We start from the raw sequence: 56,685 nt of genomic DNA, 5'->3' as shown, positions 1-56,685 counted from the left end.
CGGCACCCCAGCCGCCGGGGCCGGGGTTGGTCCAGCAGGCGCCGTCGGTGTAGATGTCCACGATCTGGTCCACGGCCGCAATCTACCGCCGCTTCCGGTAATCTCGGTCACGGGTCGAGAGGCGCTGCAACGGACCACGTGTCCGCCACGCTCGACCCGCACTCCGGTCGAGCAAGGGCGCCTCCACTCGTGGAGGCTGCCCGTGAGCGACCTGCGTGACCTGCTGGAACGTCGGATCGCGGTGCTCGACGGCGCGTGGGGCACGATGCTCCAGGGCGCCGGGCTGACGGAGGCCGACTACAAGGGCGACCGGTTCCTCGACCACACGCACGACGTGACCGGCGACCCCGACCTGCTGAACCTCACCCGGCCGGACGTCATCCTCGACGTGCACCGGCAGTACCTCGCCGCGGGCGCCGACATCACGACGACGAACACGTTCACGGCCACGAGCATCGGGCAGGCCGACTACGGGTTGCAGCACCTGGTGCGCGACATGAACGTGCGCGGCGCGGAGCTGGCCCGCCAGGCCGCCGACGAGTTCGGCGGGCGGTTCGTGGCGGGGTCGATCGGGCCGCTGAACGTGACGCTGTCGCTGTCGCCGCGGGTCGAGGACCCGGCCTACCGGGCGGTGTCGTTCGACCAGGTCCGCGACGCCTACGCGGAGCAGATCAGCGCGCTCGCCGAGGGCGGGGTCGACCTGCTGCTGATCGAGACGATCTTCGACACGCTCAACGCGAAGGCGGCCATCGCCGCGGCCCGCGAGGTCGCGCCGGACCTGCCGCTGTGGATCTCGGTGACGATCGTCGACCTGTCCGGCCGGACGCTGTCCGGGCAGACGGTCGAGGCGTTCTGGAGCGCGGTCGAGCACGCGGAACCCCTGGTGGTCGGGGTGAACTGCTCGCTGGGCGCCGAGGAGATGCGGCCGCACGTCGCCGAGCTGGCGCGGTTCGCGGACACGTTCACCGCGTGCCACCCGAACGCGGGGCTGCCCAACGCCTTCGGCGGCTACGACGAGACCCCCGAGCAGACCGCCGCGCTGCTCAAGGACTTCGCCGAGCAGGGCATGGTCAACATCGCGGGCGGCTGCTGCGGCACCTCGCCCGCGCACATCGGGAAGATCGCCGAAGCCGTGTCCGGGCTGGCCCCGCGGGTCGTGCCCGCGTCACCGGAGCGCACCAGGTTCAGCGGGCTGGAGCCGTTCGCGATCGGGCCGGACACCGGGTTCGTCATGATCGGCGAGCGCACCAACGTGACGGGGTCGGCGAAGTTCCGCCGCCTGGTCGAGGGCGACAACCACCAGGCGGCCGTGGACGTGGCGCTGGAGCAGGTGCGCGGCGGGGCGAACCTGCTGGACGTCAACATGGACGCCGACCTGCTCGACAGCGAGCGGGCGATGACCACGTTCCTCAACCTGATCGCGACCGAGCCCGAGGTCGCGCGCATCCCCGTGATGATCGACAGCTCGCGGTGGTCCGTGCTCGAGGCGGGCCTGAAGTGCGTGCAGGGCAAGGGCGTCGTCAACTCGATCAGCCTCAAGGAGGGCGAGGGCCCGTTCCTGGAGCAGGCCCGGCGGATCCGCGACTACGGCGCGGGCGTGGTCGTGATGGCGTTCGACGAGCAGGGCCAGGCCGACACGACCGAGCGCAAGGTCGCGATCTGCGGCCGCGCCTACGACCTGCTCACCCAGCAGGCCGGGTTCCCGGCCGAGGACATCGTGTTCGACCCGAACGTGCTCGCGGTCGCGACCGGCATCGCCGAGCACAACGGGTACGCCAAGGCGTTCATCGACGCGCTGCCGCTGATCAAGCGGCGCTGTCCCGGCGTGCACATCAGCGGTGGCATCTCGAACCTGTCGTTCTCCTTCCGCGGCAACGACGTCGTGCGCGAGGCCATGCACTCGGCGTTCCTGTTCCACGCCGTGCAGGTGGGCCTGGACATGGGCATCGTCAACGCGGGCCAGCTCGCGGTCTACCAGGACATCCCGGCCGACCTGCTGGAGCTGGTCGAGGACGTGCTGTTCGACCGGCGCGAGGACGCCACCGACCGGCTGGTGTCGTTCGCCGAGAACGTCAAGGGCTCGGGCACCAAGCGCGTCGTCGACCTGGCGTGGCGCGAGGCCCCGGTGAAGGAGCGGCTGGCGCACGCGCTGGTGCACGGCATCGTCGACTTCATCGAGGCCGACACCGAGGAGGCCAGGCTGGAGGCCGACCGGCCGCTCCAGGTGATCGAGGGCCCGCTGATGGACGGCATGAAGATCGTCGGCGACCTGTTCGGCGCCGGGAAGATGTTCCTGCCGCAGGTGGTGAAGAGCGCGCGGGTGATGAAGCGCTCGGTGGCCTACCTGGAGCCGTTCATGGAGGCCGAGAAGGAGCTGGCCCGGCAGGAGGGCCGGGTCGAGGTCAGCCGCGGCCAGGGCAAGGTCGTGCTCGCCACGGTCAAGGGCGACGTGCACGACATCGGCAAGAACATCGTGGGCGTCGTGCTGGGGTGCAACAACTACGAGGTGATCGACCTCGGCGTGATGGTGCCCGCCTCCGTCATCCTGGACACCGCCGTCGCCGAGAACGCCGACGCCGTGGGCCTTTCCGGGCTGATCACGCCGTCGCTGGACGAGATGGTCGCGGTGGCGAAGGAGATGGAGCGGCGCGGGCTGAAGCTGCCGCTGCTGATCGGCGGCGCGACGACGTCCCGCCAGCACACCGCGGTCCGCATCGCGCCCGCCTACGAGCAGACCACCGTGCACGTCCTGGACGCCTCGCGCGTCGTCGGCGTCGTGTCCGACCTGCTCGACGAGGACCGCGCCGAGGCGCTGGCCGTGAGCAACCGCGAGGAGCAGCAGCTGCTGCGGGAGCAGCACGAGAACAAGCAGCGCAAGCCGATGCTGACGCTGGCGGAGGCGCGCGCGAACCGCGAGGTCGTCGAGTTCGGCGAGCTCCCGACGCCCGCGTTCACCGGGGTCCGGGTCGTCGAGCCGGACCTGGAGTCGTTGCGCGCCATGGTCGACTGGCAGTTCCTGTTCCTGGCGTGGGAGCTGAAGGGCAAGTACCCGGCCATCCTCGACCAGCCGGTGGCGCGCGAGCTGTTCGACGACGCGAACGCCCTGCTCGACCGGATCGTCGCGGACGGCTCGTTCCAGGCCAAGGGCGCCTACGGCTACTGGCCCGCGCACTCCGAGGGCGACGACATCCTGCTGGACGGCGGTCCGAGCTTCCCCATGCTGCGCCAGCAGACCCAGAAGCCGCTGAGCCGCCCGAACCGCTGCCTGGCCGACTACATCGCGCCCTCCGGCGACCACATCGGCGGCTTCGCCGTCGCCATCCACGGCGCCGAGGCCCTGGCCGCGCACTACGAGGCCCAGCAGGACGACTACCGCGCCATCATGGTCAAGGCGCTGGCCGACCGGCTGGCCGAGGCGTTCGCCGAGCACATCCACCTCCAGGCGCGCCGCGACTGGTTCGAGCCGGACGCCCAGCCGCTCCTGGAGGACCTGCACGCTGAGCGCTTCCGCGGGATCCGGCCCGCGCTCGGGTACCCGGCCTCGCCCGACCACAGCGAGAAGGTGGCGCTGTTCGAGCTGCTGGACGCGGAGTCGTTGGGGATGGGGCTGACCACGTCCTACGCCATGACGCCCGCCGCCAGCGTGAGCGGGCTGATCTTCGCGCACGAGGCGTCGCGGTACTTCACCGTCGGCAGGCTCGGCCGCGACCAGATCGAGGACTACGCGGTGCGTCGGGGAATGTCCGTCGACGAGGTCGAGCGCTGGCTGCGCCCCAACCTGGCCTACGAGCCGCGATGAGGCGCTGACCACTCCGGACGGTGGGACGCCGGTCGTGCGGGCATGCTGGCCCGCATGACCGGTACTCCCGACGGCCCGGTGACGGTGGCGATCACCCGGCGAGCCGATCCCGCGCACGGCACCGAGATGCACGCGTGGGTGCAGGCGGGCATGACGATGGCGCAGCAGTTCGACGGGTACCTCGGCGGCGGCTGGGTGCGGTCCGGGGTCGGCTCCGGGGAGTGGCACATGCTCTACCGGTTCGCCGACGCGTCGTCGTTGGCGGCCTGGGAGGGTTCGCCGCAACGGCAGTGGTGGCTGCACACGGCGCAGGGGCTGGTGGAGCACACCCGGACCGAGCGGCGGACGGGGATCGAGGGCTGGTTCGACCCGCCGGAGGAGCGGTCGCTGGTCGAGCACACGGCGTCGGCGCCGCCGCGGTGGAAGCAGGCCACGACGATCTGGGTGGTGTTCTTCCCGCTGAACCTGCTGGCGACGGTGACGCTGGGACGGCTGCTGGCGGACGTGCACGTGGTGCCGCGGGTGATGGTCACGACGCTGGTGCTGACGCCGGTGATGACGTACCTCCTGCTGCCCTGGGTCACCCGGCGGTTGGACTGGTGGCTGCACGGCCGGCCGCGGCGCCGGCACGGGTGACGCCGGGGCCTGCCGGGGTGGTCCGGCAGGCCCCGGCGCTCACGGGGCGATGCCCTTGACGCCCTGCCACTCCCAGATCTTCGACTGGAGCGGGGTGAGGGCGGGCCAGTGCGTGCCGCCGGGGCGGGGGTTCACGCGGGAGGCGTAGGGCGCGGGGGTGTACCGCGGGTCGAAGTAGCAGCCGGTGCCGTACCTGCCGTCGTTGGCGGGGCAGGCGGCGGCGACGGAGGCCGGGGTGGGTTTGCGGCCGGTGCGCTCCCAGCCCGCGAGTGCCTGGAGCGCGCTGGCGTACTCGGAGTCGCTGAGGGCGCTGTGCTCGGCCTCGGTGGTGAAGGTCTGCACGAGGTTCCGCCGCGGACCGAGCGAGGCCCGGTAGGCGGACTCGTGCTCGACGAACGCGGTGGGGTCGTCGATGGCGTGCATGGTGAGCACGGGAACCGAGACCGCGCCGGTGATGTCGCTGTCGTAGGACAGGTCGCGGCGGGCGGTGGGGTCGGCGTCGAAGCGCTCCACGCCGGCGTTGAGCGCGGCGTCGTCGTGGGAGCCGGAGTAGTGGACGCCCTTGTTGCCGAACGGGTTCCGGTCGCCGAGTCCGTTGTGGACGATGTCGCGGAAGGTGAACGTGGCGAAGTTCAGGTGGGACGCGAGAGCGCTTTCCCGGATCTTCGTGACGGCGAGGATGTCGTCGAGGTTGCGCTGCTGCACCGGGGTCCGGGTGGCCGACTGGTAGCCGGTGCACTCCTCCAGCCTGGCGCGCAGGCCCGCGCTGGTCATGGTGGAGTCGGCGCGCAGGCCCATCCACAGCGGGTACTGGGGCTCGGTGGGCCTGGGGTGGTTGCCGCAGTAGTACTGGTAGACGACGCGGAGGTCGACGCGGTAGTCGTAGCCGCGCGAGCCGCCCGCCAGGACGCCGCTGGTGAGGAGGACGGCGTCGTAGGACCGGGGGTGGAGCTCGGCGGTCTTCGCCGCGACGTCGCCGCCCCACGACTGGCCGTGCAGGAAGGTCTTGCGGGGTTGGCCGAAGCGGGCGACGACGAGCTTGCGCAGGTTCTCGGTGTCGGCGGCGGCCATGCGGGTGCCGTAGCCGCCGCGGCGGTAGGACGAACCGGCCCAGGCGTAGCCCTCGCGGACCATGACGGACCAGCGGGTGAGGTCGTCGGTGGTGCGGGCCGGTGTCGGCGGGCCGAGGTCGGGGCCGCCGTGGGAGTGGACGACCAACGACCTGTTCCACGCCTTGGGGATGGCGATCGCGTAGAACGCGCCGTTCGCGTCCTGGCCGCCGTAGCAGGTGGTGTCGGCGGGCAGCGCCGCCGGGCACGCGGTGACCTCGGGGCCGGTGGCCGCGGCGGCGGGGGAGGTGAGGCCGAGGGCGAGCACGACGCTCAGCGATCCGGCCAGTACGGCTCTCACGGGAGGACCTCCTGATGGCACTGGGCGCCTCGTCGCGCCGCCGCGCCATAGTCGGCTCCGGCGGCCGGTGAGTTCTACGGTCCGGGGTGAAACTTGGGCTCCACCTGACGTCTACTCGTCGGCACCACCGGGGTCGGCCGCGCCGTCGCGCTCGTCCCGCTCGGCCCACTCCAGCAGCGGGGCCAGCGAGAACGCGGTGTCGTCGATGCCCGCGTGCAGGTCGCCGAGCTCGGCGAATCGGGCGGGCACGGTGGCGATGGTGAACTCGCGCGGGTCGACGTCGTCGACCTCGGCCCACGTGATCGGGGTCGACACGGTGCCCTCGGGGACACCGCGCACCGAGTAGGCGGCGGCGATGGTGTGGTCGCGCGCGTTCTGGTTGTAGTCGACGAACAGCTTCGCCGGGTCGCGGTCCTTGCGCCACCACGTGGTCGTCACGTCGTCGGGCGCCCGCCGCTCGACCTCGCGGGCGAACGCCAGCGCCGCCCGCCGCACGTCGGCGAACCCCCACTCGGGCTCGATCCGCACGTACACGTGCAGCCCGTTTCCGCCGGACGTCTTCGGCCAGCCGACCGCGCCCAGGTCGTCGAGCACCTCGTGCGCCACGTGCGCGACCCGGCGCACCGTGGCGAAGTCGCAGTCCGGCATCGGGTCCAGGTCGATCCGCCACTCGTCCGGCTTCTCGGTGTCCGCCCGGCGCGAGTTCCACGGGTGGAACTCCACGGCCGACATCTGCACCGACCACACCACGTCCGCGACCTCGGTGACGCACAGCTCGTCGGCGTGCCGGTTGTACCGGGGGAACGTCACCCGCACCGTCTGCACCCACGGCGGCGCCCCGTTCGGCAACCGCTTCTGGTGCACCTTCTCCCCGCCCACGCCCTCCGGGTACCGGTGCGTCATGCACGGCCGCTCCCGCAGGGCCCGCACGATCCCGTCCCCCACGCCCAGGTAGTAGCGGGCCAGGTCGAGCTTGGTCTCACCGCGCGCGGGGAAGTACACGCGGTCCGGGTTGGAGATCCGCACGGTCCGGTCGCCGACTTCCAGTTCCACCGCCGGAGACCCGCTCTTACCAGCCATGCGGGCCAACCTAACCCGGAATCAGCTGGTCAGCTCGTGGAACATCGCCAGCAGGGCGGCCAGGGCGCCGCCGAACGCGTGCTTCGTGGACGCGCCGTACCCGACGACCACGCCGCCCTCGCGGTGGGCGGGGTCGACCCAGAACCGGCTCAGGGGCTGGATGGCGAGGGAGTGGCGGGCGGCCGCGGCGGGGACGTGGGTCTCGGCGTCGAGCGGTAGCGGCAGGACGAGGTGCAGGCCCGCGGAGATGCCGCGGATGGGCAGGTCGCGGGGGAGGGCGGCGACGAGGCGGTCGCGGCGGGAGCGGTACTCGAGGCGGCAGCGGCGGACGTGGCGGTCGTAGGCGCCGGAGGAGATGAGGTCGGCGAGCACCAGCTGGTCGAGGGCCGACGGGCGGGCGCCGCTGGAGGTCAGGGCCTCGGTCACCGGGTCGACCAGCGAGCGGGGCAGGACCATCCAGGCCAGGCGCAGTGACGGGGCGAGCGTCTTGCTGGCGGTGCCCGTGTACACGACCTGCTCGGGCGCAAGCGCTTGCAATGCGCCGACCTGCTGGCGGTCGAACCGGAACTCGCCGTCGTAGTCGTCCTCGACGACGACCGCGCCCGAGCGCACCAGCGCGGTGCGCCGGGCCGGTGCCATCGTGACGCCGAGCGGGGACTGGTGGGCGGGCGTGACGACGACCGCCGGACTGTCCAGTTCGGACACCCGCAGGCCGTCGTCGTCGACCGGGACGACGACCACCTGCTGGCCGGACGCCGCGGCGATGTCGCGGAACAGGTGGAACGACGGGTCCTCGAACGCCATCCGGGTGCTGCCGAGGTCGCGCAGCGCCCGGCCGAGCACGGCGACGGCCTGGGTGAAGCCCGCGCACACCACGATCCGCGCCGGGTCCGCGCGCACGCCGCGGCTGCGCCCCAGGTACGCGGCGAGGGCCTCGCGCAGCGCGGGTGCGCCCGCCGGGTCGTGGTAGCCGAACACCTCGTTGGGCGAGCGCTGCACGACCCGCTTGGTCGCGGCCAGCCACGCCTCGCGCGGGAACAGCGACGGGTCGGGGCGGCCGGGCATCAGGTTCCACCGGGGCGCCCGGTCGGTGCTCACGACCGGTGGCCCGGAGCGGGGTTCGGTGCCCGCGGTGGCCACGCGGGTCGGCGCGCCCTGGCTGGTCGACAGGTAGCCCTCGGCGCTCAGGTCGGCGTACACCCTGGTCACGGTGCCGCGCGCGACGCCGAGGTCGTGCGCGAGGGCGCGGGTCGACGGCACGACGGCGCCGGGCCGCCACCGCCCGTCGCGGATGGCCGCGCGCACCGCGCTGGCCAGTGCGGCCCGCCCGCCGCCGGGTGTCCAGTCGAGGTGCGCGTCGACCGAACTGGTCCATGAATCCGCCATGGAACTGGACCATACCCGTGAACCAGTTCCGGGTAGCGTCGGTGCCGTGACCAAGCGAATCCAGATGAGCTCCGGCCTGACCGGACCCCGCAAAGCCATGCTCGCCCTTTCCGCGGAGGCCGCCCGCGCGGCGGAGGACAACGGGCTCGACCACCTCCTCCTCGAACTGGTCAAGATCAGGGCGTCCCAGCTCAACGGGTGCGCGTTCTGCCTCGACATGCACACCGCCGACGCCGTCAAGGCGGGCGAGAGCCCGCGCCGGATCTTCGTGCTCGACGCCTGGCGCGAGGTCGACCTGTTCACCGACGAGGAACGCGCCGCGCTGGAGCTGACCGAGGCCGTCACCCGGCTCTCGGAGACGCAGGACGTGCCCGACGACGTGTACGACCGCGCGACCTCGACGTTCACCGAGCCCCAGTACCAGGCGCTGCTGTGGTCGATCGTCGTCATCAACGCGTGGAACCGGCTGTCCGTCACGAGCCGCGCCCCGCTGCCCGTGTGAGACGACCGTCCTTTGTGGATCGGACGGCGGCGTGGCCACGAGGGCGGGCCCGGTAGGCGCGTCCGGCTGACGCCGGTCCCGGAGCACCCGGTCTTCGGACCCCCGATCCGGGTCCGCCCAAACCGCTGACGCCCGGTCCGCGGGTGCGGCACACTCCTGCCCTCGTCGCGCTTCCGCGGCACCGGGGAGGGGTCGCTCGTCCGTGTCCACAACCGTGCGCGCCGCCTTGGCGGTCGCGGTGCTCCGCGCGTACTCCGTCCTGCTGCCGGTGGTCGCGACCGCGCTCGTGGTGCTGGTCGTGCTCGCGTTCGGATCGTCGCCGTGGGCCGGGATCGGCGTGTGCGTCCCGGTCCTGCCGCTGCTCGTGCTGCTGGCCCGCCGCCCCCGCCTGCTCGACCGGCTCGCCTTCGAGGAGGTGCCGGGCGTCCCGGTCGCGCCGCGGGAGCAGCCGGGGCTGTGGGGACTGGTGCACCAGGTGTGCGAACGGGTCGGGGCCGCGCCGCCGGACGGCATCCGCGTCCTGGCCTCCGCCTCCGCCGGTGTCTCCCACCGCGCCGGGCTGCCCGGTCTGCGGGTGACCCGCCGCGAGCTGCACGTCGGCGCCCCGCTGTTCCTGTGCCTGGGCGAGGAACGCCTCGCCCGTGTGCTGGCGCGCGTGCTCGCCCCGCGCGACACCGCCCTGGTCGGCCGCGACCTGCTGGTGCGCGTGCTGGCGCACCCGCGCACCCGCCGGTGGTACGTGTTCCGGCTCTGCGCCGCGGCCTACCTCGCGCTGGTCCGGCCGCTGTGCCTGCGCCACGACCGGCCCTCCGGCGGGGCGGACCTGGCGTGGGTCGAGCGGGCCTGGCGGGAGTTCGTCGACGACCACCTGACCCCCGGCTGGGCCGCGGGCTACCTGCCGACCTCCTGCGTCGAGGGGTTCGCGCTGTTCTGGGCGGAGCACTCGGAGTCCGCCGACTCGTGCACGGACCTGCTGGTCGACCCGCGGACCCTGCTAGACGAGGCGGTGCGGCTCACCATGGTCGACGAGGCGGACACCAAGACGCGGGTCGACTGGCTGACCCTCGGCCACGTCGCCGGGCGCCACGCCGCGGTCCTGGCCACCGCGCGGCTGCTCGACGCCGCGGGCGCCGTGATGGCACGCGAGGGCACGCTCGGCGCGGTGCTCGACGCGCTCGACGCGGGCCGGATCGCCGAGCTCGGCCCACCCGACGCCCGGCCCGGTGACCGGCACGCGGGTCCCCGCGCCCTCCGCGAGTGCGTCCGCGGACCCGTGCGGGCGGACCTGGCGGCGCTGGTGGGGCTGGCGCTGGCCGACCACGGGCTGGCCAGGTGGCAGCTGTCCTGGTCCGGGCTGCGGAGCCTGGTCGTCCGCCCTCCGCACGGCGACGGGCTGGACGACCTGCTCGCCGCCGCCACCGCCGACCGGGGCGACACCGGCGCGTTGCGCGCCGCGCTGGCCGACGCGGGGGTCGCGCCCGACTACCGACCCGAAGTCCACTGAGGAGCGAACGCGACGATGTCCATCCTCGGCACGTCGAGGACCCTCATCCGGACAGCGGCGTTGCGGCGGGCGGCGGACCGCCTCGGCGTCGGCGTCGACGACCTGCCGGACGAGGTCGTGATGGCCAAGCTCGCGCCGGGGTTCGACGCCACCCGCTGGGGCCTGCCGCCGGACGCCGGGATCACGGCGGACCGGGTGGTCGCCCCGGAGGTCGCCGACGCGGTGCGGGCCGCGCAGGAGGGGCGCTGGTCACCGGCGGCCGGGCTGGTCGGTGCCGCGCGGGGGGAGTGGGGGCGCCGCGCCGCCGTCGTGGACGAGCTGGCGCGGCTCGCCGCGGACGACGACGGGTGGCTCACGGCGTGGCGCGAGGCCAGGCCCGATGACGGTGACGCCGCGGTCGTGCACGCCGAGTCGTTGGCGCGACTGGCCTGGCAGATCAGGGGACCCGCCCGCGCGGCCGCCACGACGCGGGGGCAGTTCGACGGCTTCCACCGGGTGATCGCGCTGGCCGAGACCGCGGCCAAGGAGGCGGCGCGGCTGCTGCCCGCCGACCCGACGCCGTGGGCCACCCGGATCACCGCGGCCACGGCCCTGGGGTACGACCACGGGCGGTTCGGGGCGCTGTGGGACGAGCTGGTGGCCCGCGACCCGCACCACGTCACGGGGCACGAGCGGGCGTTGCAGTACTGGTGCGCCAAGTGGCGGGGATCGGACGAGCTGGTGCTCCTGTTCGCGTCGGCGGCCGCGGGGTCCGCGCCGTCGTTGGCGCACCTGCCGCTGCTGGCGGCGCTGGAGGTGGCCCACGACGATCCGGCGGTGTGGCGGTCCGACCCCGTGCGCCGAGCGCTGGACCGGGTGCTGGCGACCGGGGCCGCCCCCGGTCCCGCCGCGGTCGCGCTGGCCGCCACCGGGCGCCACGCCGAGGCGGTCGAGCAGCTGCGGCGACTCGGGCCGAACGTGCTGTGCCCGCCGTGGGACGCCCACGAGTCGCCCAGGCTGGCCCACCTCCGGTTCCGCGCGGAGGTCTGCCGGAAGGCCCGCCGGGCCAGGGGCGGCTGACTACTCGCCGCGCTTGGCGCGAGCCCGCCGCTTGCCCTCGTGCATCGCCTGCACGCGGGCGACCGGGATCGTGTGGCCCTCGGCGATCAGGTCCGCGCCCAGCTTCTGCGGCGCGGGCATCGACTCGGCCCACGGGTCGCGGTCGCCGAGCAGTTCCGCGGCCGTGCGCAGGGTGAAGTCGGCGGGCGACACCCGGTCGAGCTCGTCCCACGTCACCGGGAACGACACCGGCGTCCCCGGCCGCAGCCGCGGGCTGTACGCGGCGGCCACGGTGGCGCCGCCCGCGCGGGTGGAGTCCAGGTACACCTTGCCGCCGCGGTCCTCCACGATGAACGCCGACGTCGCCACCTCCGGACCGAGGCGTTCGGCGCGGGCCGCGATCGCACGGGTCGCGGCGGCGACGTCGTCCGCCGGGGTGTCCTCGATCGGCACGAACACGTGCACACCCTTGGCGCCGCTGGTCTTCACCGCACCCGCGAGACCCTCGTCGGCGAGCGCGCGGCGGACCAGGTGGGCGGCCTCGACGGCCAGCGGGAAGGCGTTGTCCTCCGGCGGGTCGAGGTCGAGCACGAGGTGGGTCGGGTGGTCCCACCGGTCGCGCGGGTAGAGCGTCGGGTGGTACTCGACCGCGCGCTGGTTCGCGAACCACAGCAGCGTCCGGCGGTCGTCGCACAGCCCGTAGGAGATCTCCCGCTTCGAGGCCTCGGCCCAGATCGGCAGCCTCGGCACCCACTCCGGCGTGTACTTCGGCAGGTTCTTCTGCATGAACGGCGCCTGTCCGGGCCGCACCCGCATCACCGACAGCGGCCGGTCGCGCAGCACGGGGACGATCTTGTCCCGCACCGCGTCCAGGTAGTCGACGAGGTCGCGCTTCGTCGCCCCGGACCCGTCGAACAGCGGCTGGTCGAGGTTCGTCAGCGACACCCCGTCCCGCTCCTCCGCAGCGCTCATCGGCCCACCTTCCCCGCACCGCGCCACGGGGGCAACCCGGCCAGCACCCGGTCCAGCTCGGCGGTCGGGTACGGGGTGGTCCGGTCGTGCCGGTGCAGCTCGCGGAAGAACGGGTCCAGCACCTCGGCGATCGGCGCGTAGTGCTCGACCAGCGACGCGGCCGAGTCCGGCAGGTCGGTGAAGTTCCGGCCGAACCAGCCGTGGAAGTGGGCGGCGGTGTAGCAGCGGTCGTAGTCGCGGTGCGCCGCGAAGAACTCCTCCTCCGCGGGCGACAGCGCGAAGCCCGAGCTCGTGGTGAGGCCGAAGTCGGCGAAGTACAGCCGTTCGCCGTCGGTCATGACGTTGTCGAAGTGCGCGTCGAAGTGCAGCAGGCCGCGCGAGGCCATGAACCGCGTGCCCGCCAGCAGCTCGCGGTGCACCATCCCCAGCGCCGCGTCCAGCACCTCGCCGCCGTCGGCGATCCGGTCGAGCAGCCACTGGTGCACGGTCCGGGGCAGGAACTCCAGGAACAGCACGAGCTGCGCGGGCGACCGGCGCAGCGCCTCGAACCGGTCCCGCACGCCCGCCGAACCGCCCCAGTACCCGACCACGCGCTCCAGGTCGTCGTGCTCGTCGGGGGTCGGCGACGCCCCCGGCAGCACCCGCCAGTGGTGCATCAGCGGGAACCCGTGGTAGTCGCCCGCCAGCACCCACCCGGTGGTCGTGGTGTGCGCGGCCAGCTCCCGCCAGGCGCCGAACCCGGCCGACCCGATGCCGTACTGGAAGAACGCGGGCAGCCCGAACAGGTCCGCGGTGGACCGGACGTTCTCCGGCCGCAGCTCCCGCTCGGTCAGCGGCACCTTCTTCACGAACACCCGCGCGCCCGCCACGTCCAGCGCCAGCGCCGTGCCACCGATGCCGGTCCCCAGCGGTGTCGCGCCCACCAGCAGGTCGGTGAGCCCGTCGTCGTTGAGGGCCGACAACGCGGCCGAGACCGCCGCGTGGCGTCGCGACCGGGTCAGCACAGGCCCTTGGAACGCAGCACGCGGTGCAGCGCCTCCGCCACCCGGTCCTTGGGCAGCCCGCCGTCGGCCACGGCCTTCTCCAGCCCGTCGAGCACCTCGCCGACCCGGCCGCCGGTCGACCACAGCGCCACGTCGGCGCCCGCGGCCAGCGCGGTCCGCACGGCCTCGGGCAGGTCGACCAGGTTCGTCACGGCCTTCATCGCGCCCAGGTCGTCGGTCATCACCAGGCCGTCGAACGCGTAGTCCTTGCGCAGCAGCTGGTAGGCGGCCGGGCTCAGGGTGGCGGGCTGGCCGGCGGTGAGGTCGGGCACGTCGAGGTGGCCGACCATCACGGCGACCTTGCCGTAGGTCTTGATGTCCTGGTAGGGGATCAGGTCCTTGGCCTTGAGGGCGGCCAGCGGGGCGGTGGTGACGAGCCCCTGGTGGGAGTCGCCGCTGGCACCGCCGTGACCGGGGAAGTGCTTGAGCACGGCCTGGACGCCCGAGTCGCGCAGCCCGGCGGCGAACGCCTCGGCGTACTTGCGGGCCACGACCGGGTCGTCGCTCCACGAGCGGTCGCCGATGACCGTGTCGTCGGGCTGCGAGCTGGTGTCCACGACCGGCGCGAGGTCCATCGTCACGCCCCTGGCGCGCAGCTGGGCGCCGCGCGTCTTGGCCAGCTCGCGCACCTGCTCGGGGGTGTTCGCGGCGACCAGCGCGCGGGCGCTGGGCAGGTTGCCCTCCAGCTCGTCGATCCGCTGCACCCGGCCGCCCTCGTCGTCGACCGAGACCGTGATGGGGAGCTTGGACGCGGCCCTGACCAGCGCGAGCGCGCCACCGGTCAGCAGACCGGGCGCGTCACCGCCGATGAAGATGCCGCCGACCTGCTCGGCGTTCACCACCGCCAGCGCGTCGTCGGCGTTCTCCGGCTTCACCCCGACCTGGATGAGCTGGGCGAGCTGCTGCCGGGGCGTGAGTCCCGCGATGGCGGGCGAGCACGGGTCCGTGGGCACGGCGGCCTGCGGCGTGCCACCCGGTCCGGCCGCGGGGGGTGCGGCGATGTCCGGTATGCCGAGCTTCGGCGCCACCTCCTGGTGGAACGTGGCGGCGAGCATCGCGCCCAGGGCCAGTGCGGCCAGCGTCGTCGCAATGCTCCGGCGTCGCACGAGTGGTGGCCTCCTGGGGTTGTCTGCCGGTCGGGGTGACCCCACCAGTGTTCCCCAGGAGGCCGCCCAGCACTAAACCGAGGTGTCCTCACGTGTGCGTCGCCACGCGACCACGACGAGCGCCACCAGCCCGAACAGCGGCAGCGAGCTGATCGCCCAGCTCAACCCCATCGGGGGACCGGGCTGCTCGTGGACCGGCAGCACCAGCACACCCGAGCCCGGCCCGTCGGCCCCGTCGATCGTGAACTCGAACCTCCAGTCGCCCGGCACGGACAGCGACTTGACGTCGAGGCCCCACACCTCCAGCTTGCGCGGGTGCCGGACGAGCGGGTTGATCTTCCGGACCTGCGATCCGGGCTTGCCCTGCGCGAGCGTGCCGGTCCTGCCCTCGATCCCGCCCTCGGGGACGAAGGTGAAGTCCAGCGACTGCAGCGCCTTCACCGGCCACGTGCTGAACCCGACGGTCAGCGCGTACGGGCCGACCTGCACCTGCTCGGTGTGCACGACGTTCACCGGCTCGTAGGCCAGCGCGGTCCCGGACGTGCCGAGCAGCAGCCCGACCACCCCCAGCAACGCCACCACGGTCTTCCTCATGCCGCCACCGCCCTGTCCTGAACCGGGGCGAGGTGCCGCAGCATCCCGCCGAACCGCATGCCGAGGAAGCCCGCCACCGCGCCGAAGACCGCGCCCGCGACCGCCGTGGCGACCACACCGGACACCGGGGGGAGGCCGATCGAGTAGAGCCACCCGCGTTGGACGGGTGCCAGCGCGGCCACCAGCAGGCCGCCGGCACCACCGGCGAGGAGGCCGAACAGCTTCGGCGACCGGCCGCCGCGCCGGGCGACGAGGAACACCACCTCGACCAGCACGCCCACCGCGAGCAGGCACATCGGGATCAGCGAGGGCAACGAGGGCGCGAGCGAGACCTTGTCGCGCATCGGCAGTCCGATGGCCTCCGCGTAGACCCGCGAGGCCCACGGCGAGAACCACCAGAACACGGCCTGGACCAGCGCCACCACGACGGTGACGCCCAGGGCGCCGCCCGGTCGGTCGAGCACGCGGGCGCCCATGACCACGAACAGCACGCCCACGAACGCCCCGCCGACCGTGACCGCGTCGACGGCGCCGCCGTTCACCTGCTGCAGGCCGAGCGTGGTGACCATGCTGAACACGAGCAGGACCGCCAAGGCGACCAGCGTCCAGCCCGCGCCCCAGCGCCGCGCGCGGACCGTGGCGAACACCATGACGGTGCCGACCATCGTGATCGTGATCGACAGCAGCAGCCCGATGTGCGGCGGCGACGAGATGACCGCGTCGAACCCGTACAGGCTGTGCCACCACTGGTCCCACAGGCCGTAGAGCAGGAACGACGCCGCGCCGATGCCGGAGACCAGGTAGCCGACCGGTGCCGCGAACGTGCGGCCGAACACGCCGACCGCCCGACCGCCGACGAGCGGGTCCACCGGGCGTCCCGCGCGTTCGGCGGCGGTCGTCGCGAGCACGACGAACAGGCTCGCCAGGCCGGAGAACGCGCTGCCGGAGTACAGCAGCAGGTGCGGCAGCGTGAAGAACGTGTCCGGGCCGACGTCGTTGTGCCACTGGACGTCCCAGGTCAGCCCGACCAGCGAGAGCACCGTGCCGCCGAGCACGAAGGCCGCCGCGGGCACGCCGCGGCGCGCGGTCCTGGTCTTGGCGGGTTCCACTCGGGTGGCCGCGGTGGCCCCCGGAGCTGTCAGATCCATCTCTCTCCCCATTGTCACTTCACCAGCAGCGGTAGGACGACTTGGTCGACACCGCCCGCGTCGCGCAGCGAGACGGTGATCTGCCACGCCCCGGCCATCGGCAGGTCGGTGGCGGCGGCGCGGAACCGGCCCGGCCCCTCGGCCGTGGCCGTGACGGGCGGGTAGGCGTGGCCCATCTGCGGCATCACCGGTTCGACGGTGACCTCCTGCGGGGCCGCGGGTCCGCCGTCCGGGTCGGTGACCTCCAGCCCGATGGAGTTCGGGCCGCTGCGCGGGTCGTCCACCGAGAGCCGGACGGTGTACCGCGCGGTGGAGGCCTTGGCGGTGGCCGGGACGTCGGCGGCGGGCCAGAAGGCCACCGCCAGCACGGCGGCCAGCGCCACCAGCGCGGCCGCCCCGAAGATCGCGTTCCGGTTCACCTGGTCGCCCCCTCGGCCGCGGGCACGTCGACCACGGCGGGCACGGTGCGCACCGAGTAGCCGCGTTCGGCCTGCACCCACACGAGGTACCGGCCGGGCAGCGGGAACGTGTAGGTGAACGGCACGTCCGGCCCGAACGCCGCGACGCTCTCGTCCGGCCGGTCCGGGCGCCCCGGCGTCGGCGGTGCCATCGAGTGCACGTGCCCCCACACCGGCGCGTCCGCGACCTCGCCGGTGACCGGACCGGTGACGATCATGTGGCCGACCATCCCCAGCCACGGCTGGAGGTCCGGTGTGCCGAACCTGGCGGTGATGGTGCTCGGCGACCCCGCCTCGGCGATCTTCCTGACCAGCTCGACGGACTCGGTGGCGGGCGCGGACGTGCCGGTGGCGTCGAGGGCGATCGTGGTCCGCAGCAGCTGCCTGCCGCCGCCGCGCCGGGCGATCTCGGCGGCCACCGCGTACCGGCCGGTCTCCGGGGTGTCCAGGGCGACCCGGTAGTCGCCCGGCCCGACCCGGACCGGGTGCAGGTGCCACAGCCTGCCCGACGGCGACACGACCCCGAGGTGCACCAGCGCGTTGTCGTGCACCAGCAGGTCGTCGACCGGACGGCCGGTCGACCCGTCGGTCATGGTCAGCCGGAGGTCCCCGTCCCTGGTGGCCACCAGGTTCACCGGCGGTCGGGAGTAGTCCGTTGTGGACGGTGGCGTCGCCGCGTAGGGGTCGGTGACGTTGTCCACGGTCGGGTCCAGGTCGCGGCCCGGCGGGGCGGGCGGCGGGATGCTCGCGGACAGCAGCGCGGCGGTGACCGCCACGGCCAGCGCCGCGACCACCCCGCCCGCGGGCACGAGCGCCGCGCGGCCGTGACCGCGCACCGCGACCAGCAGCGACACCAGCAGGAGCACACCCGCGGCCACGAACCCGCCGTACGCGGCGTTCTGCCACGGCGACATCACCCGCGCGGGCACCACGAACGGGATCGTCGCGACCCGCACGCCGTCGTCGACCGCCAGCTCCCACGGACCGGGGCCGCTGACCCGCAGCGTCGCGCCGTGGAAACCGGGGGTCGCGCCGAGCACGACCTTCGCTTCGCTGACCACCGCGCCGTCCTGGCTCAGCCGCAGCGCCAGCTCACCCGCCGGCGTGCCCGCGTGCGTGACCACCTCGACGTGCACCGGACCCGGCACGGGCTCGACCCGCCGGATGACCACGGTCAGCTCCCGCGCGCCGAGCGTCTGCGCCACCTGCACGTCGGCGCCGTCCTGCGCGCCGTCGGCCGAGGCGGGAAGTGTTGTGCCCCAAGCGAGACCGATCGCGCAGAGGACCACCAGGAGTGTTCTCATCGCGGATGAACCTAGGGCCGGGAGCACCGGGGAGGCGTCACGGTGCCGGGTGAACGGGCCTCCCCCGTGAGAGGGACCCCCGACCCTGGGGGGTGGTGGATCCCCCTGGCGGGGGACTCGTGCGCGGCGGGTGGTGGCGCAGAATCGCCGCTGTGATGGGGGGACTGATGCGCTCGGACGACCCGATGCTGTCGCTGACCCGGCAGACGCTGCTGGTCGCGCTGGTGTGCGTGGTCGCGGACGTGTCCCACTTCCTGCTCAGGGCGACGGGTCCGCTCACCGCCCTGCAGTGGGCGTGCGTCGGCGCGATCGCGGTCGTCGACCTCGCGCTGGCCGGTCCGGCGCGGCTGTCGGGAGTGGTGGCCGTCGCGCACGCCGTCGTCCAGGCGGGGATCCCGGTGCTGCTGGACCGGCCGCTGAAGTGCTGCTCGAACGAGGCGGGCATGATGATCGCCGGCTACCGGGCAGGCGCCTGGCTGCTGGGACCGCCCGCGTTCGCCGCGCTGGGCGCGCTGCTGGCGGGCGTGGTCGGCGCGTACCTGGCGGTCAACCACGGTCTGGCCAACCCCAGGGTCCTGCTGGTCGGCGGCCTCACCACCGCCCTGCTGCCGTGGATGGTCGGCCGCTACACCTCCGCCCACCGCAACTACCTCGCCGAGCTGGACCAGCGGTCCGAACGCGAGCGCCGGGACGCCCAGGAGGCGCTGGCCAACGCGCTCGCCGCCGAGCGCAGCTCGATCGCCCGCGACCTGCACGACGTGATCGCGCACCACGTGAGCGCGATCAACCTGCACGCGGGCGCGGCCAGACTCGGGCTGGAGCCCGGCAACGACCGGCTGGCCACGTCGCTGAGCGCGGTGGAGACCGCGAGCCGGGCGGCGATGGTGGACCTGAGGCACCTGCTGGACCTGCTGCACGGCGACGACACCGACGGCACCCGGCAACCGGGGCTGGACAACCTCGACGAGCTGTTCGACGGGGTGCGGGCGGCGGGGATACCGGCCAGGTTCACCACGTCCGGGGTGCCGTGCGAACTGCCGGAGTCGTTGGGGGTGACGGTGTACCGGATCGTGCAGGAGATGCTGACCAACGCCCTGCGGCACGGCGACCCGTCCGGGGTCGACGTGGAACTGGCCTACCGGACGACCTCGCTGGCACTGACGACGACGAACCGGATGCCCGACGCGGTGGTACCGCGCCCCGGAGGTGGGCACCCCGACGGCGGGCACCGCAGGGGCCTGGAGGGGATCCGGAACCGGGCCCGGCTGTTCGCCGGGGTGACCACCTGCGGACTCGAAGCGGACGGCCGGACGTGGCGGACCGCCGTGGCGTTCCCCCTGGAGGCAGGAGCTTGATGTTGCGCGTGCTGCTCGCCGACGACCACGCGATGCTGCGCTCCGGGATGCGGGCGATCCTGGACACCCAGCCGGACCTGGACTGCGTGGGCGAGGTGGCGGACGGGCGGGCGGCGGTCGCCGAAGTGGCGCGGCTGCGACCGGACGTGGCCGTGCTGGACATCCGGATGCCGAAACTGGACGGGCTCAGCGCCACCGAGGCGATCCTGGCGGCACCGGACAACCGGACGAAGGTCGTGGTGCTGACGACCTACGACAGCGACGAGTACGTGTACCGGGCGCTCAACGCCGGGGCCAGCGGGTTCCTGCTCAAGAGCCTGCCGCCGGAAGAGCTGATCGGGGCGATCCGGGTGGCCGCGCGGGGGGACGCGTTGATCGATCCTTCGGTGACGCAGAGGTTGGTGGCAAGGTTCGCGAGCAGCATCGCGCCTGCGACGAGTGCGCCGGGGTTGGAGCAGTTGACGGTGCGGGAGAGGGAAGTGCTGCTGCTGGTGGCGGCGGCTTATACGAATGCGGAGATCGCGGCGGAGCTGCACGTGGGGGATGAGACGGTGAAGACGCATGTGTCGCGGATCTTGGCGAAGTTGGGGTTGAGGGATCGGGTGCATGCGGTGGTTTACGCGCATTTGAATGGGTTGGTGGCGCGGTAGGGGGTTCCCTGTGGTGGGGCGCGGTTTCCGGCCCTCTCACCGTGCGAAGCGCGGCTATCAGCCGTCCCACCAACTGGTGAAGCCCGGCCCCCGGCGCGCGATTGTCTCAATGCCCGATCTTCGTTGTCAAGACGATAAAGCTGTCTTGACAACGAAGATCGGGCAGGAGGGCGCTGTGGATCGGGGGCAGAGGGGAAGTCTGGCTTCGCCAGCATCGAGCTGCGCTCGACTCAGGCATCAGGCTTCGCCTGACCAAGCATCCTCGGCTTCGCCGTTGGGCGGGGCATCCGCGCTTCGCGTCGGACAGGGCATCCTTGCTGCGCGGCGGACAAGGCCCCAGGCGCTTCGCGCCGGATGCGCGCTGGCGGGCTTCGCCCAACGGGGTGGGCTTGGTGGGGTTGGTGGGTTTGCTGGTGCTGTGGCTTGGGTTTTGTTCTTGTTCTTCAGGTTGTGAGGTCGCCGGTGAAGCGGTCTTCGTAGTGGCGTTCGAGGAATGCGATGAAGCGTTCTACGTCGCGGATTGCTGAAGGGGCGCCGAAGGAGACGCGGATTGTGCCGTCGGTGGGGAGGCCGGCTGTGTCGATGGGTTCGCCGACGTGTTTGGTGCCGTGCTTGAGGAGGGCGCGGAGGGAGCGGGGGCAGAGTTCGGAGGCGTTGGTGCCGGCGTTGGGGGTGCCGGAAGGGCCGGTGTGGAGGGAGATGCCCGCGGAGGCGGCTTCGTCGGCGACGATCTTGAGGTCGATGACGTGGCCTGCGGGGTCGAGGAGGTTGAAGCTGACGGTGGCGCCCCTGGCGAGGGTGGTGGTGGGGCCGTAGACGCGGGTCATGGGGGTGCCGTTGCCGTGGCGGAGGGTGGTGAGGCGGTCGAGGAACCAGCCGGTGAGGTAGCGGACGCGGCGGGAGATGAGCTCGACGCCGTTGTCGGCCAGCAAGGACAGGCCGACTTCGACGTCGGGGACGGAGTGGAGGTCGACGCCTTCCTCGAGCGGGGCCTTGGTGAGGCGGGAGAGGGCGTCGTTGCGGATGACGAGGCAGCCGACGCCGGTGGGGTAGCCGAAGACCTTGTACCAGCTGACGGTGACGAAGTCGGGGCGCACGAGGCTGAGGTCGAGGGTGTTGGTGGGGAGGTAGGCGGCCGCGTCGAGCAGGACGTCGTAGCCGCGGTCGCGGGCGATGTCGATCCAGCCCAGCGCGTGCTGGACACCGGAGAACCCGCTCTGGGCCGGGAAGGCGAAGAGGCCGCGTTTGCGCTCGGGGCGCTTGCGGCCGAGGGCGGCGATGACGGTGCTGGTCGAGATGCGCAGATCCGGGCGCTGGGTGGAGATCACGGTGGTCTCGGCGTGCGCCGCCTTGGCGAAACCGCGCAGGGCGGTGACCGACTGGTGGTTGTCGGAGGTGAGCACGAGCCTGCCGTGGCGCGAGAACGGGTACCGCTCGCCGACCAGCCTGGCGGCGGCGGTCGCGTTGGCGGTGAAGACGACGGAGTACTCCTGCGGGGAGGCGTTCAGGTGCCGCAGCACGGCGCGGCGCGCGTGGTCGACGGCGGCGGCGGTCGTGCTCGGACCACCGGGGACCACACCGGACACGCGGTGCTGGTGCGCGCGGTGCTGCGCCGTGGCGGCGAGACCCGACCCGGCGAAGTCCAGGTACAGGTGGTTCTGCTCGTCGAGGTAGGCGAACTCCGTGCGGCGCAACCGGTCCAGCCCGCGGGTCAGCTCGTAGCCGGGGTAGGCGGCCAGGAACGCGGACGGTTCACCGGCGGGTCGTATCGCCGGACGGATGTCGGTGTGGCGTGAGGTCATCTTTGCTCCCCGCGGTCGAGATGACGTTGGCATCAATTCGCCGAATGGGAATACGGGCCTGCTGACCTCGTGCGACGGCGTGTTCGAAACATACACGCAGAATAAGTTCGATCATGACGACTCGCGGGCGTTGTAATCAGGCCCACAGTTCGTATCCGGCGTTCCCGAACGGGAATATCCCAATCCGCAAGAATGTGGAACGGACGTCCGGTCACACCGCGTTGTGCGGACGTTGTCGTGAGGCGTCGGGAGAACGCGGTGGACAACGCCGCCGACTGGTACGAACACGGCATGGGGGACCGGGTGAAGGTGTGGGCGTCCGCGGGGATCGTGCTGTTCGCGCTGGTGGCGAGCACGTGGGCGCCGGATCGTCCAGAGGTGTCCGGTGGTCTGCCCGAACGGGTGGCCGAGGTGCCGCGGTGAGTGCGACCGGCGGTGCGCGTTCGAACAGGAAATGCCTCCCGAACGTCCACACCCGCGTCGTCGCGCTTCTCGACCGACGCGGGTTCGCCTACGGTCGAACCACATCACCGAACGGGACCAGGGGAGCTCGGGCGTGTCTGGCGAATCGCGCGACAACGGCCTTTCGCCGGACGACGACTGCCCGGTTTCCGCTATCCCGGACGCGTGGATCGACGAGGGTCTCGGCATGGAGGGCGTCTACTGCGTGACGCTGATCAAGGACGTCACGCCGGACGAGGCGCTGCGCCGGTTCGGCGCGCGGGACATCACCACGGCGACCTGGCCGGAGCTGCTGGAGCGGGCCAACGTCGAGGAGGCCGACCTCGACGACCACGTCGTCGCCGCGTTCGCGCTCGGCCCGCACGTCCTGCTGGTCGAGGACAACGGCCGCGAAGGCGTGCGGCGGCCCGACCTGTCCGCGGGCACGTTCGCCGTGTCCTCCTACCGCAGCGTCAACGCCCAGGCGGACTTCGTCGTCAGCCGGGACGGCGTGGTGCTGGCCCGGCTCGACGGCACGGCCACGGGGGCCGACCTCGGCGTGCTGAAGACCGCGCTGGCCGAGATGGGCGTCCACGACCCCGGTGCGTTCGAGGCGGACGGCGACCTGGAACTGCTGTGCAGGCTGACCGGCGTCCGCCCCACCGTGGCCGACATGACGGGGTCCGCGCGGGTCGCGATCGTCCGCGGCTAGCCGTTCGCCCCTTGTCGCTCAGTCCTTGTCGCGCAGTCGTCTGCGGATCGCGTCGAGACCTTCGGCGAACGCGGTGAACTGCTTGCCGGTCAGGCCGTCGAGGAACAGCTCCCGCACCAGCCCCACGTGGCCGGGGGCGGACTCGCGCAGCTTCCGCCAGCCCGCCTCGGTGAGCGTGGCGATGACCCCGCGCTCGTCGGACTCGCAGGTGCGGCGCTTCACCAGGCCGCTCTTCTCCAGCTGCGCCACCTGGTAGGTGAGGCCGCTCTTCGACGTCAGCGCGGCACCCGCCAGCTCGGTCATCCGCAGCTCCCCGCCGGGCGCGCCCGACAGCCGGGCGAGCACCTCGTACTGCGGGTGGGACAGTCCGGCGTCGTCCTTGAGCTGCTGCTCGACGCGGCGGTTGAGCATGGTGCTCACCTCCAGGTAGCCCTCCCAGGCCGCCAGTTCCCGCGCGTCGAGCCACTTCGGTTCCGCCATGGTCGGGACTCTACCTTATTGTTCAAATTCGAAACAGCACGTGTGGGTGCCCGTCCGGCCGAGTGGTTACGCTGCCCCGGTCCCCTCGGAGATCCAGGAGCTGCCTTGTCCCGCCGTGCCACGCCGTCGACCCGCACGTTCACCGACTACCTGGGCGAGGCGACCGATCGCAGGGGCATGTACTCCGCCGTCGCTGCCCACACGGGTGCCCGGCGCGTGGTCTACGCGGTGTCGTCGCTGGACGTCACGCCGTCCTACGTGTGGCCGGACGTCACCTACGTCGACACCGACCAGCGGGCGCGGGTCGCGTTCGCGGACACGGCGTCGGCCGTCCGGTTGGCCGACCAGCACAAGACCTACGAGGGCGAGCCGCGGATCCGGTTCCTGGGCGGGGAGTACGACCGGGTGCTGGGCGCGCTGCCGGTGGCGAGCTGGGACCTGGTGATCTCGCTGCACGCGGGCCCGGTGGGGGCGAACGCCGCGCGCTGCCTGAAGCCGGGCGGCTGGCTGCTGGCGGCCGGGCGCGAGCCGGGGGAGGGGTACCGGCTGGACGCCGCGGTCCTGCTGTCGAAGGGGAAGTACCGGCTGGTGACCGACGGGCTGGACCGGGCGGCGGCGGGGTACGTGTTCCGGCGCGAGGCCTGACTACTTCCGCAGGCGCCGGGCCAGAAGTCGGCAGAGCAGGACGCCGAGCATCGCCACCGCCACCAGCGCCCCGTTCGCGCCCGCGGCCTTCGGGTCGCCCGGCGCGCGGGCCAGCTCGCGGCCCAGTCCGGTGCCGAACAGCGCGGCGGTGAAACCGAGCCAGCACCACAGCGCGGTGGTGGACAGGGCGGCCAGCGCCTTCGAGGTGCACCGCCCGAGGACGCCGTCGAGTGTGATGCCCGGCGACGTCCTGCCCACCGCCGACACCACGAGCGCCGCGGCCGCGAGGACCGCCAGGTCGACCAGGAGCCGCACGCCCAGCGGCGTACCGCCCAGCACTGTGTCGACCGCCCCGCCGACGACCACGCCGACCAGCAGCGGCGGGAGCAGGGCCACGCCCCACCTCCGCAGGAACGGCCCGGTGCCGGAGATCCGGACGGGGTGGGTCGGCGTGTAGAGCGGCCGGGGAGGCGGGGGCGTGGTGTGGAAGTGCACGCCGCCGTGGATGGTGCCCGCCTGCACCGAGGGACCGTTCACCACGCCGTCCACGCGGTTGGTGGTGCCGGGCGACGGACCCGCCGGGTCCGAGGAGCTGGTCACGCTGGGTCTCCCTGATGCGGTCGCGCACTGGTCGTAGGGGTTGTCGGCGCGACGGGTCGGCGGGTTACGGCGCGCTCCGGACCAGGACCGCGACCGGCTCGTTCGTCCTGGTGGGAATGGTGGTGAGGACGATCGCCCCGCAGACCAGACCGATGCCCACCCACTGGCTCGCGGTCATGTGCTCGCCCAGCAGCAGTGCGGCGATCGCGGTCGCGCAGGCGGGTTCCAGCAGGCTGATCGTGACCGCCGCCGGTGCGCCGAGGTGCCGGATGCCGTAGGCGAACAGCCAGTACGAGACGCCCGCCGTGACGGTGCCCAGGTACAGCAGGCTGAGGACGGCCTTGCCGGTGAGCAGGCTGGGGGTGGCGTGGGCGATGGTCATCGGGGTGAGCAGCAGGGCCGCGATGGCGAACATGGCGGTGAGCACGACGGTGTCGGCGTGCCGGTCGGTGAGGTGCTTGATCGACAGCGCCTGGAGGCTGAAGCAGGCGGCGGCCACTGTGGACAGCGCGAGACCCTTGGGGGACAGGCTGACGTCCGCGCTGCCGCTGAGCATCAGCAGCGCGAGGCCGAACGCGGCCAGCGCCGTCCCCGCGAGCCACCAGCCGGTGGGGCGCTGCCTGCCCGCGGTCGCCGTCCACCCTCCGGTGAGGACCGGCGCCAGTCCGATGGCGACGGCGGTGCTGATGGCGACGCCGCTGGTGCCCACCGCGGCGAAGTAGGAGAGCTGGAACCCGGCCAGGCCGAGGGCGGCGGCGAGCAGCGGCAGGACGTCGTGCCGCCGCCAGGCGCGGGTGAAGGGGCGGCCGCCGAGGGCGAAGAGGGCGCAGGCGCCGATCGCCAGCCGGATCCCGCCGTAGGCGAGGCGTTCCCGGTCGGTGAACAGGCTGGCCACCGGGCCGATCGTGCCCCAGAGCGCGGCTCCCGCCATCGCGCTGAGCACGGCGAGACGGGGCATGGAGGTGAAGGTAGACGGTATGACCGTATAACTCAATCGAGTACGCTGGGGTGGTGAGTCCGGTGCTGCAGACGACCACCACGAGGGACGCCCTGGTGGCCGAGGTGCGCAGGCGGATCCTGAGCGGCGAGCTGGCTCCCGGTGAGGTGCTCACCGAGAACGGCCTGGCCACGACGTTCGGGGTCGCCCGGCCGACCGTGCGGTCGGCGTTGCAGGTCCTCGTGGCCCGCCACCTGGTGCACGCGGGCGGCGGTCGTTCGCTGACCGTTCCGGTGCTGACCGAGGACGACGTGCGCGACCTCTTCTTCGTCCGCACTCCGCTGGAGGTGCGGGCGGTGCGCGAGATCGTGGAGAAGGGGCTGCCGCTCGACCGGGCCGAGGAGTTCCTGGTGGCGATGGAGGCGTTGCCCGCGACCGCGGGCTGGGCGGCACGGGTGGAGGCGCACACCGCGTTCCACGTCGCCCTGGTCGACTGCGCGGGCAGCGCGCGCCTGAGCCGGATCTACCCCGCCGTGCAGGAGGAGATGCAGCTCTGCCTGGCCCAGCTGCACTCCGCGTACCCCGGCCCCCACGACCTCGCCGTGGAGCACCGCGCACTGCTGGCCGTCATCGCCGCGGGCGACGCGGACCGCGCCTGCCGCGCGATGTCCGACCACCTCTCCCGTGCCGAGGCCCGGCTCACGTCGTCGCCATCTCCACACCCGTGATCTCCCGGCACACCGCCAGCAGCCCTTCCTGGACCTCGATGTCGGACACCGCGGGGTGCGTGTCGCTCATCCGCTGGTGGTAGTAGTAGCCACCGCTGCCCAGGTCGTCCACGGCCAACCGCACCTGCGTCACCGGCCCCTGCGCCAGGTCGTCCGGCGCACCGGGCCCACCCATCCTCGTCGCGACCCAACCGGGGTCCACCGCGTTGGACCGCACGTCCGCCCACCGCCGCGCCACCGCGAACGCCAACGCCACGTCGAACAGCTTCGAGTCCGAGTACGCCTGCGACGCCCGCCACGGCCTGCGCTTCCACTGCGGGTCACCCAGGTCCGGACTACCACCCAGGTGCATCCCCGAGCTCAGGTACACCAGACTTGCCGGCCGCCGCACCAACGCCGTCAACAGGTACGGCGCCACCACGTTCACCGCGAACACCACCGACAGCCCGTCCACCGTCTCCACCCGCTCCGGCACCAGGTACACCCCGGCGTTGTGGATCACCGCGTCGAACCGCCCGATCGCGTTCGCCTGCTCCGCCACCCCCACGACCTCGGCCACACTCGCCAAATCCCCGACCACCACCCCGGCCGCCCCCGGCACCGCCGCCAACGCCTGCTCCGCCCGCCCCTCGCTCCGCGCATGCAACACCACCTCATGCCCTTCGCCGAGCAACAGCTCCGCCGCCATCAACCCAAGACCATCAGCCGAACCAGTGATCAGGACGGTGCTCATGGCCACCGATCTTCGACCACACCCCCACCCCACGCACACAGACTCGCCGAACCAACAGACAAGCCAGCCCACAACGCTGAAAGCAAAGCCAACGTCTCAACCCAGCTGGAACCGAAACACAAGCCACCCAACCCAGCTGGAACGAAACACAAGTCACCCAACCCAGCTGGAAGCAACCAGCAAGCGCCCAACGAAGCTGGAAGCGAGCGGTGCTCGTCCGCTAGTGCGGTCGGCTTGACTTGGGGTTTTTGGGCTTAGACTTGCGGCGGCGGGCAGGCTCTACCACCTGCCCTTTTTCGCCCGACGAAGCCCAAAAAAGGGGCCCCAAGTCAAGCCGACCGCACCTGGGTCCGCTGTAGCGACACCCCCGGAGACAGCTGTACCGACACTGGGCGACCCCCACGACGCCTCCCACACCGAGCAAGCCCCACAAAACCCCCAAACACCCCCCTCAAGCCACCGGCTCCAAACTCCCATCCCTCCGAACCAACGCCGCGTACTCCCCGTTCAAAGCCACCAGCTCCCCGTGGTTCCCCCTCTCCACGACCTCCCCCCGGTCCAGCACCACGATCTGGTCCGCGTCCCGGATCGTCGACAGCCGGTGCGCGATCGTGATCGTCGTCCGCCCTTCCGACAGCGCGTCGATCGCTTCCTGCACCGCCAGTTCCGTCTGGTTGTCCAGTGCGCTGGTCGCTTCGTCCAGCACCAGGATCGGCGGGTTGCGCAGGATCGTCCTGGCGATCGCCAGCCGCTGCTTCTCCCCGCCAGAGAACCGGTAGCCGCGTTCGCCGACCAGCGTGTCGTACCCCTCGGGCAGTTCGCTGATGTGCTGGTGGATCTGCGCCGCTTCCGCTGCCGCCACCAGTTCCTCGTCAGTCGCGTCGGGTTTGGCGAACCGCAGGTTGTCGGCGATGGAGGCGTGGAACAGGTAGGTCTCCTGGGACACGACGCCCACGGCTTCGGCCAGCGTGGCGAAGTCCAGGTCGCGCACGTCGACGCCGTCGATCGTGACCCGGCCCGCTGTCACGTCGTAGAGCCGCGGGACCAGGTAGCTCAGGGTCGTCTTGCCCGAGCCGGTCTCGCCGACCACGGCGAGGCTGGTGCCCGGTGGGACGATGATGTCGACGCCGGTCAGCGTCCGGTGCTCGGGGGAGTAGGCGAAGGACACGTCCTCGAACCGCACCTCGCCCCGGATGTCCTTGAGCGGCAACGGTGTCGCGGGCGGTTCGACGTCCACCGGCAGGTCGAGGTACTCGAAGATCCGCTGGAACAGCGCCAGCGAGCTCTGCAGCTCCACTCCGGTCTGGATCAGCGACACGGCCGGGCGGAACAGGGTCTGCTGCAACGACACGAACGCGACCAGCGTGCCCAGCGAGGCGATCGGCACGCCCAGCGCGCCGCTCGCGCCCGCGGCCCAGTAGATCAGGGCGGGCATGGCGGCCATGACGATGCCCACGGTGGACATCCGCCAGCGGCCCGCCATGCTCGCGCGCACCTCCAGCTTGGTCAGCTTCGCCGACTCCTGCGCGAACGACGTGGTCAGCGAGTCCGTGCGGCCCATCGTGTGGCCGAGCAGGATCCCGCTGACCGACAGGGACTCCTGCACGTTCGTGGACATGGTGGCGAGCTGCCGCTGGCGCTCACCGGTGATCTTCTTGCGCTCGGTGCCCACCCGGCGGCTGATCCACACGAACAGCGGGAGCAGCGCGAGCGACACGATGGTCAGGCGCCAGTCGAGCGCGGTCATGGCGACGACGGTCGCCACCACCGTGGTCACGTTCGACACCAGCGAGGTCGCGGTGGAGGTGACGGTGGACTGCATGCCGCCGATGTCGTTGGCGATGCGCGACTGCACCTCGCCGGTGCGGGTCTTGGTGAAGAACGCCAGCGACATGCGCTGCAGGTGGTCGTAGACGCCGGTGCGCAGGTCGTGCATGACGTCCTGGCCCACGGCCGTCGACACGTAGGTCTGGATCACGTTGAAGACGCTGGTCGCCACGGCGACCGCGATGAGGCCCGCGGCGAGCGCGGTCAGCAGACCGACCCGACCCTGCGGGATGGCCACGTCGAGGATCTCGCGCAGCAGGAAGGGCGACGCCACCGACACCAGTGACGACAGCAGGACGAACAGGGCGACCGCGGACAGCCGCAGCCGGTAGGGCCGGAACAGCCCCAGGATCCGGCGGACGCTCACCGGGTGGTCTTGTGCGGTGGTCGGCAAGGACACCTCCATGGGTTTGACTCTTACCTAGGGTAACAATGAACGCACCTCTGTTATTCTGTGTTCGTGGACACGGACGAAACCGCAGGTGGGCTGGGTGAGCTCTTCCTCCGCCAGGCCCGACGCATCAGGCGCGCCTACGGCGAACGGCTCGCCCCGCTCGGCTTCACCCTCGCCCAGTCCCGCGCGCTGGAGGTCATCGCCCGCTACGGCGGCACCCCACCCCGGATGGTCGACCTCGCCGACCGCCTGCACGTCGTGCCGCGCGCGGTCACCCCGCTGGTCGACGCGCTGGAGGAGGCCGACCTGGTCCGCCGCCGCGTCGACCCGGCCAACCGCCGCTCGGTGCTCCTGGAGCTGACCGAGCAGGGGACGCGCACGCGCGAGCTGTTCCGCGAGGCCCGCGCCGAGGCGGCGGCCAGCCTGTTCGCACCGCTGTCCGAGGACCAGCAGGCGCAGTTGAGGGAACTCCTGGAGAAGATCGAGGTCGCGGCCGACCAGTGAGGCGCCGCTAGCGCGCCATCAGCTCCTCCGCCACCGCCCACAGCTCCGGCAGGTACCCCAGCGTCCGCTCCGCCCGAGCGCGCAGGTCCGCCGTCGTCGTGATCCCGAGGTCCGCCATCAGCTCGTCGAACGCGGGCCGCAACTCCCGGTCCACCTCGGGCGCGTCGAGCGCGAGCACGGTGTGGCAGCGGGCGTAGGTCACCACCATCCAGAACACCGCCTCCCGGTGGTCTCCCGCGTCGATCAGCTCACGACTCCCGTCGATCGCGACCGGCCGCGCCGCCGCCGTGATGTCGGTGCTGAAGGACAACGGCGTCCTGGCCGCCCGCACCGCCAGGTCGAACGTCACCGCCAACCGCTCCAGGTGGTGCCGGGCCCGCGCCACCGTCCACTCCGCACACCCGAGCTGCTCCAGCAGCTCCCGGTAGACCGGAGCGGGCGTCACCGGCCTCGCCGCCAGGTACCGCAACCGCACCGTCGGGTTCCGCCGCGCGGCCACCAGCACCACGTGCGCCGCCACCCCGGTGGGGAACACCCACCCCATCACCTGCTGGTGCCACGGCGCGGTCCCGTCCACCACCGCCAACCGCGTCTCCACCCGCGCCCGCGCCTCTTCGCACCGCCGCCGCACCCACACCTCGTCGGAGAAGTGCTCGGCCACCACCGCCTGCAACGGCCGCAACCTCCCGACCGGATCGTCGATCACCGTGTCCGTCCGCAACCCACCCGCGAGGTGATAGGACCCCAACGCCCCCCGCACCTCGTGCCACGGCACGTAGGTCACCTCGACCAGCACCCCACGATGAACGAACTTCCCAGCCTTGGCAGGCGCCACCTCGACATCCAGCACCACCACCACATCCACATCGGACCCCACCGGCAACTCATCCCCGACCGCCATCCCCACAGTCGACCCGGCGAAGTACGCCCCCGAATACCCGACCTCCCCCCTCCCCACCCCCACCACCCAGTCCACCGCAGCCGCCCGCGCCTCACCCACCCGCAAGACCCGACCCAACCCTCCACATCAGACTGCCCAACAACAGCAACAGCAACAGCAACAGCAACACACAGACTCAAGAACGCCGGAACGAAAGACAAACACCCAACAACGCCGGAACAAAAGACAAACGCCCAACGACGCTGGAAGCGAGCGGTGCTCGTCCGCTCGTGCGGTCGGCTTGACTTGGGGTTTTTGGGCTTAAAATTGGTCGGCGGGCAGGCTCTACCACCTGCCCTTTTTCGCCCGACGAAGCCCAAAAAAGGGGCCCCAAGTCAAGCCGACCGCACCCGGAGTCCGCTGTAGCGATACCCGGTGCCAAGCTCGGCGAATCCGACAACCGCTGTCGACGCACCCACCCCGATCCCCAAAGCCTCCTCCCGAGCCCTCCCCAACCGCCCCCGAACCCCCTCCGCGAACGCCCCCTCCAGCCCCTCCAAGGCCTCCCCCCTCCACAACCCCTCCGCCGACCGCAGCAGATCCGCCGCCGCCCCCATCGCCCCTCTCTCCCGCGCCTTCGCGGCCGCTTCCACCCTCATCCGGAACCGCCCCCAGTCCACCGCCCCGGTTTCCACCGCCATCGCGTACCCGCCCCCGGCCGACGCGATCACCTCGTCGTCGCCGTCCCCGAGCGTCCGCCGCAACCGGTGCACGTACGTGCGCACGGCCCCACGAGCCCCGCGCGGCGGCTCGTCGCCCCACACCGCGTCGATGACCTCCTCGACCGACACCGCCCGCCCTTCGCCCAGCAGCAGGCGCACCAGCGCCACCCGCTGCCGGGGGGAGCCCAGCGGCAGTTCCTCACCCCCGCGCCACGCCCTCACCGGACCCAGCAACGCGAACCTCAGCTCCGCCATCCCACGCCCACCACCCCGACCCCGTCTGCGAACCCGGACGTCCAGAAGGACGTCCGGGACCGCCTTGAGGTTCGCCGTCGTCCGCGACGAAACCGCGGACCGGCTGGTCCACGGGCCTACTCGGCCGCCGCGGTCAGCCGTTCGCGGAAGAACTCCACCACCCGCGTGCGCGCTCCCAGCGCCGGGTGGCCGGGCACGTCCCGCACCTCGCCGGTGACCACCGAGTGGGCGTTCTTCGTGAACCCGCCCGCGTTGCCGGGCGAGGAGTCCAGCTCGATGACCTCGAACGCGTCGCCGAGCAGTTCGCGGAGGTGGGCGAACCGGGCGGGCGGCACCAGGGAGTCCTCGCTGAACCGCATCCCCAGCACGCACAGCCCCTCGTCCTTGGTGCGCTGGACGATCCGCGCCGCCTCGTCCGGTGCCAGGCCCAGGTCGCGGCGGCGGGTCTCGCCGATCGGGAACGGCACCGACGGCTGGCTCAGCACCGGGGCCAGCACGACGTCGTCGACGGCGGCCGCGAGCGCGAACCCGCCGGAGAAGCACATGCCGATGACGCCGACGCCCTTGCCCGGCGTGCGGGCGGCGAGGTCGCGGGAGACGGCGCGCAGGTAGTCGGTGACGGGGCGGTGGGCGTTCGTGGCGAACGCCCGGAACTCCGCGGACACGCACGCCTTGCCGATCGAGGACAGCGAGTAGCCCGCCGAGACGGCCTTGCCGGGGATGCCGTAGAGCGACACCAGCACCACGGTGAACCCCTGGTCGACCAGGTGGTCGGCGAAGCCGAGGACCTCGGGGTGGATGCCGGGGATCTCCGGCATCACCACGACGCCGGGGCCCTCGCCCTTCTCGAAGCAGTCGTGGGTGATCCCCGCGGCGGTGAACGACCGGTGCTTCCAGCCGGTCAGGTCGGAGGCGGGTGCGGTGTCGGTCATGGTGCTCCTCGTTCTGGTTGGCCTGCGTCGATCATGCCGCCCGGCGGGGGATGAACGCGGCAAGCAGGAGTCCTACCAGCGCCGCGCCCGCGGCCGTGATGAAGCTGATGTGGAAGCCGAGCCTGGACGGGCCGGTGGCCGTGGCCGTGTTGGCGAGGATCGTCGCGAGCACCGCGCTCGCGGTGGACGTGCCGATCGACCGCATGAGGGTGTTGACGCCGTTGGCCGACGCGGTCTCGCCCCGCGGTACCGACCCCATGATCAGCGCGGGCATCGCGGCGAACGCGATGCCGATGCCGCCGCCCATCACCGCCGAGGCGACCACGATCTGCCACACGGCCGTGGTCAGCAGGACCGCCGAGCCGTTGCCGACGGCGATGACGAGCACGCCGACCAGCAGCGTGGTCCGGGCGCCGTAGCGCGCGGACAGGCGGGCCGAGAGCGGGGACAGCAGCATCATCACCAGTCCCAGCGGGGCCACCGAGAGCCCGGCCTGCAGCATCGACAGCCCGAACCCCTGACCGGTCTCGACCGGCGCCTGCAGCAGCTGGGGGAACAGCAGGGCGGAGGCGTACATCGCGAAGCCGATCAGCACGGCCGACAGGTTCGTCAGCAGCACCGGGCGCCGGGCCGAGACGCGGAGGTCCACCAGCGGGTCGGTGGTGCGCAGCTGGTAGAGGCCCCACGACGGCAGGACCGCGACGGCCGTGCCGAACAGCCCGAGCGTCGCCGCGCTGGTCCACCCCCAGCCCGCGCCCTTGATCGTCGCCATCAGCAGCGCGGTCAGCCCGACCGACAGCCACAGAGCGCCGAGCAGGTCGAATCGCGCCCGCGGAGCACGGGGGCTCTCCGGCACGACGAAGCGGACCAGGGTCGCGCAGACGACCCCGAGCACCGCCGAGCCCCAGAACAGCACGTGCCAGTCGGCCTGCTGCGCGACGACCGCCGACAGCGGCAGCCCGATCGCGCCGCCGACGCCGAGCGTGGCGCTCATCAGGCCCATCGCCGCGCCGACCCGGTCGGCCGGGAGCTGGTCGCGCATGATGCTGATCCCCAGCGGCACCACGCCCATGGCGCACCCCTGGAGCACCCGGCCGAGCACCATCGGCCACACCGACTCGGTCAGCGCGCTGACCACCGAGCCGACGACCAGCGCGGCCAGGCTCACCAGCAGCACCCGGCGCTTGCCGTAGAGGTCGCCGAGCCGTCCGCTGACCGGTGTGATCACGGCCGCGGCCAGCAGCGTCGCGGTGATCACCCACGAGGTGTCGACGGGGGAGGCGTGCAGCAGGCGGGGGAACTCGGGGATCAGCGGGATGACGAGCGACTGCATCAGCGACGCGGCCAGGCCGCCGGAGGCGAGCACCGCGACGACCAGTGCGGGTGAGCGGGTCGCGAGCGGTGCGGAGGTCGGCTGGACGTCGAGTACTTGTCCTGTCACCTGTCCAGGGTATTGGACTAACAGGTTGGTTAGCCGTGGTTGTGACGAGATGCGGCCAACGTTCGCCCGGCTGGTCGGCGGGCTGGTTCGATCTACGGCGAATTGCCCGAATTGCACGCGGAAGCCCTTTGGTGCCACCGCGTTCGCCCTAGAGTCGACACCATGGGCGTGCGGACGGACGACGGGTGCGAGCTGTGGGCGAGCGCGACGGGTGCCGGTGAGCCGGTGGTGCTGTGCCACGGCGGCCCCGGCCTGTGGGACATGTTCGGCGACCTCGACCTGCCCGCCCGGCTGGTCCGCTGGGACCAGCGGGGGAGCGGGCGGTCGCAGCGGCGCGGCCCGTACTCGACGGCCCGAACGGCGGCCGACCTCGACGCGGTCCGCGAGCACTTCGGCCTCGACCGGATGGTGCTGCTCGGCCACTCCTGGGGCGCGCAGCTCGCCCTGCGCTACGCGCTCGACCACCCGGACCGGGTCACCGCGCTCGGCTACGTGTCCGGCGTCGGGCTCGGCTGGGACTGGCGCGAGGCGTTCTCCGCGAACTTCGAAGCCCGCCTCGGGGACGGGTTCGCCCGGTGGGAGGAGCTGCGCGGCCGGGCGCGCGACGAGGCCGAGGAGCGCGAGCTCGCGGTCCTCCAGTGGTCGGTGGAGTTCGTCGACCCGACCACCGCGACCGCGTTCGCCGAGCGGATGGCCACGCCGTGGTTCGGCGTCAACCACGAGTGCAACGCCGCGATCGACGCCGAGGACCGGCGCACCTGGCGGGAGGACGAGCTGGTCGAGGCCTGCCGAGGGCTGGAGGTGCCGACGCTGATCGTCGACGGCGCCCACGACGTCCGGCCGCGCACGGCGGTCGACTCGCTGGAACGCGCGCTGCCGAACGCGACGCGGGTGGTGCTGGACACCGGGCACGTGCCGTGGCTCGAGGCACCGGAGGAGTTCACGGCGGCGTGCACGAGGTACCTGCTGCGCGGGTGAAGGGGCGGGCCGTACCGCCCGCCCCTCCGCCCGCGTGGACGTCCTCCCCGGCGGCTGGGCGGGCGTCCGGGTGCTGCCCGGTCCGGAGCGGACGGTCAGAGCAGCTTGTCCAGGGTGATCGGCAGGTCCCGCACGCGCCTGCCGGTCGCGTGGTGGACGGCGTTCGCGATGGCGCCCGCGACACCGGTGATGCCCACCTCGCCGATCCCGCGCAGGCCGAGCGGCATGGTCGGGTCCGGGTCGTCGAGGTACTCGACGTCGATGCGCGGGATGTCCGCGTGCACCGGCAGGTGGTACTCCGACAGGCTCGGGTTCATGATCCGGCCGGTGCGCGGGTCGACCAGGGTCTCCTCCGACAGCGCCATGCCGATGCCCATCACGATGCCGCCGCGCAGCTGGCTGCGCGCCATCTTCGCGTTGACCACGGTGCCGACGTCGAACACGCCGAGCCAGCGGGACACGCGCACCTCGCCGGTCTCCGAGTCGACCCGCACCTCGCAGAACTGGGCGCCGGACGACGCCTTCACCCAGCGCCGCTGGTCGAGCATGAACTTGGACATGAACCTCAGGTTCCCGGCCAGCTGCCCCAGCTTGGTGTCCGAGCCGACGGTGGCGTCGATGGACGGCCTGCCCGCCCTGGCCAGGATCTCTGCGTAGGTCTCGCCGACACCGCCCGCGAACAGCCCGCCGTCGCGGGCGGTGAGGTCTTCCAGCTTCCGCCCGGTCAGCGGGGACGAGCCGGACTTCTTGGCCAGGCCCAGCAACGACTTCTTCAGCTTCTCGCACGCGGTCAGCAGGCTCGCCGCGACGCTCGCGGTCTGCGTCGACCCGCCGGCCATGGGCGCGATCGGCATGGTCGTGTCGCCGTACTCGACCCGCACGGACTCGTAGGGCACGCCGAGCGCGTCGGCCGTGATCTGCGCCTGCGCGGTCGCGCCGCCCATGCCCATCTCCTGGAAACCGCTGCGCACCACCACGGTGCCGTCCACCGACAGCCGCACCACGACGTTCGCGCCGAGCTGGAGCTGGGGGAAGAAGGCGGTGGCGACCCCCATGCCCACCAGCCACTTGCCGTCGCGCATCGAACCGGGCTCCGGTGTGCGGTCTGCCCAGCCGAACTGCTCGGCGCCGCGGGCGTAGGCCTCGGTCAGCCTGCGCTGGGAGAACTTCTTGCCGTGCAACGGGTCCGTCTTCGGCTCGTTGCGCAGGCGCAGCTCGATCGGGTCGACGCCCAGCTTGGCGGCGAGCTCGTCGACCGCCACCTCCAGCGCGTACGTGCCGATCGCCTCGCCGGGGGCGCGCATCGGGGTGTTGGAGACCTGGTCCAACCGGACGACGTCCTGCTTCAGCAGGATGTTGTCCGCCGCGTACACGTACCTGGACTGCGAGGTCACGGGTTCCGGCATGCCGCCGACGTTGCCCGTCTGGGTCACGCTGGTGTGGATCAGCGACGTCAGGTGCCCGTCCGCGTCCGCGCCGAGCGCCACCCGCTGCACGGACGGCGTGCGCGCGCCGACCGTGCGGTAGACGGCCTCCCTGGTGAGCACCATCCGCACCGGCCTGCCGGTGACCCTGGCCGCCATGACGGTGAGGATCGTGCCCGGCCAGATCATGCCCTTGCCGCCGAAGCCGCCACCGACGAACGGGGCGATCACCCGGATGCCCTCGACCGGCACGGAGAACTTGTGCGCCAGGTGCTTCTGCAGCCAGGTGATGGCCTGCGCGGCGTCGTGCACGGTGAGCCGGTCGCCGTCCCACGACGCCGTCGTGGCGTGCGGCTCGATCGCGTTGTGGTGGTGCATCGGCGTGGAGAACCGGAGGTCGACCGACACGGCCGCCGCGGCGAGCGCCGCCTCCGCGTCGCCCTTGTCCGCCCCCACGGGCATGATCATGCTGCTCGGCTGGGGGACGGAGTTGGGGACCTCGGCGTGGAAGTCCAGTGTGGACGGCAGCTCGTCGTAGGTGACGCGGACGAGCGCGGCGGCCTCGTGCGCGGCGTAGGGCGTGTCCGCCACCACGACGGCGACCGGCTGGCCGTTCCAGAACACCTCGTCGGTGTTGAGGTAGTTGACCGTCGAGCCGGACGCGAGCGTCTCCATGTTCACCATGTTGACGGGCACGGGCGGCTTCATCGGCGGGGCGGTCTCGTGGGTGATCACCGCGATCACGCCGCGCACGGCGGAGGCCGCGGCCGTGTCGATGGCGGTGATCCGCCCGCGGGCGATCGTCGAGTGCACCATCGCGGCGTGCGTGATGTCGGGGTAGGGGACCTCGGCGGTGAACTCCGCCTGACCGGTGGTCTTCACGACCCCGTCCACGCGGTCGATCGACCTGCCGACGTACCTGGTGGGGACGTCGACCTTAGGTGGGTTCTGGACCTGGGTCACGCCGCGCCTCCCTCGGTGAGCAGCTGCCGCAGCGTGGCCACGACCGCCCGCTTCGCCAGCTCGATCTTGAACTCGTTCTGCGACCGGCCGACGGCGGGCGCCAGCTCGGCCTCGGCGGCCAGCCGGAACGACTCCTCGGTCGCCGGGGCGCCGAGCAGCACGCGCTCGGCCTCGTAGGCGCGCCACGGCTTCGCGGCGACGCCGCCGAGCGCGAGCCGGACACCGGTCACCGTGCCGTCGGCGACCTCCAGCGCGGCGGCGACCGACACGAGCGCGAACGCGTACGACGCCCGGTCGCGCACCTTGCGGTAGCGCGAGGTCGCGGCCAGCGGCGACGGCGGCAACTCGACGGCGGTGATCAGCTCGTCGGCCTCCAGCGCCGTCTCGACCTGCGGCGTGCCACCGGGCAGCAGGTGGAAGTCCACCAGCGGGATCCGGCGCTTCCCGCGCACGCTCTCCACCTCGACGACCGCGTCGAGGGCCGCGAGGGCCACGCACATGTCCGACGGGTGCGTGGCGATGCAGTCCTCGGACGTGCCGAGGATCGCGTGGTTGCGGTTGAAGCCGCCGATCGCGTCGCAACCGGCGCCGGGCTCGCGCTTGTTGCACGCCGCCGTGCCGTCGTAGAAGTAGGCGCACCTGGTGCGCTGCAGCACGTTCCCGCCGACCGTCGCCATGTTCCGCAGCTGCGCGGACGCGCCGGTCAGCAGAGCCTGGGACAGCATCGGGTAGCGGCCGCGGATGAGCCGGTCGCCCGCGAGGTCGCTGTTGCGCACCAGCGCGCCGATCCGCACACCGCCGTCGGGCAGCTCCTCGACCCCGGTCAACGGGAGCCGGGTGATGTCGATGACGGTGTCGGGGTGCTCGACGCCCTCGCGCATCAGGTCGACCAGGTTCGTGCCGCCGCCGAGGAACTTCGCCCCCGGCTCGGTGGAGATCGCCTGGACGGCCGTGGCCACGTCGTCGGCGCTGAGGTAGGCGAACGTCCTCATCGGGTCGCCACCTCCTGGATGGAGGCCACGATGCCGTTGTAGGCGCCGCAGCGGCACAGGTTGCCGCTCATCCGCTCGCGGATCTCGGCCTCGGACAGCTCGACGTCGGTCGCGCACAGGTGCTCGGTGACCGCGCTCGGCACGCCCGCCTTGTGCTCGGCGAGCATCCCGACGGCCGAGCAGAGCTGGCCGGAGGTGCAGTAGCCGCACTGGAGGCCGTCGTTGCGGACGAACGCCGACTGCAGCGGGTGCGGGCCCTCGTCGTCGGCCAGGCCCTCGACCGTGGTGATGTCCCGGTCGTCGTACTGCACGGCCAGCGCCAGGCAGGAGTTGATCCTCCGCCCGTCCACGAGCACCGTGCACGCGCCGCAGGCGCCCTGGTCGCACCCCTTCTTGGTGCCGGTCAACCCGAGCGTCCCGCGCAGCGCGTCGAGCAGGCTGACCTGCGGTGGGAGGTCGAACTTCTCGTCGACCCCGTTGACCCGCATCCGAACCTCGACCACGTGAACCGCTCCTTCGTGACGTGCCCTGCTTGCTCGCCACGTTAACGGAACGACGTTGCTTTAACAACGTCCCAGTGTCCTCTTATGTCTCAGGTGGTCTCCAGGGACCGGTGCCGCTCCTCCGCGATGGCCGCGAACTCGTGGATCAGCGGACTGCGGCGGGAGGCGTCCCAGACCAGGCAGACGTGGTCGGGGCCGATGTCGCCGATCGGGACGTGCGTCAGGTCCGGGCGGCTGTGGAACGTCGCCACCGACAGCGGCAGGACGACCACACCGGCACCCGAGGCGACGTGTTCGAGCCTCTCCTCGACGGTACGGACGTCGGTGCGCGCGTGCCGCGATCCGGCGCGCACCCCGGTGGCGACATCTCGCCATTCCGGTGCGGCGGCGGGATCGCGCACCAGGTGCTCGTGGGCCAGGTCGGTGATCGAGACGGACTTCCTGGCGGCCAGCCGGTGCCCGACCGGCAGCACGACCACGCGCGGCTCGGTCGTCAGCGGCCGCACCTGGAGCCCGTGCCGGTCGACCGGCAGCCGCACGAAGCTCACGTCCACCCGTCCGTCGTGGACCACGTCGGTCTGGTCGTCCCAGCCGGTGCGCACCACGTCCACGGTGAGTCCGGGGTGGCGGCTCGCCAGCTCCCGGATCGGCGCGGACACGGCCAGCCCCGGCAGGGACCCCACGGTGAACCGGTCCGCGCCGCGCGCCGCCCGCCCCACCCTGCGGCGCAACGCGTCCGCGTTCGCGAGCAGCGGCCGGGCGTCGGCGAGCAGCTGCTCCCCGGCGGGGGTGAGGGTGGTGCCCCGCTTGTCCCGCAGGAGGAGCCGGGCCCGCAAGTCCTCCTCCAACGCCCTGATCTGCCGGGACAGCACCGGCTGCGCGATGTCCAGCGCCCGTGCCGCGCGCCCGAAGTGCAGCTCCTCGGCGACCGCGACGAAGTACCGCAGCTTGCGCAGGTCCACGTCCACCGCCCACCTCCACGAGTCGCTTCCAGCGTAGGACGCCCGCGGGGCCCCGCCGGGCGGCGAAGGCGAACGGCGCAGCCGGTTGCGACCGCGGCCCGGCCGTCCGGCGCCCGAACGCGCGGAGCCGCGGGGAAAACCGGTGACCACGGCGGTGACGGGTCCGCGGGCGGCCGGGAAAACACCACTCGCGCCCGGCCCGCGACAGTCCACACCGGACCGCTCTTTCCCGGTGCGCCAAGCGTTCCCGGCGGCCCGATAGGATCGCCGCCATGTCCCGCGCCGAGGCCACGAAGGCCCGCATCCTGGCCGCCGCGACGGCGGAGTTCTCGGCGTTCGGCATCGCGGGCGCGCGGGTCGACCGCGTCGCCGCGGCGGCGGAGGCCAACAAGAACCTCATCTACGTCTACTTCTCCAGCAAGGACCGGCTGTTCGACGCGGTCTTCGACGCCCACGTGGTGCAGGTGATGGACGAGGTCCCGTTCACCGCCGAGGACCTGCCGTCCTACGCGGGCGCGCTGTTCGACTTCTACCTGGCGCACCCGGACCTGCCCCGCCTGGCGACGTGGCACCGGCTCGAACGCGGTGCCCTGGAACAGCTGCCCGCGGTGGCCGCGTCCTACCGGTCCAAGGTGGACGCCGTCACGCGGGCCCAGGCCGAGGGGCGGGTCACGACGGCCCGGTCACCGGAGATCGTGCTGGCACTGGTGTTCGCGCTCGCCGGGACGTGGGGCCCGGCGTCACCGACGGCGTTCCCGTCCGCCGACGGCGACGCCGCGCGACGGGAAGCCGTGGTGGACATGGTGCGCGGGCTCGTCGGCGTGCCGGGCCCGCTCTAGTCGACGCCCGTGACCAGACCCGCGATGAAGACGCGGGCGAACCGGCTGACGGTGGGCATGAAGTCGAGGCACGCCTTCGCGAGCTTCGGGTCCGCGGCGTAGAGGGCGGCCAGCGCCTCCGGCGGGTGCGAGGCCTGCCAGGCGGTGGCGGCGAAGCAGCCGACCGCGCTGATCACCTCGAACCCGCGGTCCGCCCCGATCTCCGGCACGACCCGCACGGCGAGCGCGGACAGCGAGTCGACGGCCTCGATCGCGGCGAGCTTGAACTCGCGCACGGCACCCGGCGAGACGTGCCGCTCCAGGTTCATCGGCGCGTGCGCCAGCAGGTCGCAGAACAACGGCCGTTCCGCCAGCGTCCGCGACAGCCCCTCGGCCAACGCCCGCGCACCGGACGCGCCCTCCAGCTCGGCGTGCACGGCGGTGCTCCACTCCTGCCAGCACTCCGCGCCGATGAGCAGGAAGATCTCCTCGCGCGTCTCGAAGTACCGCAGGATCGCCGACTTGTGCACCCCGACCTCGGCGGCGATGTCGCCGAGGCTGACCGACCGCACGCCCCGGCGCAGCGCGAGCTCCCGCGCCGCGGCGCGGATCGCGTCGTGGCGCTGCTGCTTGTGCTCGGGCCTGCGGGCGCGCAGGAAGGTCGGAGTGCACTCCACGACCCCAGGTTAGTCGACCCTCACCTGTCGGCGCGTCCCTGCGCCGAAGGTCGTGACCTGGCATTGTCTACAGCTCCTGGAACGGACAACGGAGGACTCATGACCCGGATCGAGGTCACCGTCGCCGCACCGGTCGACGCGGTGTGGCAGGCCCTGCGGGACAAGGAGCAGGTCCGCCAGTGGCACGGCTGGGACTACCACGGTCTCGACGACGAGATCGACCAGGTCTTCTTCGCCGACGTGCTGGAGGAAGGCCGGGCGCTGCGCGTGCGGGGCGGCGACCGCTTCACCGTCGAACCCGACGGCGAGGGCACCCTGGTCACCCTGACCCGCGCCCCGCACGGGGACGACCCGGCGCTGGACGCCTACTACGACGACATCACCGAGGGCTGGACGACGTTCCTCCAGCAGCTCAGGTTCGCCCTCGAACGGCAGCCGGGGGTGGCGCGGCGGACTCTGCACTTCGCCGGGTACGCGGGGGCGGTGGGGGTCGAGGAGGCGTTGGGGTTGTCGGGGGTGGAGGGTCGGTACGCGGTCGATCTGGTGGGGGAGGCCGCGGCGGGGGAGGTGTGGTTCCGGTCGGAGAACCAGGTGGGGGTGACCGTGGAGAGTTGGGGGGAGGGGTTGCTGGTCATCGCTCGGACGCCGCCGTCGGAGGCGAAGCCGCATGCGGCGGTGATGGCGGTGTTGAGTACGTACGGGCTGGGGGAAGTGGAGTTCGGGGAGCTGGATGCGCGGTGGACTGCTTGGTGGGCGCAGAGGTATCCGGGGGATTGAGGGGTTCGGGGTGTGTCACCCGATTGGCGGCGGTGTTGGGGTCGCCGGGTGTTCTAGCCGCGGTGTGTCGCCCGGTATGGGTGCCGCGGTCTCCGGGGGTGTCGCTACAGCGGACCCATGTGCGGTCGGCTTGACTTGGGGCCCCTTTTTTGGGCTTCGTCGGGCGAAAAAGGGCAGGTGGTAGAGCCTGCCCGCCGCCGCAAGTCTAAGCCCAAAAACCCCAAGTCAAGCCGACCGCACGAGCGGACGAGCACCGCTCGCTTCCAGCGTTGCTGGGTGACGTGTGTGCTGCTTCCAGCGTTGCTGGGACGTTTGGCTTTTGTTCCAGCGTCAGGGTTTGCGGCCGATGGCGCCGACGATGCAGTGGGAGACCTGGTCGAGCTGCTTGATCTGGGGGCCGTCGGGCCACCATTCGGCGCAGAGGGCGAGGCCGGGTTCGATGAGGTCGAGGCCGGGGAACATGGCGAGGATCTCGTCGCGTGTGCGGAAGAGGCCGGTGCCCATGGGGCTGTGGAGGAAGGTGTCCTCCATGCGGCGGGCCAGTTCGCTGTGTTCGGGGGTTTCCGGGTCGTAGAAGTGCGAGATGCCGACGTACGAGCCGGAAGGCAGGGCGTCGACGTAGGTCTTCATGATGTCGGCGGGGGAGCGTTCGCCGTTGTAGTGGTGCAGCGTGCCCATCTGGAAGAGGGCGACCGGCTTGGTGAAGTCGATGTGCTTGCGCACGACCTCGTTGGCCAGGATCTTCTCCGGCTCGAAGATGTTCTCGGCGGTGAAGTGGGTCTGGTCGTTCTCCTCCAGCAGCGCGCGGCCGTGGGCCAGGACCACCGGGTCGTTGTCGACGTAGACGACCTTGGCCTCGGGCTGGAGGCGTTGGACGACCTGGTGGGTGTTCTCCGCGGTGGGCAGGCCGGAGCCGCAGTCCAGGAACTGGGTGATCCCGGTCTGGCTCGCGATGAAGCGGCTCGCCCTGATCAGGAACGCCCGGTTGTCCCAGGCCAGCGTGGCGGCCTCGGGCGCGACGCGCTGGACGCGGCGGAGGACCTCGCGGTCGATCTCGTAGTTGTCCTTCCCGTGCAGGAAGGCGTCGTAGACCCTGGCGATGCTCGCCTTGGTCGTGTCGATGTATACGGGTGCGGCAACGTCCGACGTGGGGGCGGTGCTACCGGGCATCAGAGGCCTCACAGAGCGTTGTTAACGAGGGTGTTTGTGCACCAGATCACAGTGCACCTAGCGTAAGCATATGGGCTCGAAGTGCGAGCATCAGGCACGAAGTTGACCTTGGCACCACGCGGTGTACGTTCTGTGACCAGGCGAAGTCGCCATCACTGAGCGCAACCGCTGTTCGGGTGGACCGGCTGCCACGTGTGGGCGCAAGTGCCGGGAAACTCAGGAGGACGGTTATGACCACGGTTGATCCCGCTGCCTCATCCGGTGGACCGACCGCTCTGCGGATCGTCCTGGGAGCCCAGCTGCGGAGGCTCCGCGAAGCCGCGGAGATCACGCGCGCCGACGCGGGGTACTCGATCCGCGGCTCCGAGTCGAAGATCAGCAGGCTCGAGCTGGGACGGGTCGGGCTCAAGGAGCGCGACGTCGCCGACCTGCTCACGATGTACGGCGTCACCGACCAGACCGACCGGGAGACGTTCCTGGAGATGGTCAAGCGGTCGAACCAACCGGGCTGGTGGCACCGCTTCAACGACCTCATGCCGGACTGGTTCCAGGACTACGTCGGCCTGGAGGAGGCGGCGGTCCGGATCCTGACCTACGAGCTGCAGTTCATGCCCGGTCTGATGCAGACCGAGTCCTACGCGCGGGCCATCGCGAGCCACGGCAGGCCGGACTCGGCGGGGCAGGACGTGGAACGGCGGGTCGGCCTGCGGATGAACCGCCAGAAGATCCTGCACAGGTCCGGTGCGCCCAGGCTGTGGGCGGTGATCGACGAGTCCGTCCTGCACCGGCCGATCGGCGGACGCGAGGTCATGCTGGACCAACTGGACCACCTGCTGGAGCTGACCAAGGAACCGCAGATCACCCTTCAGGTGGTGCCCTACCAGCTCAGCGGCTACGCCGCCGAAGGCCCGTTCACCATGCTCCGGTTCGGTGAGCCGGAGCTGCCCGACCTGGTGTACATCGAACACCTCGCCGGTGCCCTCTACCTGGACAAACGTGACGAGGTCGAGCTCTACAGCCGGGTCTTCGACCGGCTCACCGTGGACGCGCTGACCCCCGACCGCACCCGTCAGATGCTGAGCAAGGTGCGCGCGGAGATTTAACCCGATCAGCCTATGCACTCGCAGGTGCACGTGCATTTACCCGTGCGGCACCGGGTGCTACGGTCGGTGCTCAGTCGGATGCACGTGCAGATGCGCTCGGGGGCGATAGGTGGTGGCAGTGGTGACGAACGAGGTCCACAACGGCATGTCGGCGGCGCACCTCGCCGGGGCGACGTGGCGCAAGAGCGCCTACAGCGGCGCGCTCGGCAACTGCGTCGAGCTGGCCGAGCTGGCCGGTGACGTGGTCGCGGTGCGCAACTCCCGGTTCCCCGCCGGTCCCGCGCTGGTCTACACCCGCGCCGAGATCACCGCGTTCCTGGCGGGTGCCAAGAACGGTGAGTTCGATGACTTCGGTTGACGGCGCCGAGGTCCGGCTGCGCGAGTTGATCGCCCGCGGCTTCCAGTTCCTGCACCCCACCGACGAGCGCGGTGAGCTCACCGCTGTCGTCGGCGTGCGGGCGCACGACAACGTGATCGACGTGGTCCGGCTGCACACCGAGGACGACGCCGTCGCCACGCGCATGCCCGCCGACGAGCCCGACGTGCTGACCCCCAGCCGCTTCTCCTGGCGCACCCACGGCCCCGTGTGCTCGGTGCTGGAGGAGCTGCTGGACCTGCCGGACGACCGGATCGCCTGACGGATCCGCGGTCCCGTGTGGACCGCGGGCGCGTTTCCGCTTCGCCCCAAGCCTTTCCGCTCGACCGGCCCACGTCGACCGCACGGGGTCGATCCGCCCTCGGACACCGCCCGTTCACGCGGGCGCGGGGCCGGTGGGCCGAGCGACTGAGGGGTTCGCTCGACCCACCGGGCCTCGGCTCGTCCGCGGTTCGGGATGGGCCGCCGCGAGTCGTGGCGGCGCCGGACCACTCGGCCTCAGCGCGTCCCGGTCTCCGGGGCGAAGAGGGTGGCGAGCTCGGCGGGGGCGACCGCTTCGAGCTGGGCGTAGGTGCAGGACTCGGGAGTGCGGTCGGGGCGGAAGCGGGCCAGGCGGCTCATGTGGCGGAAGCGGCCGCCGGACACGTGCTCGTAGCGGACCTCCGCCACCCACTCCGGTCGCAGCGGTTCCCACGACAGGTCCTTGCCGACGCTCCAGCGGCTCTGCGCGCCGGGCACGCGGCCCCGCGCCTCGGCCCAGTCGCGCCACGGGTGGCCGTCCAGGGCGTCGGCGCGCAGCGGTTCCAGCTCGTCGACGAGCTCGCGGCGACGGGCGGCGGTGAAGCTGCTGGCGACGCCGACGTGGTGCAGCACGCCCTCGTCGTCGAACAGGCCGAGCAGCAGCGAGCCGACGCCGACACCGTCCTTGTGCCACCGGAACCCGGCCAGCACGCAGTCGGCGGTGCGCTCGTGCTTCACCTTCCACATGACCCGCTTGTCCTGCTCGTACGGCACGTCCGGCTTCGCCATCACGCCGTCGAAACCGGCACCCTCGAACCGGGTGAACCAGTCCGCCGCCACGTCCGGGTCGGCCGTGAGCGGGGTCAGGTGCACCCGTGACAGCCCACCGCCGAGCACGCCCTCCAGCAGCGCCCGCCGTTCGCTGAACGGCGCCGCCGTCAGGTCCCGGTCGTCCAGGGCCAGCAGGTCGAACGCGACGAAGCTGGCCGGGGTCTCCTCGGCGAGCTTGCGCACCCGCGAGGCGGCGGGGTGCAGGCGGAGCTGGAGGGTGTCGAAGTCGAGCCCGGTCCCGGTCACCATCACGATCTCACCGTCCACGACGCACCGCTCGGGCAGCACGTCGCGCAGCAGCTCGACCAGCTCGGGGAAGTAGCGGGTCAACGGGCGGTCGTTGCGCGAGCCGAGCTCCAGCTCGGCGCCGTCGCGGAACACCACGCACCGGAAGCCGTCCCACTTCGGCTCGTACACCAGTCCCGGCGCGCGCGGCACCTCGTGCACGGCTCGGGCCAGCATCGGCTTGACCGGCGGCATCACGGGCAGGTCCATCGCTGCAGGGTAGGTCGAACCGCCCGACCCCACCTCCCGGAACAGCAGAACGCCGCGGACCCCCCGAGGGGGCTCCGCGGCGTTCCGGAGGTGGAAGAGCGGCGCGCGTCACGACGCGACGCGCGCCGCCCGGCTCACGGGTAGCTGACCACGTAGGAGATCTGGTTGGCCTGGTTCGCCGTGGCACCGACGTTGTTGATCACGTTGGTGATCGTGCCGACGCCGCCGAGCGACACCGCCACCAGGTCCCGGAACTGCACGCCCGGCTTGTTCGGCACCTCGAACCCGCGACTGGCCACGACGGCCGGGTTCGTCTGGAAGAACGCGTAGCTGCCCAGCCCCCACGCCTGGTGGGTGGTCACCGAGTCGGCCACCTTGTAGGCCGCCCAGCCCTGGCTGCCGTTCCCGCTGCCCCACGAGGCGTTGTTCGGCGGGTCGTAGGGCATCTCGTTCTGGTAGAAGTACGTCTTGCCGCCGTTGCCGTTCCAGAGGGTCTGGTACTCCTGGTAGTGCTCGACGAACAGGCCGTACATGGTGACGTCGTTGCCGTTGACCACGAGGCCGTTGGCCGCGGTGTTCTGCGTCCAGCCGACGTTGTTGCCGTGGTCGGCGCGCCACAGCCACATGTGGTCGCCGATGACGTTGTTGCTGTTGACCTTCAGGCTGACCGAGGCCCGGCCGAGCGTGCCCGTTCCGCCGATGCGGATGAACACGTCGTGCAGGGACGTCGGGTTGCCCGAGTGGCTCGCGCTGGAGCCGGTGGGACCGACCTCGACGAGGACCGGCGAGTTGACCGGGCCGGCGTCGACGAGCAGGCCCGCGAGCTTGACGCCGTCCACATCGGACACCTGGATGGCGGCGGAGCCGTTGTCCGGCATCAGGGTGGCGAGGCCGAGGCCGAGCACGACGGTGTCGGGCCTGGTGACCTTGATGGACTCGCTGAGGTGGTGGACGCCGGGGGTGAACAGCAGGTTCCGGCCCGCGGCCAGCGCCGCGTTGATGGTGGACGTCGGCGAGCCCGGCTTCACCACGTAGAACTGGCTCAGCGAGATCGACGACCCGGCGGGAGCGCCCGCGCCCCACGTGGTGCCGCGCGAGTTGGCGCGCAGCGACGGGACGAAGACGTTGTAGTCACCGGAGCCGTTGATGTAGAGGAACGGCTTCTCGCGCACCTGCGGGGTCTGGTCGATGACGGTGTGCGAGGGGTTGGGGAAGTTCTGCGGCGGGGAACCGTTGGTGCCCTGGAACACCATGTTCCACACCGACCCGTTCCAGCCGCCGTTGAGGTCGGTGTTGCGGGTGTAGAACTGCTGCTGCGAACCGGACACGACGACGCCGTCGATCTTCGAGTCGGCGATGAAGCCGCCGCTCGCCCAGCCGTCGCCACCGTTCCACAGCTGGACCTGGCCGCGCAGGTGCATGCGCCGGTACGGCGCGGCCTGCGACACGGCCCACCGCTCGATCTGCCCGGCGGGCAGGGTCACCGAGAGGTTCTCGGCGGAGCGCCAGAAGTTCTGCGTCGCGTTGCCCTTGTTGTTCGGGTTGTCGCCCTGCTGCAGCCAGTCCGCCTCGACGCGCACGTGGCCGTTGAGGTTGACGTCGTCGGGGGACAGGCCCAGACCGGCGACCTGGGTGTAGAAGCCGAGGTTCACGTCGGCGTTGTAGCTGCCCGGCTTGAACAGCAGTGCGTAGCGCTCGGGGCCGAACTGGTTGGTGTGCTGCTGGTTCGCGACGGCGGTCAGCTTGGCCTGGATGTCACCGGCGGGCGTGGACGGGCTGAACACCGACACGTTCGGGCCGAAGTCCGGGTTGCGCGGGTCCGTCACGGGCACGTCGACGGTGCCGCTGGTGGTGTTGACCGAGAGCTCCCACAGGGAGTACCCGTAGCCGGTGCCGCGGACCGTGCCGAGCACCCGGACGTAGCGGCCGGTGCCGGTGACGTCCAGCGTCTGGTTGCCGCCGGTGCCGGTCGTGGTGCTGTAGACCGTCGTCCACGCCGACGCGTCGGCCGAGGTCTGGATCTGGAAGGACTTGCCGTAGGCGGCCTCCCAGCTCAGGCCCACCCGGCAGATGGACTGCGACGAGCCGAGGTCGACCTGCAGCGACTGCGGGTCGCTCGCGGCGCTCGCCCAGCGGGTTCCCGCGTTGCCGTCGACGGCCGCGGAGGCGGGCGTGCCCGCGTTCTCGGTCGAGGACGCCGTGGCGGGCTTGTTCAGCGCCACGTTCGCCGAGCCGCAGGCCGCGGACGGCGGAGCGTCGCCCTGGGAGCCGAGCACCTGGAACTCCCACAGGGAGTAGCCGTAGCCGGTGGCGCGGGCGGTGCCGAGCACCCGGACGTAGCGGCCGGTGCCGGTGACGTCGAGCGTCTGCACGCCGCCGGTGCCGGTGGTGGTCGTGTAGACCGTCGTCCACGTCGAGGCGTCGGCGGAGGTCTGGATCTGGAACGACCGCGCGTAGGCGGCCTCCCAGTTCAGCACCACCTGGTTGACGGTGGCGCTGGAGCCGAGGTCGACCTGGAGCCACTGCGGGTCGGCGGCGGCGCTGGACCAGCGGGTGCCCGCGTTGCCGTCGACGGCGGCCGAGGCGGGCGTGCCCGCGTTCTCGGTCGACGAGGCGGTGACGGTCTTGCCCTGGGAGAGCAGGACGGGGGCGGCGTTCGCGCTGGGGGCGGAGTCGGTGGACGAGAGGGTGCCGAGCAGCGTCGCGGTGGCGACGAGCAGGACGGAGAGCCTGCGCAGGGAGCGTCGGCGTGGGGACGGGGAGATGGGGACAGCGAGTCTCATGTTCCTGCCTGTCGGAATGAGGAGACGGCTTGGAGCCCGGAGGGGTGGGCAGGGTGTTCTGGGCGCGGTGCGACCCGCCGCGATGATCGGCGGGCCCTGCTGAGAGAGCGCTCTCTCGTTGATGTGTAACCGGTCCCGGAACCGGTTCCATGGGTGTGTGGTGGAGTTAACATCCCCGAAATTCGGCCGTCAAGGTTCCGCTCGAAGTTTCCTGGACCGGGACGGGCGCTACGCCGAACGTGGTTCTCCCCTTGGTGCCAACGGGTGTGCCGCGGCGTCCGGTCGTCGAAGGTGTCGCCGAATCGAGACGCCGTTTTCCGTTATTCCGGACCACCCCGGAACGTCGTGCGGCGGGACGTGCGTCACGCGGGCGGGAGCCCTTGCCGCCACTAGCATCGAAGGCGGTCAGGACCCGCGGTGAAGGGCGGTGCGATGGGTGCCGACGTCGACCGGCCGGGCGCCGTCCGCCTGCTCCGCTCGCCCTGGGCGCGACTCGTGCCGCTCGTCCTCCTCCTTGGTGCGCTGGCCGTCCTCGCCCTGGTGTACGGGGCGGGCGCTGTCGACGTCGCCAAGGGCTGGGTCGACGGGCTCGGCGTCCTCGGCCCGGTGGTGTTCGTCGTGGTCTGCGCCGTGGCGGTCATGGGCTTCGTGCCCGCGACGCTGCTGTGCGCCGTCGCCGGGCTGCTGTTCGGGCCCGTGCTCGGCATCCCGGTCGTGTGGACCGGCGCGGTGCTCGGTGCCGCGGGGTCGTTCCTGATCGGCCGACGGCTGTCGAAGGACGCGGTCGAGCAGCTCGCGGGCAAGCGGATGGCCGGGGTCAACTCCCTGCTGGACCGCTACGGCGCCGCGACCGTGTTCGTGCTCCGGCTGCTGCCGCTCGGACCGTTCGCACTGCTGAACTACGTGCTCGCGGTGACCAGCCTCGGGCTGCGCCGGTTCCTGGTCGGCACGGGCGCGGGCATCGCGCCCGGCATCGTCGTCTACACCGCGCTGGGCGGCACCGCCGACGACCCGTCCTCGCCCGCGTTCCTGCTGTCGCTGGGCGCGCTGCTGGTGCTGACGGTCGTCGGCGCGGTGGTCGCCCGCCGGGTCGCGAAGCGGACCCCACCAGCCTAGGACCTCCATCGCAAGAGTCCGCGTGACCTCCGGGGGCCGTGTCGCCCCCTGTCATCCCGCCGTTCGGCCGTTCCGCCTGGGCCGAACGGCTCCAGGCGTGCGCGAGGAGTAACTCCACGGTCGCGGGACCGTTGACGTAGCTGTAGCGCGTCTGTAACTCTTGCTCAACTCGACGCAAAAAAGTTGCATGATCTTGGAAAATCCTGGCAACGCTTCGTAATTACGTCTGGACCACCGTTCCCACTCCCCATCCCGTCGACGACCGGCCACCCCCTGTCCGTGACCGGCGGCCCCGCACCCGGTGTGTCCGGAGGTCTCCTTGCCACACCCGCTCCCCCTGCAGAGAGGAACGCAATGAGAACCACAAGCCTGATCACGCGGCTCACCGCCGCGTTGCTCGCGGGCAGCCTCGTGCTGCTCGCCGGGCCGGGCCTCCCGGCGAACGCGGCCCCGGCCGCACCCGCGGCGAACGCCCTGGGTGCCCGGCTCGCCGCGGCCGCCGTCTCCATCTCGGCCAGCAGTTCGCACGGCGAGTACCCGGCGTCGAACGTGAACGACGGCAACCAGGCCACCTACTGGGAGAGCGGCAGCAACGCCTTCCCCCAGTGGATCCAGGCCGACCTCGGTTCCTCGCTCGCCACGAACAAGCTCGTCCTGAAGCTGCCGACGGGCTGGGAGACCAGGACGCAGACCCTCTCCGTGCAGGGCAGCACCAACGGCAGCAGCTTCTCCGACCTGGCCCCCTCCAAGGGGTACGTCTTCAACCCGGCCACCGGGAACTCGGTGACGATCGACATCGCCGCCACCACGGTCCGGTACGTGCGGCTGAACATCACCGCCAACACGGGATGGCCCGCGGGCCAGCTGTCCGAGCTCGAGGTCTACGGGCCGTCGGGCGGTGACACGCAGGCGCCCAGCGCGCCCGCCAACCTCTCCTTCACCGAGCCGGGCACCGGGCAGATCCGGCTGTCCTGGAGCGGGTCCACCGACAACGTCGGCGTGACGGGCTACGACGTCTACGCCAACAACGCGCTGCGCACCAGCGTCGCGGGCAACGTCCTCACCTACACCGACACGCAGCCGGGCACCGCGACCGTGTCCTACTACGTGCGGGCCAAGGACGCCGCGGGCAACCAGTCGGCCAACAGCAACACCGTGACCCGCAACGGGACCAGCATCCCCGGTGGCACGAACCTGGCCGTGGGCAAGCCGATCACCGCGTCCTCGACGGTGTTCACGTTCGTCGCGACCAACGCGAACGACAACAGCACCAGCACCTACTGGGAGGGTGCGGGCGGCTCGTACCCCAACACCCTCGCGGTGAGCCTGGGCGCGAACGCCTCGGTCGACTCGGTCGTGCTGAAGCTCAACCCGGACAGCTCGTGGGGCACCCGCACGCAGAACATCCAGGTGCTCGGCCGCGAGCAGAGCGCCTCCGGCTTCACGAACGTGGTGTCGGCGGCCGACTACGTCTTCACCCCGGCGTCGAGCAACATCGTGACGATCCCGGTCGGCGGCGCGGCACTGGCCGACGTCCAGCTCCGGATCACCTCCAACACCGGCGCCCCGGCGGGGCAGGTCGCCGAGTTCCAGGTCATCGGCGTCCCCGCGCCCAACCCGGACCTCACGATCACCGGTGCCTCCTGGTCGCCCAGCGCCCCCGTCGAGACCGACGCCGTCACGCTGTCGGCGGTGGTCCGCAACGCGGGCGCGGTCGCCTCCGGGGCCACGACCGCCAACTTCTACCTCGGCTCGACGAAGGCGGGCACCGCCAACGTCGGCGCGCTGGCACCCGGCGCCTCGGCGACGGTGAGCGCCAACGTCGGCGCGCTGGCACCCGGCGCCTCGGCGACGGTGAGCGCCAACGTCGGCACCCGCACCGCGGGCAGCTACCCGCTGAGCGCCAAGGTGGACGAGGGCAACGTCGTCGTCGAGTCCGACGAGACCAACAACGGCTTCGCGAGCGGCAGCCCGCTGGTCGTCACCCCGGTCGCCAGCTCGGACCTGGTCGCGAACGTCGGCTGGACGCCGAACAACCCGGCCAACGGCAACGCGGTCACGTTCTCCGTGGCCATCAAGAACCAGGGCACGGTCGCCTCCGCGGGCGGCGCGCACGGCATCACGCTCCAGGTGGTCAACTCCACCACCGGCGCGGTCGTGCAGACCCTGACCGGCTCCTACAGCGGTGCCATCGCCGCGGGCGCCACCACCGCACCGGTCACCGTCGGCACGTGGACGGCGGCCAACGGCAAGTACACCGTCAAGGTGGTGCTGGCCAACGACGCCAACGAGCTGCCGGTCAAACAGCCCAACAACACCAGCGAGCAGCCGTTCTTCGTCGGCCGCGGCGCCAACATGCCCTACGACATGCTGGAGGCCGAGGACGCGGCCGTAGGCGGCGGCGCGACCGTCGTCGGGCCGAACCGCAAGATCGGCGACCTCGCGGGCGAGGCGTCCGGCCGCAAGGCCGTCACGCTGAACTCCACCGGCAGCTACGTCGAGTTCACCACCAAGGCGAGCACCAACACGCTCGTCACCCGCTTCTCCATCCCGGACTCCGCGGGCGGCGGCGGCATCGACGCGACCATCAACGTCTACGTCGACGGCGTGTTCCACAAGGCGCTGCCGCTGACGTCGAAGTACGCCTGGCTCTACGGTCCCGAGGCCGGTCCCGGCAACTCGCCCGGCGGCGAGGCCCGGCACATCTACGACGAGGCCAGCATCATGCTGAACTCGACGGTGCAGGCCGGCCACAAGATCAGGCTCCAGAAGGACGCGGCCAACACCACCAACTACGCGATCGACTTCATCAACACCGAGCAGGTCACCGCGATCGCGAACCCGGACCCGGCCAAGTACGCCGTGCCGACCGGCTTCGGCCACCAGGACGTGCAGAACGCGCTGGACCGGGTCCGGATGGACACCACCGGAACCCTCGTCGGCGTCTACCTGCCCGCGGGCACCTACCAGACCGCCAGCAAGTTCCAGGTGTACGGCAAGGCGGTCAAGGTCGTCGGCGCCGGTCCGTGGTTCACCAGGTTCCAGGCACCGTCCACCCAGGACAACACCGACGTCGGCTTCCGGGCGGAGGGCACGGCCAACGGCTCCACGTTCTCCGGCTTCGCCTACCTCGGCAACTACACCTCGCGCATCGACGGCCCCGGCAAGGTCTTCGACTTCGCGAACGTGGCCAACATGGAGATCGACGACATCTGGGTCGAGCACATGGTCTGCCTCTACTGGGGCGCCAACACGGACTTCGTGACGATCAAGAACTCGCGGATCCGGAACCTGTTCGCCGACGGCGTCAACATGACCAACGGCAGCACCAACAACCACGTCGTCAACAACGACGCGCGGGCCACCGGTGACGACTCGTTCGCGCTGTTCTCCGCCATCGACGCCGGTGGCGCCGACGAGAAGGACAACGTCTACGAGAACCTGTCCACGACCCTGACCTGGCGCGCCGCCGGTGTCGCGGTCTACGGCGGGTACGCCAACACCTTCCGCAACATCTACATCGCGGACACGCTGGTGTACGCGGGCATCACGATCAGCTCGCTCGACTTCGGCTACCCGATGAACGGCTTCGGCGCCGACCCGCCCACGAAGTTCGAGAACATCTCGATCGTCCGCGCGGGCGGCCACTTCTGGAACGGCCAGACCTTCCCCGGCATCTGGGTCTTCTCCGCCTCGAAGGTGTTCCAGGGCATCAGGATCTCCGACGTCGACATCGTGGACCCGACCTACAGCGGGGTCATGTTCCAGACGAACTACAGCAGTCCCGGCAACCCCCAGTTCCCGGTGAAGGACACGATCTTCACCAACGTGTCGATCACGGGTGCGCAGCGCAGCGGTGACGCCTACGACGCCAAGTCCGGTTTCGGGATCTGGGCGAACGAACTGCCCGAACCCGGCCAGGGCCCGGCGATCGGCACGGCCACGTTCACCAACCTGCGGTTGGCCAACAACGCGCAGGACGTCAAGAACACCACCTCCACCTTCACCATCGTCCGCAACTAGCGGACGTGGTGAAGCGGACGGCCGGCGGGGTCGACGGAGCCCCCACCGGCCGTCCCGGCACCTGACCACGGCGGGCCGGTCGCACCGACAGGGGCGCGACCGGCCCGCCGCCGCGGGTATGACGCACGGCTCACCCGTCGTGGGGTAACGATGGTGGGCGCCCGCGCGTTGCAGCTGTCGACCCGGCCTCTCCCCCTACCCGAGGAGCGTTCCACCGATGTCCGCTGCGCCCGCGACCCTGACGATGTACTCCACCTCCTGGTGCGGTTTCTGCTTCAGCCTGAAGAACCAGCTGAAGCGCGAAGGCATCGAGTACGTCGAGGTGGACATCGAGCGGACCCCCGGTGCCGCCGACTTCGTGATGAGCGTCAACGGCGGGAACCAGACCGTGCCCACCCTGCACTTCCCCAACGGCGAGACCTTGACGAACCCCTCGATCGCCCAGGTCAAGTCGCAGTTGGGCTGATCCTCCGATCGTCCGCCGGGCTCGGGGTCCCTCCTCGGGTCCGGCGGCTCGTCGAGCCTACGAAGCGCGCGGCGCGCGGTGGAAGTACCAGGACCGGCCCGTCCGCGGGGAGCCAATGACGGTCAGGTCACGCGAACGCGCGGCGCATTCTCGCCAAGCCCTCGTCCAGGGCCTCGGTCGCCACCAGCCCGTAGCCGAACACGAACCCCTGACGTGGCACCCGGTCGACGCCGCACAGCGCCATGGTGTGCAGCGCGACGCCCAGCGAGGCCGCGCGGGCGGTGACGGCGGCGTCCTCGCCCGGCACGTCGGAGCGCAGGTAGGCCGTCAGGTGCAGCCCGGTAGCGCTGGTGATGGGTTCCAGGTGGTCGGCGAAGTCCTGGTCGAACGCCATCGACATCCGGTCGCGGCGGGTCCGGTAGACGCGCCGCATCCGGCGCAGGTGCGCGGCCAGCAGCCCGTTCTCGATGAACTCCGCCAGCGCGCCCTGCACCGGGCTGGAGGAGTGCCAGTCGGCCAGGTGCTTGGCCTTGCGCAGCGCGGAGTGCAGCGGCGGGGGAGCGACGCAGAACCCGACCCGCAGCGTCGGCAGCAGCACCTTCGAGAACGAGCTCACGTACACGACCCGGCCGGTCCGGTCGAGCGCGTGCAGGGGCTCCACCGGGCGGCCCGTCCAGCGGAACTCGCTGTCGTAGTCGTCCTCCAGGACCACCGCGTCCACCCGTTCCGCCCACTCCAGCAGCGCGAGCCGCCGCGACAGCGACAGGGCGTGGCCGAGCGGGAACTGGTGCGACGGGCTGAGGTACACCAGCCGCGCGGACTCCGGCAGCTCGTCGACCACCAGGCCCTGCGCGTCCACCGGCACGCCGACCAGCCGCACGCCCATCGCCTGGAACAGCCGCTTCACCGGCGGGTAGCCGGGGTCCTCCATCGCCACGACGTCGCCGGGCGCGAGCACCACCCTGGCGACCAGGTCCACGGCCTGCTGCACGCCCGCGGTGACCATCACGTCGGCCGCGGTCGCCCGGACCGCGCGGGACACGCCGACGTGCCGGGCGATCGCCGCCCGCAGCCCGGCGTGGCCCATCGGCTCGCCGTACATGCCGAGCGCGGTGCCCGAGCCGCGCAGCTGGTTGGCCAGCAGCGCCCGCCACGTCGGGAACGGGAAGCGGGTCGCGTCCGGCATGCCCGGCCGGAAGTCGAACTCGAGGGTCCCCGCGGACAGGTCCGGCGGGTCGGGCATGTCGTCCCACATCGGCCGCGGCCGCAGCGGCGACGGGCGCGCCTCGGGCTCGCGGGAGCCGCGGAACGGCAGGTCGCTGACGAACGTGCCCACGCCGACCCGGCTGGTCAGGAAGCCTTCGGCGGCCAGCTTCTCGTAGGCCGCGTTGGCGGTGTTGCGGGAGACCTGGAGCGCCGCCGCCAGCTCCCTGGTCGGCGGCAGCGCCTCGCCGGGCCGCAGCAGCCCGTCCAGGATGGCGGCGCGGACCTGCAGGTAGATCTGGGCGGTCAGGTCGCGCCGTCCGTCCAGGCTCACGTGCAGGTCCACGCTCGGTCCACCCTCTTCGCCGGGAGCGGCCGATCAGACCAGGGTCAGGGCGTACACCTCCACGCGGGGGTCGTCGGGCAGGGTGACCGACTGGAGCACCTTGGTGCGGTCCACGGGCAGCGCCTGCCCGAACAGCCGCACCGGCGGTCCGTCGACACCCTGACCGGCCTTGATCCGGTGCGGCATGTCGAGCACGACGGTGCTGCCCGGCGGGGTCGACCCGGCCCAGTCGCCGACGGTGACGGGCACCTCGGCGCTGGTGCCGTCGGAGTACCGCACGGTCAGCGCCACCGTCACCGGCCCGTTGTGCGAGGCCGCGACGAGGTTGGCGCTGCTGTAGTTGCCCTGCGGCAGGAGCATCGCCTGGCCCCGCGTCTCGACGAAGTTGTTCGCCGGGCCGGTCGGGTCCGGCGTCGAGTAC

At 71.9% G+C, this 56,685-nt stretch carries 52 protein-coding genes and 1 riboswitch (2 of these 53 running past the window's edge); of the genes, 21 read left to right on the top strand and 31 right to left on the bottom strand.

Annotated features, from left to right (window positions below; all coding sequences use genetic code 11):
* Positions 1-73: the 5' portion of a ribonuclease HI gene (rnhA, locus tag CLV43_RS44230; RefSeq protein ID WP_106196544.1), read on the bottom strand. The gene continues 422 nt to the left of window position 1, outside the view; only the first 73 of its 495 coding nucleotides appear in the window; it begins with the start codon at positions 71-73; its stop codon lies beyond the left edge, outside the window.
* A 37-nt stretch (positions 74-110) separates the two neighbouring features.
* Positions 111-190, top strand: a riboswitch (S-adenosyl-L-homocysteine riboswitch).
* 21 nt (positions 191-211) lie between these two features.
* On the opposite strand from rnhA, the gene metH reads away from it, so the two are divergent.
* Together metH and CLV43_RS44220 are read left to right on the top strand one after the other, a co-directional pair.
* Complete coding sequence (gene metH / locus CLV43_RS44225) at positions 212-3,799, top strand: methionine synthase (RefSeq protein ID WP_425445809.1); 3,588 nt, start codon at positions 212-214, stop codon at positions 3,797-3,799.
* 54 nt (positions 3,800-3,853) lie between these two features.
* The gene (locus tag CLV43_RS44220; protein ID WP_106196580.1) at positions 3,854-4,435 is read left to right on the top strand and encodes an antibiotic biosynthesis monooxygenase; all 582 of its coding nucleotides are present in this window, start codon (positions 3,854-3,856) and stop codon (positions 4,433-4,435) included.
* A gap of 39 nt (positions 4,436-4,474) precedes the next feature.
* On the opposite strand, the gene CLV43_RS44215 is transcribed toward CLV43_RS44220, so the two are convergent.
* The 3 genes from CLV43_RS44215 to pdxR (CLV43_RS44205) all read right to left on the bottom strand — a co-directional run bounded on the left by CLV43_RS44215 (position 4,475) and on the right by pdxR (CLV43_RS44205) (position 8,311).
* Positions 4,475-5,845 carry an alpha/beta hydrolase family protein gene (locus tag CLV43_RS44215; protein ID WP_106196543.1) on the bottom strand — a complete coding sequence of 457 codons (1,371 nt, stop codon included), beginning with the start codon at positions 5,843-5,845 and terminating at the stop codon, positions 4,475-4,477.
* Positions 5,846-5,956: 111 nt separating this feature from the next.
* Entirely contained in the window at positions 5,957-6,925 is a 969-nt protein-coding gene (gene ligD / locus CLV43_RS44210) for a non-homologous end-joining DNA ligase (RefSeq protein ID WP_106196542.1), read from the bottom strand.
* 21 nt (positions 6,926-6,946) lie between these two features.
* Positions 6,947-8,311, bottom strand: a complete 1,365-nt coding sequence (gene pdxR / locus CLV43_RS44205; protein WP_106196541.1) for a MocR-like pyridoxine biosynthesis transcription factor PdxR — start codon at positions 8,309-8,311, stop codon at positions 6,947-6,949.
* A gap of 46 nt (positions 8,312-8,357) precedes the next feature.
* Between pdxR (CLV43_RS44205) and CLV43_RS44200 the strand changes: the two genes are divergently transcribed.
* The 3 genes from CLV43_RS44200 to CLV43_RS44190 all read left to right on the top strand — a co-directional run bounded on the left by CLV43_RS44200 (position 8,358) and on the right by CLV43_RS44190 (position 11,376).
* Positions 8,358-8,813 carry a carboxymuconolactone decarboxylase family protein gene (locus CLV43_RS44200; RefSeq protein ID WP_425445807.1) on the top strand — a complete coding sequence of 152 codons (456 nt, stop codon included), beginning with the start codon at positions 8,358-8,360 and terminating at the stop codon, positions 8,811-8,813.
* 202 nt (positions 8,814-9,015) lie between these two features.
* Positions 9,016-10,317 (top strand): M48 family metalloprotease, encoded by a 1,302-nt coding sequence (locus CLV43_RS44195; protein WP_146175148.1) that lies wholly within the window; start codon positions 9,016-9,018, stop codon positions 10,315-10,317.
* A gap of 15 nt (positions 10,318-10,332) precedes the next feature.
* Complete coding sequence (locus tag CLV43_RS44190) at positions 10,333-11,376, top strand: DUF4034 domain-containing protein (RefSeq protein ID WP_106196538.1); 1,044 nt, start codon at positions 10,333-10,335, stop codon at positions 11,374-11,376.
* Here the strand turns inward: CLV43_RS44190 and CLV43_RS44185 are convergent, their stop codons facing one another.
* The 7 genes from CLV43_RS44185 to CLV43_RS44155 all read right to left on the bottom strand — a co-directional run bounded on the left by CLV43_RS44185 (position 11,377) and on the right by CLV43_RS44155 (position 17,980).
* On the bottom strand, positions 11,377-12,327 hold the full coding sequence (locus tag CLV43_RS44185) for a DNA polymerase domain-containing protein (protein WP_106196537.1): 951 nt from the start codon (positions 12,325-12,327) through the stop codon (positions 11,377-11,379).
* Positions 12,324-13,331 (bottom strand): protein kinase family protein, encoded by a 1,008-nt coding sequence (locus tag CLV43_RS44180; protein WP_106196535.1) that lies wholly within the window; start codon positions 13,329-13,331, stop codon positions 12,324-12,326. The genes CLV43_RS44185 and CLV43_RS44180 overlap by 4 nt, the downstream gene beginning before the upstream one ends.
* Positions 13,325-14,425: a glycoside hydrolase family 3 N-terminal domain-containing protein gene (locus tag CLV43_RS44175; RefSeq protein ID WP_106196533.1), complete on the bottom strand. Its 1,101-nt coding sequence runs from the start codon at positions 14,423-14,425 to the stop codon at positions 13,325-13,327. The genes CLV43_RS44180 and CLV43_RS44175 overlap by 7 nt, the downstream gene beginning before the upstream one ends.
* A 123-nt stretch (positions 14,426-14,548) precedes the next feature.
* Complete coding sequence (locus CLV43_RS44170) at positions 14,549-15,070, bottom strand: hypothetical protein (protein WP_106196532.1); 522 nt, start codon at positions 15,068-15,070, stop codon at positions 14,549-14,551.
* Entirely contained in the window at positions 15,067-16,218 is a 1,152-nt protein-coding gene (locus tag CLV43_RS44165; protein ID WP_106196530.1) for a hypothetical protein, read from the bottom strand. The genes CLV43_RS44170 and CLV43_RS44165 overlap by 4 nt, the downstream gene beginning before the upstream one ends.
* Before the next feature lie 14 nt (positions 16,219-16,232).
* Positions 16,233-16,637: a FixH family protein gene (locus CLV43_RS44160; RefSeq protein WP_106196528.1), complete on the bottom strand. Its 405-nt coding sequence runs from the start codon at positions 16,635-16,637 to the stop codon at positions 16,233-16,235.
* Positions 16,634-17,980 (bottom strand): hypothetical protein, encoded by a 1,347-nt coding sequence (locus tag CLV43_RS44155; RefSeq protein ID WP_211304854.1) that lies wholly within the window; start codon positions 17,978-17,980, stop codon positions 16,634-16,636. Before CLV43_RS44155 ends, CLV43_RS44160 begins: the two co-directional genes overlap by 4 nt.
* A gap of 167 nt (positions 17,981-18,147) precedes the next feature.
* Between CLV43_RS44155 and CLV43_RS44150 the strand changes: the two genes are divergently transcribed.
* Complete coding sequence (locus tag CLV43_RS44150) at positions 18,148-19,335, top strand: sensor histidine kinase (RefSeq protein ID WP_106196525.1); 1,188 nt, start codon at positions 18,148-18,150, stop codon at positions 19,333-19,335.
* Complete coding sequence (locus tag CLV43_RS44145; RefSeq protein ID WP_106196523.1) at positions 19,335-19,985, top strand: response regulator; 651 nt, start codon at positions 19,335-19,337, stop codon at positions 19,983-19,985. The genes CLV43_RS44150 and CLV43_RS44145 overlap by 1 nt, the downstream gene beginning before the upstream one ends.
* Positions 19,986-20,428: 443 nt before the next feature.
* Here the strand turns inward: CLV43_RS44145 and CLV43_RS44140 are convergent, their stop codons facing one another.
* The gene (locus tag CLV43_RS44140) at positions 20,429-21,787 is read right to left on the bottom strand and encodes an aminotransferase class V-fold PLP-dependent enzyme (protein WP_106196522.1); all 1,359 of its coding nucleotides are present in this window, start codon (positions 21,785-21,787) and stop codon (positions 20,429-20,431) included.
* A gap of 237 nt (positions 21,788-22,024) precedes the next feature.
* Here CLV43_RS44140 and CLV43_RS47460 point away from each other — a divergent pair, with 237 nt between their 5' ends.
* Both CLV43_RS47460 and CLV43_RS44135 read left to right on the top strand, forming a co-directional pair.
* Positions 22,025-22,210: a hypothetical protein gene (locus CLV43_RS47460; RefSeq protein WP_146175147.1), complete on the top strand. Its 186-nt coding sequence runs from the start codon at positions 22,025-22,027 to the stop codon at positions 22,208-22,210.
* 133 nt (positions 22,211-22,343) lie between these two features.
* Positions 22,344-22,940 carry a DUF6461 domain-containing protein gene (locus CLV43_RS44135; RefSeq protein ID WP_146175146.1) on the top strand — a complete coding sequence of 199 codons (597 nt, stop codon included), beginning with the start codon at positions 22,344-22,346 and terminating at the stop codon, positions 22,938-22,940.
* A gap of 18 nt (positions 22,941-22,958) precedes the next feature.
* Here CLV43_RS44135 and CLV43_RS44130 read toward each other — a convergent pair whose 3' ends face one another.
* Entirely contained in the window at positions 22,959-23,420 is a 462-nt protein-coding gene (locus CLV43_RS44130) for a MarR family winged helix-turn-helix transcriptional regulator (RefSeq protein WP_106196518.1), read from the bottom strand.
* Between the two features lie 105 nt (positions 23,421-23,525).
* Here CLV43_RS44130 and CLV43_RS44125 point away from each other — a divergent pair, with 105 nt between their 5' ends.
* Entirely contained in the window at positions 23,526-24,065 is a 540-nt protein-coding gene (locus tag CLV43_RS44125; protein WP_106196516.1) for a hypothetical protein, read from the top strand.
* Here CLV43_RS44125 and CLV43_RS44120 read toward each other — a convergent pair whose 3' ends face one another.
* Entirely contained in the window at positions 24,066-24,665 is a 600-nt protein-coding gene (locus CLV43_RS44120) for a hypothetical protein (protein WP_106196514.1), read from the bottom strand.
* Positions 24,666-24,729: 64 nt separating this feature from the next.
* Positions 24,730-25,623: an EamA family transporter gene (locus tag CLV43_RS44115; RefSeq protein WP_106196513.1), complete on the bottom strand. Its 894-nt coding sequence runs from the start codon at positions 25,621-25,623 to the stop codon at positions 24,730-24,732.
* Between the two features lie 53 nt (positions 25,624-25,676).
* Here CLV43_RS44115 and CLV43_RS44110 point away from each other — a divergent pair, with 53 nt between their 5' ends.
* Entirely contained in the window at positions 25,677-26,330 is a 654-nt protein-coding gene (locus CLV43_RS44110; RefSeq protein WP_106196579.1) for a GntR family transcriptional regulator, read from the top strand.
* Here CLV43_RS44110 and CLV43_RS44105 read toward each other — a convergent pair.
* Both CLV43_RS44105 and CLV43_RS44100 read right to left on the bottom strand, forming a co-directional pair.
* The gene (locus CLV43_RS44105; RefSeq protein ID WP_106196511.1) at positions 26,302-27,063 is read right to left on the bottom strand and encodes an SDR family NAD(P)-dependent oxidoreductase; all 762 of its coding nucleotides are present in this window, start codon (positions 27,061-27,063) and stop codon (positions 26,302-26,304) included. The genes CLV43_RS44110 and CLV43_RS44105 overlap by 29 nt on opposite strands.
* A gap of 451 nt (positions 27,064-27,514) precedes the next feature.
* Positions 27,515-29,296, bottom strand: coding sequence for an ABC transporter ATP-binding protein (locus CLV43_RS44100; protein ID WP_106196509.1), 1,782 nt, complete (start codon positions 29,294-29,296; stop codon positions 27,515-27,517).
* Positions 29,297-29,350: 54 nt separating this feature from the next.
* Between CLV43_RS44100 and CLV43_RS44095 the strand changes: the two genes are divergently transcribed.
* Positions 29,351-29,788: a MarR family winged helix-turn-helix transcriptional regulator gene (locus tag CLV43_RS44095; RefSeq protein WP_106196577.1), complete on the top strand. Its 438-nt coding sequence runs from the start codon at positions 29,351-29,353 to the stop codon at positions 29,786-29,788.
* Positions 29,789-29,795: 7 nt separating this feature from the next.
* Here CLV43_RS44095 and CLV43_RS44090 read toward each other — a convergent pair whose 3' ends face one another.
* The 4 genes from CLV43_RS44090 to CLV43_RS44075 all read right to left on the bottom strand — a co-directional run bounded on the left by CLV43_RS44090 (position 29,796) and on the right by CLV43_RS44075 (position 33,955).
* Positions 29,796-30,665 (bottom strand): hypothetical protein, encoded by an 870-nt coding sequence (locus CLV43_RS44090; RefSeq protein WP_211304853.1) that lies wholly within the window; start codon positions 30,663-30,665, stop codon positions 29,796-29,798.
* Between the two features lie 398 nt (positions 30,666-31,063).
* Positions 31,064-31,645 carry an AfsR/SARP family transcriptional regulator gene (locus CLV43_RS44085; protein ID WP_106196507.1) on the bottom strand — a complete coding sequence of 194 codons (582 nt, stop codon included), beginning with the start codon at positions 31,643-31,645 and terminating at the stop codon, positions 31,064-31,066.
* Between the two features lie 116 nt (positions 31,646-31,761).
* Complete coding sequence (locus tag CLV43_RS44080) at positions 31,762-32,577, bottom strand: dienelactone hydrolase family protein (RefSeq protein WP_106196505.1); 816 nt, start codon at positions 32,575-32,577, stop codon at positions 31,762-31,764.
* Between the two features lie 31 nt (positions 32,578-32,608).
* Positions 32,609-33,955, bottom strand: a complete 1,347-nt coding sequence (locus CLV43_RS44075; RefSeq protein WP_281262208.1) for an MFS transporter — start codon at positions 33,953-33,955, stop codon at positions 32,609-32,611.
* Positions 33,956-34,180: 225 nt separating this feature from the next.
* Here CLV43_RS44075 and CLV43_RS44070 point away from each other — a divergent pair, with 225 nt between their 5' ends.
* Positions 34,181-34,996 (top strand): alpha/beta fold hydrolase, encoded by an 816-nt coding sequence (locus tag CLV43_RS44070; protein WP_106196504.1) that lies wholly within the window; start codon positions 34,181-34,183, stop codon positions 34,994-34,996.
* Between the two features lie 95 nt (positions 34,997-35,091).
* Here the strand turns inward: CLV43_RS44070 and CLV43_RS44065 are convergent, their stop codons facing one another.
* From CLV43_RS44065 to CLV43_RS44050, 4 genes are all read right to left on the bottom strand, one after another.
* Entirely contained in the window at positions 35,092-37,383 is a 2,292-nt protein-coding gene (locus CLV43_RS44065; RefSeq protein WP_106196502.1) for a xanthine dehydrogenase family protein molybdopterin-binding subunit, read from the bottom strand.
* Positions 37,380-38,375 (bottom strand): FAD binding domain-containing protein, encoded by a 996-nt coding sequence (locus tag CLV43_RS44060; protein WP_106196501.1) that lies wholly within the window; start codon positions 38,373-38,375, stop codon positions 37,380-37,382. Before CLV43_RS44060 ends, CLV43_RS44065 begins: the two co-directional genes overlap by 4 nt.
* A complete protein-coding gene (locus CLV43_RS44055; RefSeq protein ID WP_106196499.1) occupies positions 38,372-38,878 on the bottom strand; it encodes a (2Fe-2S)-binding protein in 507 nt (168 codons plus the stop codon). Before CLV43_RS44055 ends, CLV43_RS44060 begins: the two co-directional genes overlap by 4 nt.
* An 89-nt stretch (positions 38,879-38,967) precedes the next feature.
* Entirely contained in the window at positions 38,968-39,846 is an 879-nt protein-coding gene (locus CLV43_RS44050; RefSeq protein WP_106196497.1) for a LysR family transcriptional regulator, read from the bottom strand.
* Between the two features lie 266 nt (positions 39,847-40,112).
* Between CLV43_RS44050 and CLV43_RS44045 the strand changes: the two genes are divergently transcribed.
* Positions 40,113-40,679: a TetR family transcriptional regulator gene (locus CLV43_RS44045; RefSeq protein ID WP_106196495.1), complete on the top strand. Its 567-nt coding sequence runs from the start codon at positions 40,113-40,115 to the stop codon at positions 40,677-40,679.
* On the opposite strand, the gene CLV43_RS44040 is transcribed toward CLV43_RS44045, so the two are convergent.
* Positions 40,676-41,335, bottom strand: coding sequence for a TetR/AcrR family transcriptional regulator (locus CLV43_RS44040; protein ID WP_106196493.1), 660 nt, complete (start codon positions 41,333-41,335; stop codon positions 40,676-40,678). The two genes, CLV43_RS44045 and CLV43_RS44040, sit on opposite strands and share 4 nt — an antisense overlap.
* A 99-nt stretch (positions 41,336-41,434) precedes the next feature.
* Here CLV43_RS44040 and CLV43_RS44035 point away from each other — a divergent pair, with 99 nt between their 5' ends.
* Entirely contained in the window at positions 41,435-42,112 is a 678-nt protein-coding gene (locus CLV43_RS44035; RefSeq protein WP_106196492.1) for an SRPBCC family protein, read from the top strand.
* Between the two features lie 330 nt (positions 42,113-42,442).
* Here CLV43_RS44035 and CLV43_RS44030 read toward each other — a convergent pair whose 3' ends face one another.
* Positions 42,443-43,282, bottom strand: a complete 840-nt coding sequence (locus tag CLV43_RS44030; RefSeq protein ID WP_106196490.1) for an SAM-dependent methyltransferase — start codon at positions 43,280-43,282, stop codon at positions 42,443-42,445.
* A gap of 230 nt (positions 43,283-43,512) precedes the next feature.
* Between CLV43_RS44030 and CLV43_RS44025 the strand changes: the two genes are divergently transcribed.
* The 3 genes from CLV43_RS44025 to CLV43_RS44015 all read left to right on the top strand — a co-directional run bounded on the left by CLV43_RS44025 (position 43,513) and on the right by CLV43_RS44015 (position 45,023).
* Entirely contained in the window at positions 43,513-44,385 is an 873-nt protein-coding gene (locus tag CLV43_RS44025) for a helix-turn-helix domain-containing protein (protein ID WP_106196489.1), read from the top strand.
* 121 nt (positions 44,386-44,506) lie between these two features.
* Positions 44,507-44,743: a DUF397 domain-containing protein gene (locus tag CLV43_RS44020; protein ID WP_425445806.1), complete on the top strand. Its 237-nt coding sequence runs from the start codon at positions 44,507-44,509 to the stop codon at positions 44,741-44,743.
* Positions 44,730-45,023: a hypothetical protein gene (locus CLV43_RS44015; protein WP_106196487.1), complete on the top strand. Its 294-nt coding sequence runs from the start codon at positions 44,730-44,732 to the stop codon at positions 45,021-45,023. The genes CLV43_RS44020 and CLV43_RS44015 overlap by 14 nt, the downstream gene beginning before the upstream one ends.
* A gap of 236 nt (positions 45,024-45,259) precedes the next feature.
* On the opposite strand, the gene CLV43_RS44010 is transcribed toward CLV43_RS44015, so the two are convergent.
* Both CLV43_RS44010 and CLV43_RS44005 read right to left on the bottom strand, forming a co-directional pair.
* Positions 45,260-46,327, bottom strand: coding sequence for an ATP-dependent DNA ligase (locus CLV43_RS44010; protein WP_211304852.1), 1,068 nt, complete (start codon positions 46,325-46,327; stop codon positions 45,260-45,262).
* A 134-nt stretch (positions 46,328-46,461) separates the two neighbouring features.
* Positions 46,462-49,110, bottom strand: coding sequence for a discoidin domain-containing protein (locus CLV43_RS44005; protein WP_106196486.1), 2,649 nt, complete (start codon positions 49,108-49,110; stop codon positions 46,462-46,464).
* 432 nt (positions 49,111-49,542) lie between these two features.
* Between CLV43_RS44005 and CLV43_RS44000 the strand changes: the two genes are divergently transcribed.
* The 3 genes from CLV43_RS44000 to CLV43_RS43990 all read left to right on the top strand — a co-directional run bounded on the left by CLV43_RS44000 (position 49,543) and on the right by CLV43_RS43990 (position 54,715).
* Positions 49,543-50,226 carry a TVP38/TMEM64 family protein gene (locus CLV43_RS44000; protein WP_146175145.1) on the top strand — a complete coding sequence of 228 codons (684 nt, stop codon included), beginning with the start codon at positions 49,543-49,545 and terminating at the stop codon, positions 50,224-50,226.
* A 354-nt stretch (positions 50,227-50,580) separates the two neighbouring features.
* The gene (locus CLV43_RS43995; protein WP_106196482.1) at positions 50,581-54,249 is read left to right on the top strand and encodes a discoidin domain-containing protein; all 3,669 of its coding nucleotides are present in this window, start codon (positions 50,581-50,583) and stop codon (positions 54,247-54,249) included.
* Positions 54,250-54,466: 217 nt separating this feature from the next.
* Positions 54,467-54,715, top strand: a complete 249-nt coding sequence (locus tag CLV43_RS43990) for a mycoredoxin (RefSeq protein WP_106196480.1) — start codon at positions 54,467-54,469, stop codon at positions 54,713-54,715.
* A 127-nt stretch (positions 54,716-54,842) separates the two neighbouring features.
* On the opposite strand, the gene pdxR (CLV43_RS43985) is transcribed toward CLV43_RS43990, so the two are convergent.
* Both pdxR (CLV43_RS43985) and CLV43_RS43980 read right to left on the bottom strand, forming a co-directional pair.
* Positions 54,843-56,264, bottom strand: coding sequence for a MocR-like pyridoxine biosynthesis transcription factor PdxR (gene pdxR / locus CLV43_RS43985; RefSeq protein ID WP_106196479.1), 1,422 nt, complete (start codon positions 56,262-56,264; stop codon positions 54,843-54,845).
* Between the two features lie 33 nt (positions 56,265-56,297).
* On the bottom strand, positions 56,298-56,685 hold the final stretch of the coding sequence (locus CLV43_RS43980) for a GH92 family glycosyl hydrolase (RefSeq protein ID WP_425445808.1). Its footprint extends 2,861 nt past the window's final position; only the last 388 of its 3,249 coding nucleotides appear in the window; its start codon lies off the right edge, out of view — the gene reads right to left on this strand; its stop codon occupies positions 56,298-56,300.

The organism is Umezawaea tangerina, from assembly GCF_003002815.1.
In the GTDB taxonomy this organism is placed as follows: Bacteria; Actinomycetota; Actinomycetes; order Mycobacteriales; family Pseudonocardiaceae; genus Umezawaea; species Umezawaea tangerina.
This window is presented reverse-complemented; position numbering and strand designations above follow the sequence as displayed.

Excerpts from the sequence above, each read along its gene's own strand:
- CLV43_RS44030 (WP_106196490.1), bottom strand. The coding sequence starts at position 43,282 with ATGCCCGGTAGCACCGCCCCCACGTCGGACGTTGCCGCACCCGTATAC.
- CLV43_RS44170 (WP_106196532.1), bottom strand. The coding sequence starts at position 15,070 with ATGAGGAAGACCGTGGTGGCGTTGCTGGGGGTGGTCGGGCTGCTGCTC.
- CLV43_RS44165 (WP_106196530.1), bottom strand. The coding sequence starts at position 16,218 with ATGGATCTGACAGCTCCGGGGGCCACCGCGGCCACCCGAGTGGAACCC.
- CLV43_RS44150 (WP_106196525.1), top strand. The coding sequence starts at position 18,148 with ATGCGCTCGGACGACCCGATGCTGTCGCTGACCCGGCAGACGCTGCTG.
- CLV43_RS44155 (WP_211304854.1), bottom strand. The coding sequence starts at position 17,980 with ATGAGAACACTCCTGGTGGTCCTCTGCGCGATCGGTCTCGCTTGGGGC.
- CLV43_RS44100 (WP_106196509.1), bottom strand. The coding sequence starts at position 29,296 with ATGGAGGTGTCCTTGCCGACCACCGCACAAGACCACCCGGTGAGCGTC.
- CLV43_RS44085 (WP_106196507.1), bottom strand. The coding sequence starts at position 31,645 with ATGGCGGAGCTGAGGTTCGCGTTGCTGGGTCCGGTGAGGGCGTGGCGC.
- CLV43_RS44175 (WP_106196533.1), bottom strand. The coding sequence starts at position 14,425 with ATGCTCGCCGCCACGTTCCACCAGGAGGTGGCGCCGAAGCTCGGCATA.
- CLV43_RS44080 (WP_106196505.1), bottom strand. The coding sequence starts at position 32,577 with ATGACCGACACCGCACCCGCCTCCGACCTGACCGGCTGGAAGCACCGG.
- CLV43_RS44130 (WP_106196518.1), bottom strand. The coding sequence starts at position 23,420 with ATGGCGGAACCGAAGTGGCTCGACGCGCGGGAACTGGCGGCCTGGGAG.
- CLV43_RS44060 (WP_106196501.1), bottom strand. The coding sequence starts at position 38,375 with ATGAGGACGTTCGCCTACCTCAGCGCCGACGACGTGGCCACGGCCGTC.
- CLV43_RS44045 (WP_106196495.1), top strand. The coding sequence starts at position 40,113 with ATGTCCCGCGCCGAGGCCACGAAGGCCCGCATCCTGGCCGCCGCGACG.
- CLV43_RS44025 (WP_106196489.1), top strand. The coding sequence starts at position 43,513 with ATGACCACGGTTGATCCCGCTGCCTCATCCGGTGGACCGACCGCTCTG.
- CLV43_RS44010 (WP_211304852.1), bottom strand. The coding sequence starts at position 46,327 with ATGGACCTGCCCGTGATGCCGCCGGTCAAGCCGATGCTGGCCCGAGCC.
- CLV43_RS44105 (WP_106196511.1), bottom strand. The coding sequence starts at position 27,063 with ATGAGCACCGTCCTGATCACTGGTTCGGCTGATGGTCTTGGGTTGATG.
- CLV43_RS44140 (WP_106196522.1), bottom strand. The coding sequence starts at position 21,787 with ATGACCTCACGCCACACCGACATCCGTCCGGCGATACGACCCGCCGGT.
- CLV43_RS44145 (WP_106196523.1), top strand. The coding sequence starts at position 19,335 with ATGTTGCGCGTGCTGCTCGCCGACGACCACGCGATGCTGCGCTCCGGG.
- CLV43_RS44220 (WP_106196580.1), top strand. The coding sequence starts at position 3,854 with ATGACCGGTACTCCCGACGGCCCGGTGACGGTGGCGATCACCCGGCGA.
- CLV43_RS44035 (WP_106196492.1), top strand. The coding sequence starts at position 41,435 with ATGACCCGGATCGAGGTCACCGTCGCCGCACCGGTCGACGCGGTGTGG.
- CLV43_RS44005 (WP_106196486.1), bottom strand. The coding sequence starts at position 49,110 with ATGAGACTCGCTGTCCCCATCTCCCCGTCCCCACGCCGACGCTCCCTG.
- CLV43_RS44000 (WP_146175145.1), top strand. The coding sequence starts at position 49,543 with ATGGGTGCCGACGTCGACCGGCCGGGCGCCGTCCGCCTGCTCCGCTCG.
- CLV43_RS44190 (WP_106196538.1), top strand. The coding sequence starts at position 10,333 with ATGTCCATCCTCGGCACGTCGAGGACCCTCATCCGGACAGCGGCGTTG.
- pdxR (WP_106196541.1), bottom strand. The coding sequence starts at position 8,311 with ATGGCGGATTCATGGACCAGTTCGGTCGACGCGCACCTCGACTGGACA.
- CLV43_RS44015 (WP_106196487.1), top strand. The coding sequence starts at position 44,730 with ATGACTTCGGTTGACGGCGCCGAGGTCCGGCTGCGCGAGTTGATCGCC.
- CLV43_RS43990 (WP_106196480.1), top strand. The coding sequence starts at position 54,467 with ATGTCCGCTGCGCCCGCGACCCTGACGATGTACTCCACCTCCTGGTGC.
- CLV43_RS44070 (WP_106196504.1), top strand. The coding sequence starts at position 34,181 with ATGGGCGTGCGGACGGACGACGGGTGCGAGCTGTGGGCGAGCGCGACG.
- ligD (WP_106196542.1), bottom strand. The coding sequence starts at position 6,925 with ATGGCTGGTAAGAGCGGGTCTCCGGCGGTGGAACTGGAAGTCGGCGAC.
- CLV43_RS44115 (WP_106196513.1), bottom strand. The coding sequence starts at position 25,623 with ATGCCCCGTCTCGCCGTGCTCAGCGCGATGGCGGGAGCCGCGCTCTGG.
- CLV43_RS43995 (WP_106196482.1), top strand. The coding sequence starts at position 50,581 with ATGAGAACCACAAGCCTGATCACGCGGCTCACCGCCGCGTTGCTCGCG.
- CLV43_RS44185 (WP_106196537.1), bottom strand. The coding sequence starts at position 12,327 with ATGAGCGCTGCGGAGGAGCGGGACGGGGTGTCGCTGACGAACCTCGAC.